The sequence below is a fragment of the Myxococcus sp. MH1 genome (genome assembly GCF_059738865.1).
Genome location: NZ_AP026947.1, coordinates 3,308,909 through 3,366,579 on the forward strand (window position 1 = coordinate 3,308,909; position 57,671 = coordinate 3,366,579).

A 57,671-nucleotide genomic window follows, 5' to 3' on the forward strand; every position below is an offset into this window, starting at 1 on the left:
ATCCACCTCCGCCGGGGCTCGTGTCTCCGCTGCAGATGGCGGGGCTCTCGGAGGTGGTGGGGGTGGCGGGCGGCAACAGCCACTCGCTGGCGCTCAAGTCGGACGGAACGGTCTGGGCCTGGGGCAACAACGATTCGGGGCAGTTGGGAGACGGCACCTTCACGTCGCGGATGACGCCGGCGCAGGTGGTGGGGCTGTCGGGCGTGGTCGCCGTGGCCGCGAACGGCCTGTACTCCAGCGCGCTGAAGGCGGACGGGACGGTGTGGACGTGGGGCGCGAACTCCTCGGGGCAGCTCGGCGGAGGAATCTCGCTGTCGCGCGCGCTGCCCGCGCAGGTCGCGAGTCTCTCCACGGTCCGGTTCCTGGGCGCGGGGCAGGCGCACTCCCTGGTGGTCAAGGACGACGGGACGCTGTGGTCCTGGGGGAACAACTACTCCGGTCAGATTGGGGATGGGGCGCAGGACCTGACGGCGTTCCCCGTTCCGTCCCTGGTGACGCGCGCGCGTGGGGTGGCCGCGGCCTCGAATGTCTCGATGGGTGTGACTCCCGAGGGCAAGGTCCAGACCTGGGGTGCGAACACGTGGGGGCAGTTGGGAGACGGAACCCGCATCACCCGGCCGGAGCCCGGCGAGGTGGCCGGGCTGACGGGGGTGATGGCGGTCTCCATGGCGTATGACCATGCGTTGGCGCTGAAGTCAGACGGGACGGTGTGGGGCTGGGGGGCCAACTCCGGAGGCGTATTGGGAGACGGGACGCGGATGCAGCGCTTCACTCCCGTGCAGGTCGCGTCCGCCCTCCGGTTCCAGGCCATCTCCACGGGCTCGGCTCACAGCCTGGGGCTGGCGGAGGATGGGACGGTGTGGGGCTGGGGCGGGAACATGCATGGAGAGGTCGGGGATGGAACGCAGACCCTTCGCTCGTCGCCGGTCCAGGTGCAGGGGCTGACGCAAGTGATTGCCATCTCCGCGGGGAACTCGTTCTCGCTGGCCTTGAGGGCGAACGGCACCGTGTGGTCCTGGGGGAGCAACATGAGCGGCAGATTGGGGAACAACTCGACGGTGTCGCGCTCGGTGCCAGGCCAGGTGCCGGGGCTCACGGGCGTCACCGCCGTGGCGGCGGGGAACGGCCATGGGCTGGCCTTGAAGGCAGATGGCACGGTCTGGGCGTGGGGGGCCAACGCCTACGGCGAGGTGGGGGATGGGACGACGGTCAACAAGCTCGTGCCCGTCCAGACGCGGGTGTTGACGGGGGTGACGTCCATTGCCGCGGGGGTGAATCACAACCTCGTCATCACGGTGGGAGGGCTGGTCTGGGCTTGGGGACGCGATGAGCGGGGGCAGCTCGGAGACGGAGCTCCGTCCGCGGCGACGCTCCAGCCCGCGAGGGTGAGCTCGCTGGGGACCGCCGTGGCGGTTGCCGCGGGTGGGGACCATTCCCATGCCATCCTCGCGGACCGGAGCCTCTGGTCCTGGGGTGGCAGTAGTTACGGACAGCTTGGCTCCGGGCTGTCCCTGGTCCGGGCGGCCCCCGTGCAGGTCTGGTGAGTCGGGAGACGCGATGCGTGGGTGTAGCCAGGGCCGTCACGCTCCAAGTCTGGGGTGTGACGGTTCGGGTCACAAACCAACTCACGCACAGGGAGTCGTAGTGTTGGGTATGGTTTTTGTAGCCGGGTTGCACTCTCCGTCGGGATTTCCCTGCGGACATCGGAGTGCCCCATGCGCCTGAACCTGACCCACGGCTCTCGTTTGCTGGCCGCAGTGTTTGCCCTTGTCCTGCCCTCCACGCAGTCCTTGGCAGAGGAGCCGGTCTGCGTGGAGTCCCGCGGGCTGAAGCACTGCGGCCTGAACGGCGCCTCGGTGAAGAGGACGGAGGAGGGCGTCCGGGTGGAGGGCCAAGATTCCTCCGTGAAGGGCGGCGTCGTCATCCAGACGGAAGCGGCCACGAACTGGACGGCGGGAATGTTCATCGAGGGCGTGGGGGATGAGCAGACGTCCCGGACAGTCTTCTCCTCCACGTCGAAGGAGGGCAATACGAGCACGGCGACCCTGGAGCAGGTGAATGGGAAGGTGGGTTATTCGGCCGCCTTCTCCCGGGACGGGCAGCAGTTGACCTACTCCGTGTTCATCTATCGTGACGGCGCTCTGCAGGCCTCCTTGGGAGGCATTCGCAGTGGAGAGGTCACGGTCCACTCGGTCCAGAACCCCGAGCTGCCGCCCATCGTGCGCCCTCTTGGCATGACCTACGATGCTTGCATGCAGGCCTGCTTCAGGCTCTCCTGCGCCTATTGCGAGCATTTGTATAATGGCGCCCAGCGCACCCTTCCTGGAGGGGCCCGCGAGTGGCAGTTCGACGTCTCCCATCCAGAGCTCCACCTCAAGGACGGGCGTGTCGTGGAGGGGGACGAGGTCGTCATGCGCGAGGAGCTCCACAAGTCGAAGCGTCAGCTCCATCCGTTGGGCGCCGAGCAGATTCAGATCCAGACCACGGCCCCGGCCATCGAGCTGCGTGACGAGAACGTCACCCGCGCCTGTTCCACCCGGTAGCGCCCCCAGCGAGTCGAAGCCTGTCAGGAGTGAATGGGCCGCGGCGCTCCAGGTTGAATCCGTGGGTAGTCTGATTCAGATGAGAGGATTCCTCAGGCCGCCTGCGGCAATGCGAGTTGTTCGGCGTCTGGAGGCCCTCCTGGCGCCAGATCGGGTGTGCTCTGTCTGGACACATGCGGTGGCCATCTAAGTAGGTCGCCGGAAGTTCCGAGACAAATGCCGGTCGCATGCGCATTTTCTGGACCATGCGACCGGCAAGGAGCCCTGCCGAACTGGGGCTGACAGCAGAGGACAGGCGGAAGCTGGAGCATGCGCTGCGAAGCGTGCGCGACGCCCGCCACTTCCGTCGACTACTGGCAGTGAGACTCCTCGCAGAGGGCAAAGGCCCGGGCGAGGCTGCGCATCTGGCAGCCCTGAGTCGGCCAGCCGTCTACTTCTGGCTGGAGCGCTATCTGGCGCAGCGTGACCCCGAAGCGCTGCGAGATGCCCCGCGGCAGGGGCGGCCGAGGAATGCGCCGCGCCTGACGGCCGAGCGCCTGCGCGAAGTCGTCCGAGGCAGCCCAGAGAAGCAGTCCTGGGCGAGCCACGGCTGGACGGTGCCGCTGCTGTGCACGCACCTGAAGCGACAGGGCATCGAGGTGTCGCCCCGTACACTGCGCCGCCGGCTGCACGAGGCGGGCCTGGCGTGGAAGCGGCCACGGTACGTGTACGCCACGGCGGCGCCCCATCCAGGGCAGAAAAAGGGGGCCTTGTCCGCCGTCTGAAACGGCTCAAACGCCTGTTCCCCCGGGCCGTGCTGCTCGTCATGGACAGCACGGTGCTGCGGTGGTTTCCGCCGCTGCGCGCCGCCTGGGCCCCCAGGGGAGAGCAGGCCGTGGTGCCGATTACAGGCGAGAACGCCAAGCGCACACTGTGGGGCGCCATCAACCCTCGCACCGGCAAGCGCGTGCTGCTGGCAACCCAGCGCGCCAGACGCGAAGACTTCATGGATTTTCTGCGCGCCCTGCGTGCCGCCTACCCCGGTCGCCCTCTGCTGCTGGTGTTGGACCGCGCCAGCTGTCACACGGCCCAGAAGTCCCAGCAGCTCGCCGCTCGCCTCGGAATCCACCTGCTGCTGTTGCCCAAGCAGCGCTCAGAACTCAACTGCATGGACCACTTGTGGCGCTCCCTGAAGCAACGCGTTTCCGCCAACCGTCAGTACCCCACGGTCGAGCAGCACGTCGGCGCCGCCATCCGATGGGTGCTGGGCCTTTCTGCACGGGACGCCCTCCGCAAGGCCGGCTGCCTCGCCGAGGGCTTCTGGCTACGCGATTTGTTAGAGAACTTCTGGCGACCTACTTAGCCCCAGGAAAATGCGGATGCGATGGTAGGTGTACCTCGGATACCCCGGCGCCAGCTCTCGCATCCGCTCTACGACAGGCCGCACTTTCTGGGCCTTGTGCGACGCGTTTCCGAGGGACGAGCGCGGCGCTGTCCACCCGCCGAGTATGCATGCTGCTGCGGGTGGACAGCCCCGTGCTCGGGCATACTCCACCTACTTCCTTCGCGAGGTGGCTCGGAGGTAACCGTCTGGGTTGGCGCGGAAGCGCCAGCCCATGATGCGAGGGCCGCTCCGCTGTTCGAACTGCTCGCGAAGTCGCTGCCAGTCATGAACAGTCTCTAACGGAAGTCTGCGCTCTATTTCGACGGCTCGAGCCCTGCTTGGCGGTCTAGAAAAAGAGAGAGTTCCCCTCGGTTCGCGAGGTCGCGTCCCCGCGTGAATTCCTCGAACATGGGGGCGGGAGCCAGCCAGTACGGCAGGTCGGTCTGTCCAGCCATTCCGCCTTCTCGAAATATGGCGTCACTTGGAACTCTCTGATCCAGCTTCACGAAGAAGACAACACCGCCGACCATCAATCGCACCATGTTGATCCCGCTTTTCCTATCGAACTGAGGTGCTCGGTACGCAAAGACCCCATCATCGCCCTGCTCTCGCCGGAGCCGGAATCCGACTGCGTTCACGCTTGAGTGGATCGGCGTGCCTCGGAAGGAGATGTCCTCCAGTATCGCTCTGTACGGCCCCAACTGGATGCGCCCCAGGGCGGGCTTGGTTGATGCGTACTTCCACAGGAGAGCGGCAAGAAAGCGGATGATGTCGTCACCCCGGGTGCCAGCAAGCCGATGTATACCCTCCGGCTTTCCAGCGGCGTCGGCCCGGAGAGCATCGAGAGATTGCTTTGCGCCTCCTTCCCACTTTCCGATCGTGTTGTCGCAGTCACGGCATAGGATGTCCCTATCCCAGATGCCGGACTGGGTGTCCGCATACTCTCCGGAGTCGCGAACAACGGCATGCGCCTTCCCGACCTGGACCTCACGCGCGAAGGCCTTGGGGATGAGGTGGGCTTTGATAGTTTTGGAATCTCTGCAGATTAGGCACGGCATTCGAAACTCCTGTGCAGGCGACAATAGCCCCATCAAGCGCGTGGTCCTCGTGAGGCGCCAGAGACCGATAGCCAGTTCTGAGGAACCCGTCCGTGGATCATCGGTGCTGAATCTATACCTTCGGCTTTCTTGCTCGAACAAAAATGCATCCATCCGACCGTCAGCATCCGGCAGTTAGAGTGCGTCCAGATGGAGCCGGAGGGCACTCTCCACCCGGCGCAGACTCACTTGTCTGGGCGGCCGGTGCCTTGCCCTCGACACCCAGCACACAGCAATCGCGCAAGATCGTGCATGCTATATTCTGGCATGGCCCCCGGCCGCGCCGGGCCTCACTGCCCTGAATGGAGCGGATGGAGGAAATGACATGCCGAATCGACTGGTGGTACTGGTGGCACATCCGGATGACAATCAGCGGTACGAAAACCGCTGGAACTCGACGATGGAGCAGCTCCTATTCATCACGACGAACCCGAAGATCTTGACCCAGTGCCAGCGTGCATTGGACGGCAGCAACCAGTGGGTCTACGTGCAGAGAATGGCTTACGGGCGTCACAAAAGCCGCGTCATCGGCCGCGTGAAGGTGGCACGGTTCGACGAGGAGGAGCTGCGCGTATGGTTCGAGAACTGGGAGGACTATGACGCCGCACCCTCGCCAGCGTTCGGAGGTTCTACTTTCGCCAACTTTCCCGAGTGACACGCCGGCACTCCAACTTTCGCTTTGCTTCGCGGCGGCAACGGAGACCCAGTTGGCGCGCGAGTGCGCTTGCGGACAGAATGAAATTACTCCAGTCTCGTGGCTCTCCCTCACATGGTGTAGAGCCCCCTCGGGAGAGCAGGCAGACACGGCAGACTGCTGGTGGCCGGAACAGGTAAAGGGTGTGCTTTAAGGGCTGTTAGTCACCCGAGGCGTGAATCAGACGACTGGCCCGGGAAGTCACGATGCGCGGCACGGAGCTGAAGATGCTCGTCACGCGAGGAACGGCGCCGTAGGTTCTCGACCATGGGGCAGCGCTTCTGCGAATTGCACGACGATGTCCAGGTCCCAGGACGGTGGCACCTGGATACGCCCGTTGATGGCATGGGCCGAGAGGTGCATGCGCCGGACCGGTTCCGGCAGGGCACCCCGGTCCAGGTCGAGGGGCGCCTGGGAATCCCTGTCGAAGCACCAGGAACGCCCTTGGACTTCACGGAGGCAGGGCTGCGCATCCCGGTCGTCCAGGTCAGGGTCGCCGAGCTCTTCGCGGAGCTGGCCCCAGCAGACGTTCAGCTCATCCCCGTGGATATCCAGGGGCACGCAGACCAGTACCTGCTGCTGGTCGCCACCCGTCTCATCCGTTGCATCGACGAGCATGCTTCCCGCATCCGGCTTTGGACCCACGAGGACGGAGTGCCCGAGAAGGTGGGGCACTACGCTTCCGTGAGAGACCTGCGCATCGACAAGTCGAAGGTGGGAACCGCCAGGGTGTTCAGACCCGAGGGCTGGACGGGCGCCCTCATCGTCTCGGAGGACCTCAAGCTCGCGCTGGAGCACGTCAATGCCACGGGGGTGAAGTTCACGGAGGTCTAGCAACCTCCCAAACGAAACGGCGGCGACCTCCGCGTGGGAAGTCGCCGCCGTGGGTGCATCTCAGCCGTGAATCACTCCACCCAGTGCTGGACCGTCAGGATGCGGAAGTCCGACGCGGTGTCGACGAAGAAGTGCACCTGCACGCCCGCCCACGGGCCGTTCTCGTAGTGCATGTGGCAGCCCTTGAACGTGCGGCCCGCGGTGCGCGCGGCCAGGTCCGCCTTGCCGTCCGTGACGATGTCGGCGTCAATCGCGTTGTACCGGTTCGCCGTGCTCACCGCGCTGTGGACGTAGTTGCGCACCTCGGTGGCGTCCGCCAGGTAGCCCCGGTCCTCGAACTGTCCCGAGCGGCCCGTCAGGTCGATGCCGAAGCAGTCCGCCGAGGCGAGCCGGTCCGTGCCGTAGGCCCCGTCCAGGATGGTCTCGATGTTGAACCCCGTGCTCATCTTCACCTCCCACTCGTCCTCCGGCAGCGCGTTCACCGCGGACACCAGCATGTCCAGCGAGTAGCCGATGGTGGCCGCGTTGCGCAGGTTGCGCAGGCTCACCGCGCCGATGCCGAACGCGTCGGAGATGCCCAGCACGCTCGTGAACGGACGCAGGTTGATGAGGCTCGTCGCCCCGTTCCACGCGTACGGCAGCACGGCGTAGAGCGTGTTCGTGCTCGCCGTGTTCACCAGCGTGACGATGGCCGCGGCGTCCGACTGCGACAGCGCCAGCTCGTCGTAGATGCCCAGGCAGCTCTGGTCGATGTACTCCTCGGCGCGCGCGCCGTGCTCCAGCTGCTTCAGCCGCACCGGGCCCATCTCCGAGACACCGGAGAGCCGCGCCAGCGTCGTGAAGGGCGCCACCGTGCGAGCCGCGATGATGTTGTTGGCCGCGTCGCTGGGCAGATACCGGTCCAGCTTGAAGAAGCTCGCCGTGTTCGCGAACTGCAGGATGCCTTCACACTCCGGCGCCACGTCGACGTCCGTCGTGGTGAGCGGCGCCTGCTCGTTCTGGACCGTGTCGGCCGGCGCGGAGGGCTCGGCCGGCGGAGCGGATTCGGTGGGACCACAGCCAACCAGCAGACTCATGGAGAGAAGGGCTGAGCCGAGACGACGCATCGAGGACACCCGTGGGGACAGCGAGGGAGGTGCTCCCTTACCCAGGCCCTCGGGTAGCAGGCAATCCGTGAGACAGATGAAATTTTGTGATGACAAGAAAAGTGTCACCAGCGCGCGACTCCGGCCCGGTGGATGACACCGAATCGTGACGTGCGGTGGGTTTCTGGACCTCCGGGTGGGAGTCGGGCATGCCGGAGGGCTCCACCTCGGGGATTCGCTCTGGCGGCCCCACCCGGCGAAGGAAGTGCATGCGAGCCTGTCCGTGCTGCCTGGAGACGCTGACGCCAGGTCTGCTGGGCTTCGGGAGCCGGCGCCTCGCGGGCCACTGCGAGGCGTGTGGCGACGCCGTCTGCCAGTCGTGCCTGAGCGTCGAGTCGCTCGCGGCGGCGGTGTTCCAGAAGCGCGCGGGCGCCTCCGAGGCGGGGTCCAGGAAGGTGAAGGGGCGGGTGTGCCGCTCGTGCCTGTGGGAGGCGCTGGTGGAGGCGGGGCGCACACCTTCTTTCGCCGCCCCTCGCGGGCAACGTGAGCGCGCGCGCCGCGCCGCTCGGGAGACCTGTACGCATGCCGAGGTGAAGGCCTGCATGGGTTTCTGCCCCACCTGTGGCGACGAGGTGGTCTGGAAGAGCGAGCACGGCAACCCCGCGTGCGAGGCCTGCGGCGCGCCGTCACATCGGTTCTTCAACTGCTGCTGGAACTGCGGGGAGTCGTTCGATGAGCAGAACGTCCCCCAGTCCGTCGCCCGCGGATACCGGCTCGACTTCGACTGCGACGCGGAGGACTGCGCGGGGAAGCTCGCGTGGCTGATGCCGTTCTGTCCGTGGTGCGGCGAGGAGAAGCACTGGGAGCATCCCGGGGCGCTGGAGTGCGAGGCCTGCGAGGTCCAGGTGGACCGGGGCTGGGCGTTCTGCGTGCGGTGCGGTGAGGAGGCTCCGCTCCCCGACGCGTGTCCCCGGTGTGGCGTGGGCCTGGACGAAGCCGCCTCCGCCGCGCGCTGCGAGCAGTGTCAGCACGTGGTGTGCGGTGAGTGCTGCGACGTCGTCGTCACCGCGTCCGGAGGTGAGTCGCGGGAGCGGCTGTTGTGCTCGAGCTGTGGCGAGGGCGCCGAGCCCGTGGCCGACGCGCGCGCGCCCGAGGAGCCCGACCCCGAGCCCTCCGAGGCGGAGGAGGACGCGCCTCCCGAGGACGACGAGGAGGAGGCCGCCAAGGAGGAGCCCGCGCCGCGGCCCCAGGCTCCACCTCCGTCACCGTGGGAGGTGCTAGGCGTCGTCCGAGGCGCGCCGCTGGCGGACGTGAAGCGCGCCTATCTCGCGCTCGTCGCCCAGTACCACCCCGACAAGGTGGCGCAGCTCGGACCGAAGCTCCAGGCGCTGGCGCAGGAGGAGACGCGCCGCATCATCGAGGCGTGGGAGCACATCCGGAAGCACTCGCGCCCCAACGGGTGACGGCCGCGCTCGCGTGCGCCGTGTTCCGGAGTGAACGAGCGCTTCGGCGGGGCCTCCGCGCCGCACGCATGGAGAGGAGGGAGGCAGGCTGGAGCCTCGTGTCTTGGCGGCCCCGTGCGCCGTGCCCAACCTGTCGCCCGGGTGTGTTTCGGGAGGGAGACACCGTGGCTGACTGGCGTGGCTTGGGCGCATGGCTCGTGTTGTGTCTGGGGATGGCCGGCTGTGATGGAGATGATTCATCGCCTCCCGTGGCCTCTTGTGAGGCCACCGCCTCCTGCGAGCCGGCTCCGGGAGTCCCTCCCGACGCGGGCACTCCGGATGCGGGCGTACCAGACGCGGGGACTCCGGACGGTGGAGGTGCTCCCGACGGTGGCGGCGCTCCCGGTGAGTCGGATGGCGGCACCGTCCCGCCCGAGGACGGTGGCACCGCGCCGCAGCCCGGCAAGACACTCTGGCTGAACCATGAGCGCCAACCCCTCCACGACATGGCCGCGAGCGTCGGCACCACCTGGGATGGGGCGTCCATCTACACGGCCTCCATCCAGGGCTCGTCGACCTCGTTCGGGCGCGCTGACGGCGCCTCGTCCCAGCTCGAGCTGAAGCGCTACACGCCCGATGGCGCCCGCGTGTGGACGCGCTCTTTCGCGCTGCATCCTTTTGACGGCGAATCTCCGATGGATGTCTCGGGGACGGTCGCCATGAGCGTGTCGTCCACGGGCCGGCTCTATCTGATGACGGAGGTCCGCCATGGCACCGTGTCGATGGACACGCCGAGCCAGCCGCTCAGCGGCCTTGCCCTGTCCCGCTTCAACCCGGAGGGGCGCGGGGAGTGGTCCCTGCCGCTGCAGGGGCTCAACGAGGTGGGACTCGCGCTCGTGGCCAGCCGGGACGATGGCGCCTACGTGAGCGTGCGCGCCTCCCATCCGTACTCGGAGGCGCTGCGGTGCGCTCCGACGGAGAACGCGCTCTATCGCATCAGCGCCTCGGGCACCGTCGTGTGGCGTCAGCGTGTCTCCGAGCCGGAGTGCGGCAACTACCGCGCGGAGGCGGTGAGCCTCGCGGTGCTGCCCGACGGCGGTGTGGCGCTGGGCGGCTCATTCTTCGGCACGGTCCGCACGGCGAAGGGGACCTTCACCGCCCTGGGCCAGTCTCCCTTCCTGGCCACGTTCTCCCGGGAGGGACAGCTGACCTGGTTCAACGCCTTTCCCCGCGCCAACGGCTGGGTGACGAGCATCGGCACCACCGCGAAGGGCACGCTGGTCGCATCGGGGAGCATGGAGGCCGGCGAGCTGCGCTGGGGCTCGCAGACGCTGCGCGACAGGCTCGCCTTCCTCCTGGTGGCGGAGGCCGCGGGCACACCGCGCTGGGTGAGGAGCCTGGGCCGCTCGGAGAAGGTCGTCATCGCCGTGGAGCCCGCCGGACGCGTGGTGGCGAGCGGCCTGTCGCGCGACTTCCCGCACCCCGCGCCGGGCGCGAGCGACCCCGCGCAGAACCCGCAGCTGTTCGCGCGCCGCTTCAACCTGGAGGGCCGCGAGTTGTGGAACCGCTTCTTCCTTCGCTCCGGAGGTCCGTCCAACCTCTTCTCCGAGCAGGTGGTGAGCGCCGTGCCCTCCGGCGAGGGGAACGGCAGCACGCTGCTGTTCGGCCACTTCTCCCACACCGAGGACTTCGGGACGGGCTCCCTCGTCCCCGACGCCACCGACACCTTCCTGCTCAAGCTGGGACCCGGCGACGCGTTCTGACCCGGACTCGGAGCCCTGGTGCTTTTGTTGGCGGTCTGCCAATAATCCAGGGCATGACGCTTCCGGTCCGTGCCGCGGTGCTGCGGGAAGTGAATGCGCCCTTCGTCCTGGAGGAGGTGGAGCTGGACGCGCCCCGCCAGGGGGAGCTCCGGGTCCGGGTGCACGCCAGTGGCATCTGTCACACGGACTTGAGCTACCGGGCGGGGCAGGGGCGCTTCGCGTTCCCCGCGGTGCTGGGCCACGAGGGCGCGGGGGTGGTGGAGTCGGTGGGTGAGGGCGTCGCGGGCTTCGAGCCTGGGGACGCGGTGGTGCTCAGCTACTACTCCTGCCGCGCGTGCGGCACCTGCGCGCACGGACAGCCCGCGTACTGTGAGCAGGGCTACGCGGGGAACTTCTCGGGGGCGCGGCCGGACGGCACGTACCCGATGCGCTGGCGCGGCGAGCCCATCCGCTCGGGCTTCTTCCACCAGTCGTCCTTCGCCACGCACGTGCTGGCGCACCAGCACAACGCGGTGAAGGTGGCGAGAGGTGCGCCGCTGGAGCTGCTGGCGCCCCTGGGCTGCGGCTTCCAGACGGGCGCGGGCGCGGTGCTGGAGTCGTTCCGGCTGCAGCCCGGACAGCGGCTGGCCGTCTTCGGCGTGGGCGCGGTGGGGCTGGCGGCAGTGATGGCGGCGCGCGTGGCGGGCGCGGCGAGCATCTTCGCGGTGGACCTGGACGCCCGGCGGCTGGAGCTGGCGCGGGAGCTGGGCGCCACCGACACCTTCCTCGCGGACGAGCCGGAGCTGACGCGCACGGTGCTCAAGAAGACGCGGGGCGGGGTGGACTTCGCGCTGGAGTGCGTCGGCTCGCCGAAGGTGCTGCGACAGGCGTTCGACGTGACGCGCCCCTTGGGGACGTGCGGGTTGCTCGGCCTGCCGGGCGCGGACGCACAGGTCTCCATCCCGATGACGGCGCTGCTGTTCGGCAAGCGGCTGGTGGGGATGCTCGAGGGCGACGCCGACCCGAAGCGCTTCATCCCCCGCCTGGTGTCGCTGCACGCGGAGGGGCGCTTCCCCATCGAGAAGCTCAGCCGCTCGTACGACTTCGAGGCCATCAACGACGCGGTCCATGACATGGAGTCGCGCACGGCCATCAAGCCCGTGCTGCGCATGCACACAGGAGCGGCACGATGAGCTTCGACGAGGTGGTGAAGGCGGGGACGCTGAGCCAGGCGGAGGCGCTCGCGCTGTTCGACAGTCTGGGGCCGGTGGAGCTTGAGTCCCTGGTGGGCACGTGGAAGGGCAGTGAGCTGCGCACCGGACACCCTATGGACGGGATGCTGGGCGCCACGGGCTGGTACGGCAAGCAGTTCCTGGACGCCGAGAGCGTGCACCCGCTGCTGTTCTACACGGAGGACCGCGCGGCGGTGTTCCCGGTGGACCCGCGGAAGTGGCCGTCCCCGACGATTCGTGGCCCCGTGGGGCCGCATCGCGCCGACGTGGAGACGTCGAAGTTCAAGGCGCGCCTGCGCAAGGTGGAGTACCGGGGCCAGCTCAGCGCGACGATGATCTACGACGACTGGCCCACGCTCGACGTGTTCCGCCAGGCCGACGAGAACACGCTCCTGGGCCTGATGGACGCGCGCGGCATGCCGTCGCCGTACTTCTTCGTGCTGCGGCGGGACGCGAACGCGCCGGCGCTCAAGTAGGGGGCACGGCCAGCACGAAGCGCGCGTAGCCCAGCTCCGCCGCGTTCTTCATCAGCTCCACGTTGGCCCAGGCGACGATGTCGCCGAAGGGCTTGCCCGTGAGCGGCCAGCGCGTGCGCGCGCTCGACCGCAGGTCCTCGTCGGTGAGGCGGGTGATGGCCTCGCGCCACGTGTCGTGCAGGCCGACAATCCACGCGCGCACCGCGTCCGCGGAGCCGGGCCAGACGACGGCCTCCCGCGTCAGGGTGCCGTCGCCGAACGAGTGGTTGTGCACCATGGACCACCAGAAGCCCAGGTGCCACGTCAGCCAGGCCACACTCGCGGGGCCCAGGTCATAGCCCTCGTGCTCGGGCCATTGGGCGCGCCAGTGTCCCTGCGCGTCCTGGCTCACGTGCAGGCCCACCGACGCGGGGCGCCGCAGGCAGTCCTCCGTGGTGAGCCCCTCCAGGTGGTAGCGGGTGAGGGCCCACGCGATGTCGAGCTGGCCCAGGAGCGTGTCTCGGACGGGGTTCGCCATGGGGCGCGACCCTAGGGGGCTTTGCCGGGGCCGTCCATTCCAGGGGGCCCAGGTCAGGACGCGGCGCGCCCGCGCGTGCGTGCCCAGCCCAGGAGGCAGCCGAGGATGGGTTGGAAAGCCGTCGCAGGGCGCGAGGCCGGGCGCGAGGTTAGACTCTCCGCAATGGTGCGTCCTGAAGGACGAGAAAGAGGAGCACGTCCATGCTCCACCAGACCTGCGGGTGAGAGTCCCGTCCGGGTAGACACCGGAGTGCCCGGTAGCAGGCCCCAGCCGGTCGCCGAGAGGCGGCAGGCCACAGCGGGGCGTCAAAAGCCTCCGACAGGGAGGGAGCAAGAGCACGGGCCGCAACATGAAGTGAAGCCTGCCGCCTCGACAGAGACACAATGGGAGAGCCGAGCCGAGCATGTCACGGTGAAGGCCAGGTCCGCTGCGGACGAGTCCGGGTGTGAAGCAGCGGAACTCCCCGGGGTATGGGGCGCGGCACGTGTTCAAGGAGTGGTGGGGAACAGGAGAGACCCGACTGCGCAGCCGTCGTCGCGGCAGGGCCCCGCGTATAAGCCGAAGGCGAAAGCGAGGGGAGTGCAGCGGGAGTCCGAGGGGGCCGTAGTACCGATGAGGGGCGTGCAGGACAACGCGCCCGGAGGGAAGGGCCCCTGCTTGAGTGGTGCTTGGGTGGGAGGTAAGCGCGAGGGCATGAGCCGCCACGGCGGCTCCAATCTCCCCGGTGGACCAGAGTCCACCGACAAAGTTCGACGACTCCAGCGCAAGCTCTTCGTGGCAGCCAAGCGGTGCAAGGAGCGCCGTTTCCATGCGCTGTATGACCGAGTCCACCGGAGTGACGTCCTGTGGGAAGCGTGGGAGCGGGTTCGACGCAACAAGGGCGCGGCTGGCGTGGATGGAGTCACGCTGGCGGCGGTGGAGCGGTACGGCGCGCAGCGGCTGGTAGAGGAACTGGGCGAGGTGCTGCGAGCAGGAGCGTACAGGCCGCCCGCGGTACTGAGGCGGTACATCCCCAAGGCGGACGGGAAGCGAAGGCCGCTGGGCATTCCGACGGTGAAGGACCGCATCGTGCAGATGGCGGTGAAGTTGGTGCTGGAGCCGGTATTCGAGGCGGACTTCCTGCCGTCCTCGTATGGCTTCCGGCCTCGCCGAAGCGCGTTGCAGGCCCTGGAGCGCATCCGGGAGGTAGTCAATGCCGGATGTCGCCACGTGCTCGACGCGGATATCCGCGATTACTTCGGCAGCATCGAGCATGAGCTGCTGATGGAGCGGGTGGAGCGACGGGTGTCGGACCGCAGGGTGCTCAAGCTGCTGAGGCAGTGGCTGAGTGCGGGAGTGGTAGAAGAGGGCCGGTACTCCGAGACGGTCTCGGGGACGCCGCAGGGCGGAGTGGTTTCTCCGTTGCTCTCCAACATCTACCTGCACGTCTTCGACAGCGTGTGGCAGCGGCAGTGCGCGCGGGTAGGCGAGCTGGTGCGCTACGCGGATGACTTCGTGGTGCTGTGCAAAAGCCGCGAAGCTGTCGAGGAGGCTGAACGAAGAGTGCGAATCATCTTCGAGAGGCTGAAGCTACGACTGCATCCGGAGAAGACGCGGCGAGTGGAACTCACCGAGGGCAAGGAAGGCTTCGACTTCCTGGGCTGTCACCTGCATCAACGCATGTCGGGCAAGCTGCTGGAGGAGCGTGGCCTCAAGCGCTACTACCTGCACAGATGGCCGTCAGCGCGGAGCATGAAGCGGGTGAGGGCCCGGGTGAAGGAGCTGACGAGTCGTCAGCGGTACGGGGTGAAGGACGTGCGAGTCATCATCGCCGACCTGAATCCGGTGCTGCGAGGGTGGGGCAACTACTTCCGCAGCGGGAATGCAGCCCGGAAGTTCAATCAGCTCGACTCCTACGTGTGCAGGCGGCTGCACCAGTTCATGGTGAAGCGCAGGGGAAGGAACCTGCGAGCCGGACAGGCTCACGAGTGGAATCGGGAATGGTTCTGGGGACAGGGGCTCCACCGATTGCGTGGGACGATTCGTTACCCGAAACCGTGCATGCTGCACGACAACACTCTCGTTAAGCCGTATGCGGGAAAACCGCACGTACGGTTTGAAAGGAGGCGGGTGGAAACGGGCCGCTGACCGGTACCGCGCCACCCATCTACCAATGAACTCCAGCGCATCCGGCCGTTCGTCCGTCGTCGTGGCGGAGCTGGGGCCCACGAACACTGGAAAGACCCACCGGGCCATCGAGCGGATGCTCGAGCACGACACGGGCATGATGGGGCTGCCGCTGCGCCTGCTCGCCCGCGAGGTCTACGACCGGGTGACCGCCCGGGTGGGCGAGGGGCGCGTGGCGCTGATGACGGGCGAGGAGAAGCGCCTGCCGCCGCGCCCCGACTACTGGATCTGCACGGTGGAGGCGATGCCGTTGGACCGCGCCGTCGACTTCCTGGCGGTGGACGAAATCCAGCTCGCCGCGCATCGCGAGCGGGGACATGTCTTCACGGACCGGCTGCTCCACGCGCGAGGCCGCAAGGAGACGTGGTTTTTGGGCGCGGAGACGATGCGGCCGATGGTGCAGTCGCTCATCCCGCACGTCTCGCTCAAGCGGGCCACGCGCCTGTCGCAGCTTCGCTACGCGGGCCGGCGCTCGTTGAAGAGCCTGCCGCCGCGCTCCGCGGTGGTCGCGTTCTCCGCGGACCGCGTCTATGAGCTGGCCGAGGCGCTGCGCCGGCTGCGCGGTGGGGTGGCCGTGGTGCTGGGCGCGCTGTCGCCCCGGACGCGCAACGCCCAGGTGGCGATGTACCAGTCCGGGGAGGTGCAGTACCTGGTGGCGACGGATGCCATCGGCATGGGGCTGAACCTGGACCTGGGCCACGTGGCCTTCGCCTCGCTCTCCAAGTTCGACGGCGCCGAGCAGCGGGAGCTGTTCCCGGACGAGCTGGCGCAGATCGCCGGCCGCGCGGGGCGCCATCTGAACGACGGGACGTTCGGCACGCTGAACACGCTGGAGGAGCTGCCGCCTCGGGTCGTCACCGCCATCGAGACGCACCACTTCCCCGCGGTGCGCAGCCTCATCTGGCGCAACGCGGAGCTCGACTTCGCGAGCCCCGAGGCGCTGTTGGACTCGCTGTCGCGGGCCCCGCGCCACAACGCCTTCGTCCGGGTGGAGCGCGCCGACGACTTCGATGCGCTGAAGGACCTCTCGCACCTGCCGGCCGTCCGCGACGTCGTCACGGACCGCGCGGGCGTGGAGCTGCTGTGGCAGGTCTGCCAGATCCCCGACTTCCGCAAGGGGCTGTTCGGTCAGCACGTCAGCCTGTTGCGGGAGACGTTCCTCCAGCTCACCGCGGGGGACGGGGTGCTGGACGCGACGTGGCTGGCCAAGCAGGTGTCGCCGCTCGATGACGTCTCCGGGGACATCCACACGCTGATGGACCGGCTGGCCGCCATCCGCATCTGGACGTACATCAGCCACCGCTCCAGCTGGCTGCGCGACGCGGAGCAGTGGCAGGAGCGCACGCGGCACATCGAGGACGCGCTGGGGGATGCGCTGCACGAGCGCCTGGTGGAGCGCTTCGTCCAGCGGGCCGCGCGCAGGAGCGCACGGCGCTTCGTGCGGGCCTCCGCCACGCCCGCGGCGAGCTCGGACAACCCGTTCGCGAAGCTCGGCGCGCTGTTGGGCGAGACCGGCTCCGCGGAGGGACTGATGACCGAGGAGCAGTTCGTGCAGCGCGTGGTGGACGCGACGCACGAGGTCTTCGAGGTGGATGGGTCCGGGAACATCTCCTTCGAGAGCCAGCCCCTGGGGCGGCTGGTGCGCGGCACGGACCGGCGCTCGCCGCAGGTCGCGCTCGCGGAGCCGGAGGTGTGGACGGGCGGCGCGAGGCGGCGACTCGAGCGTCGGCTCCATGCGCTGGCCCGCGACCTGGTCACGGAGGCGATGGGCGGGTTCCCGGCGGAGTCGCTCACCGGGGCGGGGCGCTCGCCGCCGACGCGTGGGCTGGCGTACCGGCTGGCCGAGGGTGTCGGACTGATTACCGTGGGCGAGGCGCGCGAGCAGTGGGCGCTGCTGGACGAGGAGTCGCGCGAGCGGCTCAAGGCCGTGGGCGTGCGCGAGGGCCGCCGCTTCGTCTACGTGGCCGGCGCGCTCGCTCCGCAGGCGCTGGAGCGCCGGTGCATGCTGACGGCGCTGTTCCTCCAGAAGCCCGCGCCGCGCGGGGTGCCCCGTGAGCCCGTGCTCGACGCGGCCGGATGGAATGTGCGTGAGGCGCGAGCCTTCGGCTACGAACTGCTGGGGCCGGTGGCGCTGAGAATCGACCTGGTCGAGCGGCTGGGCGAGGCGCTGCGCCATCCTCGCGGTGCCGCCGAGGTGCAGGCGTTGACGCGCGAGCTGCGCCTGGAGGGCGGGACGCGTGCCCTGGTGCTGCGCGAGCTGGGGGGCGCGCCTCCGGGGACCGCGTCGAAGCGGCGGCGTCGCCGACGACGAGGGAAGTCGCCCTCGATGGCCCCGGACAAGGCGGGCACGCATGGCCCGTCCGCACACACGGGGACGCGCCCGGTCCCCCGTCGCGATGGCCCGGAGTCTCGCGGCGCACAGGGAACGCCCAAGTCGGACTGACGTCGGTGGCTCGCCTCGCGGCGCGCGGGAGTCATCCGGGGCGGATGGACACCGGCGTGGTCGTCGCGGCTGCTCCGTGGGCCGACGTCGAGCCGCGTCATCGCGAACCGCGCCCACCCACTTCGTGAAGGACGCGTCGGGCCCGGATCTTGAAGACCGCACAGTCGTCGGGGGGCCGGGACACGCGGAAGGCTTGGACATGAAGGCAGTGGTCGCGGGAGCGTTGTTGCTGTCGACGGGCGCCTGGGCACAGGACGAGACCCGTCTCACGGGGGCGGAGCTGGGCGTGGGCGTGGGCTACGCCCGAGGCAAGGACCTGGAAGGGGAGACGCATGGCGGGCCTGGCGTCCGGCTGCATCTGCTCAAGCACCTGGGGCGCTTCTTCTCCATCGGTCCGGAGCTCGCCGTGTACGCGAGGGCGGGCTCCCGGATGGACGTCACCTTCGATGGCTCGCAGCACCACTATGACCTGCGGAACCGGGCGCTCCTCCAGCTCGGAGGCGTGGCACGGCTGGGCGTGGACCTGGGCGGCGTCCGGCCCGCGGTGCTCTTCGGCGCGGGCTGGAACAAGGGCACCGTCAGCAACCTGGGCTACTCGGTGGGCGCGGAGCTGGAGTTCCGTCCCACGCCGTGGCTGCCGCTCGCCCTGGAGGGCCGGCTCCACAAGAACCTCCACAACTACACCTACGAGACGGACAGGGAGGCGGACTACCTCAGCCTGGGCATCGGCTGGCGGCTGCTCTGGTGAGAGCCCGCGTCTCGCGTGAGTATCCCCGAATTCCGAGGGGCGGCTGACAGGCCTGTCGTGAACAACCTCTTCGCACAGTGGCGGGGATGACACCCGTGTCATCCTCGTGCGCGGGCCCCGGCTTCAGCGCGCCGTGCGCAGGGCTGGGAGCACGTGCTCCGCGAACGCGCCGATGAAGCGCTCCTGCCCGCGGTTGACGTTGTGCAGGTACAGGTGGCTGAAGCCGAGCTTCACGTCCTCGGCGAGCCAGTCGACGTGGCGCTGGAAACTGGAGGACACCCGCACGTGTCCCTCCAGGTCCTTGGGCTGGACGGTGCGCGCCAGCTCCTGGAACTGCGCGGGCGAGCGCAGGTCCGTGAGCACGGAGCTGGCGAAGATGTTCGTCGCCCACTGCTCCATCGCGCCCTGGAGCGCGGCCTGCTCGTCCTCCGCCCAGGAGAGCTGCACCTTGAGGAACATCGGCTTGCCCTCGCCGCCACCCCGGTGGAAGGACTCCACCATCTTCCGCAGCTCGTCCGGGGGCTTGCTCACGGTGATGAGCGCGTCCGCCCAGCCGCCCACCCATTCGGCCGTCTGAGGCGTTATCGCCGCGCCCACCAGCAGGGGCGCCTGCTGGGGCCGCGAGTAGAGCTTCGCCTCCTCCACCCGGACCAGGCCCCGGTGCGTCACCGTCTCCCCGCGGAAGAGCGCGCGCATGATGTCCACGCACTCGCGCAGGCGCGCGTTGCGCAGGTCCTTCGGGGGCCAGGGCTCCCCGGTGATGCCCTCGTTGACGAACTGCCCGCTGCCCAGGGCGGCCCAGGCGCGACCCGGGAACATCTCCGCGAGCGTGCCCAGGGCTTGCGCGATGAGGGCCGGGTGATAACGCTGTCCGGGAGCGTTCACCACGCCCAGACTGGACAGCCGCGTGGTGGCGAGCGCCGCGCCCATCCAGCTCCACGCGAAGCCGCTGTGTCCCTGCGATTCGCTCCAGGGGTGGAAGTGGTCCGAGTTGAGCGCGGCCGTGAAGCCCGCGGCGTCGGCCCGGCGCACCAGGCGCAACAACTCACTGGGAGGAAACTGCTCATGGGAGGCGTGATAACCGAGCGTGAGCATGCGCGCGCACGTTGGTGCCGCCCGCGTGCCGTCGCGAGTCCCTCGTGTCCATGACTGTGCGCTGTCGCACGCATGACGCGCCCCCGGGTGCGTCCTTCGTCCAGCATCTCCACCTTCGCCCCAGGGGAGACGGATGATTCAGGACCTCTGGTACAAGAACGCGGTCATCTACTGCCTGGACGTCGAGACGTTCATGGACGGCAACGGCGATGGCGTGGGCGACTTCGGCGGGCTCCAACGCCGGCTCGACTACCTGGCGGGCCTGGGCGTGACGTGCCTGTGGTTGACGCCGTTCCACCCCTCGCCCAATCGCGACAACGGGTATGACATCACGGACCACTACGGCGTGGACCCGAGGCTGGGGAGCCTGGGGGACTTCGTGGAGTTCACCCACCAGGCGAAGCAGCGCGGCCTGCGCGTCATCATCGACCTGGTCCTCAACCACACGAGCGACCAGCACCCCTGGTTCCAGGCCGCGAGCAAGGACCGGGACAGCCGCTTCCACGACTTCTACGTGTGGTCCGACAAGAAGCCCAAGGATGCGCACAAGGGCATGGTGTTCCCGGGCTCGCAGCACACCACGTGGACGTACGCGCCCGGCGTGAAGCGCTGGTACTTCCACCGCTTCTTCCCCTTCCAGCCCGAGCTGAACATCGCCCACCCCGCGGTGCGCGAGGAGCTGCTCAAGGTGATGGGGTACTGGCTGCAGCTGGGCGTGTCCGGCTTCCGGGTGGACGCGGTGCCCTTCCTGGTGGAGCTCAAGGGCCTGCGCAGCCACGGCATCGAGGACCCGTACGAGCTGCTGGACAGGATGCGCGAGTTCCTCTCGTGGAGGAGCGGGGACGCCATCCTCCTGGCCGAGGCCAACGTCACCATGGACGAGGTGATGAACTTCTTCGGCAAGGAGGGAGACCGGATGCAGATGGTCTTCAACTTCGCCGCGAACCAGAGCTACTTCCTGTCGCTGGTGACGGAGGACGCGACGCCGCTCGTGGAGTCGCTGCGCTCGGCGCCCAGGCTGCCGCACCTGGCGCAGTGGGCGAACTTCCTGCGCAACCATGACGAGCTGGACCTGGGGCGCCTGCCCGCGAAGGCTCGCAAGCGCGTCTTCGCGGAGCTGGGCCCGGAGCCGAGGATGCAGCTGTACGAGCGCGGCCTGCGGCGGCGGCTCGCGCCCATGCTGGCGGGGGACAGGCGACGGCTGGACGTGTCGTTCAGCCTGATGCTGTCGCTGCCGGGGACGCCGGTGCTCTGGTATGGCGACGAGCTGGGCATGGGCGAGGACCTGTCGCTGCATGAGCGCCAGAGCGTGCGCACGCCCATGCAATGGGCCGACGAGCCGCACGGTGGCTTCACGCGCGCCGAGGAGCCCTTCCGGCCCGTGGTGGAGCGGGCGCCCCACGGCTACCGGCAGGTGAACGTCGAGCACCAGCGCAGGGACCCGGGCTCGCTGCTCAATTGGATGGAGCGCATGGTGCGCATGCGCAAGGAGTGTCCGGAGCTGGGGTGGGGCGCGTGGCGGTTGTTGAGCGTGAGGAACAAGAACGTGCTCGCGCTGCGGTACGACTGGAAGGGCGAGACACTGGTGACGCTGCACAACCTGTCCGGCAAGGCCTGCGAGGTGAGCTTCTCACCGGGAGGGCCTCCGGCGCGGCTCGTCCACCTGCTCTCGGAGGACCACTCGTCGCCCGGCAAGACGGGACGCCACCGCGTGACGCTGGAGGGGTACGGTTACCGGTGGTACCGGATGGAGCAGCGACTCGCGCCGCCCGCCACGGATTGAGGTCGGGACAGGCGTCGTCCCCGCGAGCCGCCAGGGTAAGGTGGCCGCATGCGTGGTGCTTCGACGGTAGGGACGAGGATTCTCGCGGGAGTGGGTGTCCTGGGCGCGGCGGGGTTCCTCCTGTGCCTGGACACGGGCCCGGTCGAGGTCCGCCTGGTGACCAAGTCGCTGCCGATGCTCTGCCTGCTGCTGTGGCTGTGGCCGCCGCGGGGACGCTATGCGCGATTGATTTTCGCGGGGCTGGGGCTGTCGCTGCTGGGGGACGTGCTGCTGGATGCCAGCAAGGCGCTGTTCCTGCCGGGGCTGGGGGCGTTCCTGCTGGCCCATGTGAGCTACACGGCCGCGTACCTCTGTGCGACGCGCGAGCTCCGGTGGGCGAGGGCGCTGCCGTTCCTGGTGCTGGCGGTGGGGGCCAGCGTCGTGCTGGGCCCCCACCTGGGCGCCATGGCCGGGCCGGTGACGGCGTATGTCGTGGTCATCTGCACGATGACCTGGCGCGCGGCGGCGCTGCTGGGCGCGTCTGGACTGACGCGACGGGAGCAGGGGTTCGCGTTCGCGGGGGCGCTGCTGTTCGCCCTCAGCGACGGGGTGCTCGCGGCGAAGCTGTTCGTGACGCCGGTGACGGGAGGCAGCTACGTCGTGATGCTGACGTACTGGGCGGCGCAGTTGTGCATCGCCTGTTCCGCGCATCGCGCCCCGGCCGAGGCGTGACTCCCGTACTCAAGGCCTCAGGGGAGTCGGGCGTCGAGCCACGTCAGGTGTGCGTCGAGGGTGTCCGCCACGGCCTGCGCCTGCTCGGAAACGCTGGGGTCGGTGTATGGATTTCCAATCTCCTTGTGCTTCCACTTCACCCACGTCTGCTTGTACCAACCCCAGTCAAGATTCGTCCCCGTCGAGGGTGGCGAGGCACCCGCGTAGCCGGAGAACGCGCGAATGCCCGTGGCCGGAGCCACCTCCTGGCCGCCCACCACCTGGAAGAGATGGAGCCGCTGCCGCCGGGGGAACTGGGCACTCAGGTCCGTGGCCCACGCGCCATAGAACGTGCCCCAGGGCCGCACGGGATTGTCGATCTTGGTGTCGTGGGTGCCCAACTCCCCCTGGCTGTTGCGACACACGCCGTCGAACGACGACACGTAGAGGTCGATTCCATCCAGTGCCCCGTTCGCGCGAAGCGCCTGGGCCAGCCGCATCATCAGGCAGCCGCCTCGCGAACTGCCCGCCAGGTAGATGGAGCGTGTCTCCGGACGGACCTGTGCCTGGAGCCAGCCTGAGAAGCCATTGACGATTCGCCGCTTCGTGTCGCTGTCGAACAAGTGGTCGAAGTTGTTGTCGTTGACCACGGACAGGTACGTCCTGCCCCGAGGAAACCACCCCAGGGTGTCCAGCTTCATCGCCAGCGAGCGGCCATCCAACGTGACATTGGGGCACGAGACGCTGTCACAGGATGCGTCCCAATTGGACGACTGCCCCGTGACACCACTCGAGTGCCCGCTGCTCGAAATCTTCTGCCCCGCTGACATGACCACCAGCGCCTCGCGCGTACCGGGAGCATCCACCTCCGCGATGCGGATGTTGTGAAGCACGAGGTCAGGGGCGCCCGCCGCGCGGAACTGCTCGAAGCCCGCCGCTGCCAGGTAGGCGCCCGAGCCATTCTTGTAGACGACACGCCGGGACACCACCGTCCTCGCCCCGCCACTGGGATAGGTCAGGGGCCGCGACTGGGTCTCCATCGAATCCTCAACCCCTGGCTCCAGGGGAGCCCCGCAGCCCGCTCCCCCAAGCAGCAAGGCCCACTTCATCCCTGAGAAGACACGACGCGCGACACCCGATGAGAGACCCATGTGTGGCTCCAACTCCTGGAAGTGAATGACATCCAAGCACGTCCGGGGGCTTCGCGCTGGACCCAGGGCTCGATTGACGAGCTCGCGCGCTACTGCGCCTCCATCAACAGGAAGCTGAAGTCCGCGGAGCCGTCACCGCTGGCCTTGGGGGCCTGGCCGTGGCAGCCCAGGCAGCTCGCGGTGGATTGGATGTAGGTCTCCATCGTGGTGTTGGCGAGCACGGGCGGGGTACCCTGCGGCGCGCCTCCGGTGGCCCACTGGGTGCTGATGAGCTGGTAGTTCTCCCAGACGGAGCCCTTGAGCAGCGCGCGGTAGTACGCATTGAGGCCGGGGTCTGCCTGGATGGGCGTGGTGCGCGTCACCTGGACCGGGGCGTTGAGCGGCCCGCCGTCGGGCGCGAGCTCCGTGTAGGGCTCCTTCGCCGTCTGGGTATTGGGCGTGCAGTTCCCCGTGCAGTGCGGGTTGAAGAACGAGGACGTCGTGTTGTCCACGTGCTCGAAGGTGGACCAGAACCAGGTCTGCTGCGTGTCCGTCTTGTGGATGATGTGCAGGCCGACCAGGCCCACGGTGACGGGGTTGGCGCCGGGGCTCGGGTCTCCGGCGTCATCGTTGAAGACCCAGGCCTGACGCATGAAGAAGCGCTTGCCCGAAATCTCCTCCGCGGAGAGCACCTTCCACGATGCCTTCACCTCCATGGCGCCCACCGGGCCGCACGGCTTGCCATTGCACGGCCCCGGACTCTGGTTGGCGCCGGTGGGGAAGGAGATGGTGACGCCCTTCTGTCCGGCTGCGTTCCAGAGGTTGTTGGTGATGAGGTAGTTGTACTCGTCCTGGTTGAGGCGCTTCTCGTAGCGCACGAAGCGCCCGTTCTGGTCCGTCAGCGGACCCCCGACGGCCTGCTCGATGTCCGGGAGCTTCTCTCCGATGGCGGCCGAGGCCTTGGAGGTGCTGAGCAGCAGCTTGTGCACGCCGGTGTTCAGAGCCTGGAGGCGACCGGTCTCCAGCAGCTTCGTGCGCTGACGCAGCTTCGTCTCGAAGGCCGCGGGTGTGTTGAAGCTGCACCACGCGCCGGGCTTGCTCCCCGGTGGCACGAACATGTCCAGGTCATCCGGGTAGGTCTCCCAGACGGTGGGCCCCTGGCCGCTGAGGATGCTGCTCTGGGTATTGGCCGTGCACGAGGAGGGATTCGCGGGCCAGTTGAGCGCGATGAAGGTGTTCCACGAATACACATCCACGTCGGACTGGAACTCACCGAAGCGCGGACACGCGTTGGCGGGGACGACGGCGAGCGCGGGCGTGATGGCGGTGGCGCACGTCGAGCCGGGACAGGTGGGGTCCGGGTTGCACGCCTGGGGCAGCGGCGGAGCCTCCGTGGAGCCGATGGGGCCCGGATTGGGAGAGGAGGTCGCACAGGCGATGATGGCCGCAGAGGCCAGCACACCGCCCACCAGCAGCTTCCCAGCGAAGGCAGACACGACGCGCATGAATCACCTCGGGGTGTGAGGAGACGAAGGCGCGCGGGGCTACTGCAAGGAAGGGGCCCGGGGAGGGGAGAGGTGCCAACCTCCCGGAAGAGGTGGGCCCCGCCACATCCCCTGGGCCTCGGGCGTTGCTTCGAGACGCGCTTGCGTCGAACGATGACGCGCGCGGGTGGGCAACGAGTTCAACCAGACCCAGGGGAAACCCCAGGGTCAGAACAGGAAGTCCGTCGTCAGGAAGTCCGACTCCCGCCGGGTGAGGATGGATTGCACCAGGTGGGTGTTGGCCGGCGTCGTCTTGGTGGCGACGAGCGTGCGGATGGAGAACACGCGCAGCGCGTCCGCGACGGACAGCGTGCCCTCGGCGGAGTCCTTGCGGCCGTTGAAGGGGAACGTGTCCGGCCCTCGCTGGCACTGGCAGTTGAGGTTGATGCGGCCCACCTGGTTCGAGAACGCGTCGATGAACCGGCCGATGCGCGCCGGGTCCTGGCCGAACAGGCTGAGCTGCTGGCCGAACTGGGACTCCACCACGAGCTGGATGACCTCCTCGTCCCGGTCGAACACCATCACCGGCACCACCGGGCCGAACTGCTCCTCGCTCGACAGCCGCATGTCCCTGGTCACCGGGTACACCACCGCGGGCGCGAAGAACGAGTGCGACGACTGACCTCCGGTGGCGTTCACCACGCGCGCGCCCTTGGCCACGGCGTCGTCCACCAGGCCTTGCAGGTAGTCCGCCTTGCCGGGCTCCGGCAGGGGGGTGATGGCCACGCCCGGCTCCCACGGCATGCCGGGCTTGAGCGCGTCCACCGCGGCGGTGAGCTTCTTCAGGAACACCTCCGCGATGCTCCGGTGCACCACGAGCAGCTTGAGCGCCGTGCAGCGCTGGCCGTTGAAGGAGAGCGCGCCGATGATGCACTCCTTCACCGCGTTATCCAGGTCCGCATCCTCCAGGATGATGGCCGGGTTCTTCGCGTCCAGCCCGAGCACCGACTTGAGCCGGTGCGGCCGGGGATGCATCCGCTTCAGCTCGCTGGCGCCCCGGTGGGTGCCGATGAAGGCGAACAGGTCCACCTGCCCGCTCTCCATCAGCGCGCCCACCGTCTCGCGGCCCTTGCCGTAGATGATGTTGATGACGCCCGGAGGGAAGCAGTCGCGGAACGCCTCCAGCAGCGGCCGGATGAGCAGCACGCCGAACTTCGCCGGCTTGAAGACCACCGTGTTGCCCATCAGCAGCGCGGGGAACAGCGTGCTGAAGGTCTCGTTGAGCGGGTAGTTGTATGGCCCCATGCACAGCGCCACCCCCATGGGGGCCCGGCGAATCTGCGCCATGATGCCCTGGTCCTGCACGAAGCGGGACGAGGTGCGGTCCAGCTCCTTCAGCGCGCGCACCGTCTCCACGATGAGGTCGACGGTGCGGTCGAACTCCTTCTCCGAGTCCGGCTGCGTCTTGCCAATCTCCCACATCAACAGGTTGACCACCGTGGCGCGCTGGGCGCGCATGGCCACGAGGAAGCGCTCCACCGCCTCGATGCGCTCCGCCACCTTCATCGTCGGCCACACGCCCCGGCCCGAGTCGTACGCCTTCACCGCCGCGGCGAGCGCGGCGAGCGACTCTTTCGAGGTGAGCTGCGGCGTGGCCCCGAGCACGCGCTGCTGGAGCCCCTCGGGCGTGCGGAGGAAGACGGGGCTTCGCACGGGGCTGAGGTCTCCCTCCCAGGTCTTCAGCTCGCCACCCACCAGGTACTCCCGCTGCTCGAGATAGGGCGGGAGCCGCACGCTGGAGGGGAGCTGCGCTTCGGTCGGGAAGAGGTCGGCGAGTGGCGTCATGGCGGCCTTCTTAACGAGGCGCCTCTCTCCTGGCACCTCTTCCCGTGAAGGGTTGGACGCAGGACCCGGCAGTGGGACCGGCCAGTCGGCCCACCCGGGAGGAGTACCTTGCCGCCCATGCGCGGAGTCGTGACGAGCCCCACCGTCAAACCGGGAGGCAGACGCGACGTGGGGCGCGTGAGCGGAACGAGGGGCTGCCCGGGGCGTCACCGTCCGCGTCCGTCGGCCGGAAAGGAGCCGAGCCTTGGCGCTCGAGGAGGATGTCTCCCTCTCATGGGGAGGCTTGCTGGCGCGGTGGGGGCCCGTCCTGCGGACGCGTCATGGGCTTCGACGCGAGCGAGCCGGGCTCGTCCAGAGCGGGCTCGAGGAGGTGCTGCCGGTGCTCCTGGCGGCGCTCGCCCGGGCGCTCCAGGACGACGCGCTCCCTCCCTCGGCCGAGGTGCTCCGGTACTTGCGAGCCGGACAGGCGGAGCGCTGGCATGCCTGCCACGGCCTGGAGGCCTGCGGGGTCGTCCAGGAGTACGGCCTGCTGCACGACTGCCTGCTCGAGCTGATGGAGGAGGCGGGGGTGACGGCCACGCCGCGACAGCAGCGCATGCTGGCCGCGGTCTTCCATGCGGCGAGCACGGACGCGGTGGGGCGCCTGGCGTCGAGCACGGTGGCATCGAGGAGCGAGGGGTGGCTGCAGGCCATCATCGACCACGCGCCTCCGGTCATCTTCGCCAAGGACGCGCAAGGGCGCTTCGTGCTGGTCAACCGGAGCTTCGAGGAGGCGCTGGGGAGGTCGCGCTCCAGCGTGCTCGGCAAGACGGACTTCGACCTGTTCCCCGCCGCCGTGGCGCGGCGCAACCGGGAGCACGACGAGCGGGTGCGACAGTCGCTTCGGCCCGTGACGGAGGATGAGCACATCCCCGGCGTCCAGGGCGTGCGCACCTGGTTCGCGATGAAGTTCCCGCTGCCCACCGTGGGCGCGGAGGGGCCCATCATCTGCGGCATCTCCACGGACATCACCGACGCGCGCCGCACCCACGAGGCGCTGCGCGAGAGCGAGGAGCGCTTCCGCCTGTTGATGGACGCGGTGGAGGACTACGCCATCCTCCTGCTGGACCCGGAGGGCCGCGTGGTGAGCTGGAACGCGGGCGCCGAGCGGCTCACCGGATGGCAGGAGCAGGAGGTGCTCGGGCGGCACTACGCGCTCTTCGCGCCCGAGGAGCAGGTGACCCGGGGAGAGCCCCAGCGGCTGCTGCGCGAAGTGGCGGACGGCGGTCACTTCCGGGGAGAGCTGCGACGAAAGCGGCGGGACGGCTCGTGCTTCTGGGCGGACCTGGACATCGCCGCCGTGCGCGACGAGGCGGGCCGCTTGCGCGGGTTCGCCAACGTGGCGCGCGACATCACCGCGAAGAAGCAGAGCGAGACGGCGAGGGACTTCCTGCTGGAGGCGGGGCGGGTGCTCGCGGGCTCGTTGGACCTGGAGACCACGCTGGGCGCCTTCGCGGGCCTGGTCGTGGAGCACGTCTCCGACTACTGCGTGGTGGACCTGCTGGAGGCGAGCGGCCGGCTCGTCCGACAGGAGGCGGCCGCGAGGGAGCCCGAGCGACAGGACCTCATCCGGAAGCTCCTGGCGTTCGCGCCCCGGACGGAGGAGGACGGCCCGCTGGCGCGAGCGCTGGCGTTGGCGCAGCCCATCGTCGTGCCGGAGGTGACCTCCCGGTTCCTCGACTCGGTCTCCAGCGACGCGGCGCACCGGGCCTTGCTGGAGGCGCTGGGGGCGCGCTCCGCGGCGCTGGTGCCCGTGGTGTCACGCGGGCGCGCGCTCGGGCTCATCCACCTGGTGTGGACGCGGCCGCATGACTCGCTGGAGATGGAGGCGCTGGTGGAGCTGGCCCGGGGCGTGGCGGACCGCGCGGCGGTGGCCATCGAGAACGCGCGGCTGTACCGCGAGGCCCGGGACGCGGTGCGCGTGCGCGAGGACGTGGTGGCCATCGTCAGCCATGATTTGCGCAACCCCTTGCATGCCATCCAGCTGACGGCGACGTCGTTGTTGCGCAAGGGCACCCTGCCGGAGGGGGGCGTGAAGGGGCTGGAGCGCATCATGGAGGCGACGCAGCGGGCCTCGCGCTTGATTCGAGACCTGCTGGACTTCACCCAGGCGAGAGCGGGGGAGCGCATCCCCATCCGGCCGTGCGCCATGGACCTGCATGTGCTGGCGCGCAAGGTGGTGGACGAGGTGCTGCTCGCGCACCCGCGGCGCGACATCCAGGTGGAGCTGCGGGGGGACGGGCGGCTGGAGGCGGACGCGGACCGGCTGGCCCAGGTGGTCTCCAACCTGGTGGGCAACGCGCTCCAGCACAGCGCTCCGGACTCGTGTGTCCGCGTCCACCTGCGCGAGGCCGGGGACGGTGTGCTCCTGGAGGTCCACAACGTGGGCAGGCCCATCGCGGCGGGGCTGCTGCCCACGCTGTTCGAGCCCTATCGCCGCGGGCCGGAGGCGCGCGCCGGCCAGGGCAGCATCGGCCTGGGCCTCTACATCTCCCGGCAGATCGTCCTGGGACATGGCGGCAGCATCGAGGTGTTCTCCAACGAGCGCGGCACCTGCTTCAAGGTGTGGCTGCCGCGCCGCCGGGGGCCCTGAGGCCGCGATGACTGGGGTTGCCGCGTGCTACGCGGCCGACCTCAATTGCACGCCTGGCTATTGGGCTTGCAGAACCGCTCGCCCACGGACCCCGAGCAGCCCAGGGCGAAGACGGAGAGCACGAGCGTCAGGATGCGCTTCATGGTCGACCACTCCTTGGATGAGGTTTGCGCGCGGGAGCCGACCATGAACCCGCACGTGCGCTCAAAGAAATGCGGACCGTGGGTGAATGTAGACGTCGAGGCCATTCTTGACGTCCCGCTCCGATGCGACGCGGAGGTCCAGATGTAGCCCGCTGTGTCCCTCGTCGATGTGACGCGCCCTCGCGTACACTCGCGCCTCCAGACCAGGGGGGAGCCATGCGACGCAGTGCGGCTCGGGTTCATGCGAGTCATTCGTCCGAGACACGGGGCGCCACCCCCGCGTCGCGTCCGCTCGCGTCGGTCGCGAGGCAGGCGGTCTCGGCGCACGCCGTGGCTGAGCCCGGAGCCACGGCGCCGGGCGTCCGGTTCGACTTCAGCCGGCTCCCGCTCACCCCCAGCGTGCAGCGCGTCGCGTGCGCGGGGGGCTCCTGCTCCTGCTCGTCCTGCGACAAGAAGCAGGAGGAGGTGGCCCGGGCCGCGCAGCCCGGTGTCTCCAGCGCGGGGCCTTCCGAGAATGTGTCCGCGCACGTCGCCCGTGGGCTTGGCTCCGGGCAGCCCCTGGAGTCCTCCGCGCGCGCCTTCTTCGAGCCGCGCTTCGGCCAGGACCTGGGGGGCGTGCGCATCCACACCGACGCGAGGGCGGCGGACTCGGCGCGCGCGCTCCAGGCTCGCGCGTACACGGTGGGCAGCGACATCGCCTTCCAGGAGGGCGCGTACTCACCGTCCACCCACGCGGGACGTCGGCTGCTCGCGCATGAGCTGACGCACGTGCTGCAGCAGACCGGAGGCCGCGCCACCTCCGGCGCTCGGCTGGCCCGCTTCGCCACCGGGGGGCTGTCGGTGACCTCCCCAGGGGACGCCTCCGAGCGCGAGGCCGAGTCCATGGCGGACGCGGTGATGGCGGACGGCGCGACGCGTGAGCCGGGGCGCCACCGCCTGGGCGTGGCCCGGGATTTCACCCCCGCGCCCGCGTCCAAGTACACGGTGCCGCCCTCTCCGGCGCCGCCCCCGCCGCCGCCCGCGCCCGTCCAGACGACGTCGGATGTGCCGCCGACCCAGTCGGGCACCCCCGTCAACAAGAACGGGCTCGTCGCCGCCGAGGAGGGCGTCAACCTGCGCGCCTCGCCCGACACCGGCTCTGCCCCGCTGGAGCGGCTCCCGCAGAACACCCGCATGTTCGTCAGCCGCGAGCAGTCCGGCGGCTGGTACTTCGTGATGCTGGTGGATGGCCGATTCGGCTACGTGGCCAAGTCGCATGTCACCGTGGACATGCCCGACCCGGAGGCGAGGCTGTACCGCATCGCGTCCGGCGAGACGGCGCTCGACATCGTCAAACGCTTCTACAAGTCCGACGCGACGAAGTGGGGCCAGGACGAGCGCTTCTTCGTCAACGTGCTGGTGTTCGTCAACGCGGAGCGCGGCCGCAAGGGCATCTTCAAGCTGGACCCGGAGGGGGACTGGGACACCACCCAGACGCACGCGGGCTCGCAGATATGGATACCGGGCGTCGAGTTCGCCAAGACGCTCAAGGGCCAGGTCTCCTCGGGCTCCATCACCTACGAGGCCTACCAGAAGGTCAAGAACGTCATCACCGCCATCGGTGAGTTCCTGGCCGGCTCCATCGCCTTCGTGGCGGGGCTGCTGCACGGCGTGCTCGAGTCGCTCTGGGACACGCTGGTGGGCCTGGTGGACCTGGCGAAGCTCGCGGGCAAGCTGGTGTGGAGCCTGGTCACCGGCAACCTGCTCTCCGACATCCGGGGCTTCTTCAGCGACCTGTCCAAGCTCGACTTCAAGCAGCTGGTGGCCGCGGGGCTCGACGCGCTGGACAAGAAGTGGAACGACCCGAGCCTCCTCAAGCGCTGGCACTTCCGGGGCTGGATTACCGGCTACGCGCTGGCGGAGATCGTGATGCTGTTCTTCAGCGGCGGCGCGCTCACGGCGCTCAAGGGCGCGGGCAAGGCGGGCAAGTTCGCCCAGTTCCTCGCCAAGATGCCGCGCGCGGCGAAGTTCCTGGAGAAGGCCGGAGAGGCCGCCAAGGGGCTCAAGGAGGCCGAGTCCCTGCGCAAGGGCATGAAGGCGCTCACCACGGCGCGCGACTGGGCCGTGCGGGTGCTCAAGGTGCCCGGCCACCTCCTGCAGAACCTCTCCGCGGAGGCGCTCGAGCGGCTCAAGCGGCTGCCCCAGTGGGCCATCGAGCGCTTCAGCGAGCTGAGCGACGTGGCCAAGGCGCGCGTGCTGGGCTGCGCCTCGCCGTGCAAGGTGGACCTGGGCGCCATCCAGAAGTACCTGGCGGAGCTGGCCGCCAAGGGCGCCACCGGCGCGAAGAAGCTCACCACGCCGGAGAGCGTGCTCGTCGCGCTGCCCAAGGATTTGAACATCGGGAAGATCAAGAAGTACCTCGACGAGTACCCGGCCCTGATGGAGCTCATCCGCAAGGCGGACCTGACGGACCTGGACCTGGCGAAGCTGGTCGACTTCATGACCGACGCGGACAAGCTCAACCCGAAGACGGCGTATCAGACGTTCACCCGCTACCTCACGCTGGTGGTGCCGTCGAAGACGGGTGGAGACATCGGCGCGTTCAACAAAATCGTGGAGGCGGTGGTGAAGGCGGACCCGCGCCAGGGCGCCGCCCTCAAGGGCCCCATGTTCGAGGCCTTCGCGCGCACCCACCTGCAGGAGTTCGCCGGCAAGGCCTTCACGCGCGAGACCTTCACCGTCCCCGGAGGCAAGCGCCGCACCGCGGACCGCTTCTTCGCGGACAAGGGCGAGCTGTGGGAGGTCAAGCACCAGCTCACCGACAAGGTGCCGCCCGGCCAGGTGGACGACTACCTCTCCTTCCTCGGCACGAAGGGCAACAGCTCCGGCGCCGAGGTGAAGTCGCTGAACTACCTGTTCCCGACCGAGGAGGCCGCGAAGCTGAACTCGGCGCTCAAGGCGCGCGGCATCACCGTCTGGTATGTGAAGCAGCCCAACGTGCTGACGAAGCTCTAGCGAGGACACGCCATGGCCGAGGTGAAGTGGACCGCCAGCTCGCAGCACCATGACTGGAATGACCGGCGCGCGCCGGCGGCCTTCATCGACGCGCTCGCCGAGGCGGGGCTGGTGGGGACGGTGGAGGGGGTGTGCGGCTGGGACGAGGACGCCACGCGCCGCGCGGTGAAGCTCCAGGGGCCTGGCGTGGGCGCGCGGGTGATGGCGGAGATTCCGAAGAAGGAGAAGCACCCGTTCCTCAAGGCCTGGGGGAGCACGCCTTCGCCGTGGACGCTCACGGTGGGCATCTCGCGCTTCGTCGCCGACGAGGGGCGGGTGGCGGGGCTCAACACCTTCGTCTTCCAGTTCGACGGCGCGGCGTACGAGGACGAGGCGGGCTCCGCGCTCCTGCTCGCCGCCTTCCACGCGGCCCACTCGCCCGACACCACGGAGTTCGCCGCCATCCATCCCCTGGCGCGCTACGAGGCGCTGGAGACCGGCGAGTACGACTCCGCGGTGACGCTGCGGCCCCTGTTCGCGGGCGTCTTCTGGGCGAATTTCCTGGGCAAGGGGCACGTCGAGCAGTTCGACCGCGCGGTGCTCGCGCGGCTGCCACCGGAGCGCGTGGAGTGGGTGGACGGCGGCAAGGGCCTGTTCGTCGTCACCACGCCCCGGCTCGGGGATGCCACCACTCCGACGGTGGAGGCGGAGATGCTGCGCCTCACCGAGGTGTTCCGCGAGGCCCGGCGGCGATGAGCCACCGGGCGCCCGCGAGGCCCCGTCACGACGGGTGACGGAGCCGGTGTCCTCCAGACGCGCGGCGAGCTGTCGGCCCGCGCGCCCGGAGGTCATCCAGGCACGGCCTCAGGGGTAGGTGATGGCCTCGATGAGGGACGGGTGGTCCGCGCCGCACAGGGAATCCGCGTCGGCGCCGAGGAACACGCCGCGCAGCACGTGGTCGGCCTGGCCCTGGCGCTTCACGGTGAGCGAGTAGGGCACGGGCGTGTCGTCCGTGGGGGACGCCTCGAAGCTCGTGCTCTTCAGGCAGATGAAGTAGGTGCCGCTCGGGGGCGTGCCCTCCGGGCCGGACGGGGCCAGCGCGCCCGCCTTGGCGGGGCCGTACGCGAGCAGCTCGCCGTTGGGCGTGCGCACGATGAGGTCCTGGTCCTGCGCCCGCTCCCAGCTCGCCGTGACGCCCAGGGGCGTGCCCAGGGGCGCGCGAGCCCCGCAGACGCCGTTGGTGCACGTCTTCCCCGCGCCGCACGTGTTGCCGCAGCAGCCGCAGTTCGCCGGGTCGGTGTTCGCGTTCACGCACGAGGAGCCGCACTTCACCTGCGGCGGCGGGCAGCTGCCCGGGATGCAGTCGAAGCCGCCCGGCTGGTTCACGCACCGCTGCCCGGGCGTGCACGTGTGCGTGCCGTTGGTGCACTCGTTGATGTCCGTGCAGGTGCGGCCGTTGCCCGTGTAGCCCGCCTTGCAGGTGCAGTTGTAGCTGCCCTGGGTGTTGGAGCAGGTGGCGTTGGGGGAGCACTGCGAGGTGCCGTTGGTGCACTCGTTGATGTCGTTGCAGGTGCGGCCGTTGCCGGAGTAGCCCGCCTTGCAGGTGCAGTTGTAGCTGCCCTGGGTGTTGGAGCAGGTGGCGTTGACGGAGCACTGCGAGGTGCCGTTGGTGCACTCGTTGATGTCGTTGCAGGTGCGGCCGTTGCCGGAGTAGCCCGCCTTGCAGGTGCAGGTGTAGCTGCCCTGGGTGTTGGAGCAGGTGGCGTTGACGGAGCACTGCGAGGTGCCGTTGGTGCACTCGTTGATGTCGTTGCAGGTGCGGCCGTTGCCGGAGTAGCCCGCCTTGCATGCGCAGGTGTAGCTGCCGGGCGTGTTGGTGCAGGTGGCGTTGGGGGAGCACTGCGAGGTGCCGTTGGTGCACTCGTTGACGTCGTTGCAGGTGCGGCCGTTGCCGGAGTAGCCCGCCTTGCACGTGCAGGTGTAGCTGCCGGGCGTGTTGGTGCAGGTGGCGTTGACGGAGCACTGCGAGGTGCCGTTGGTGCACTCGTTGACGTCGGTGCAGACGCTGGGGCTGCCCTGGCAGGTGTAGCCGGGCTCCACCTGACAGATGGTGCTACAGCCGTCGTTCGCCGTGCGGTTGCCGTCGTCACATGACTCGCCGGTGCCCACGCGGCCATCGCCGCACAGGGGGCCGGTCGTCTCGACGGCGTCGATGAGGTAGAGGCCCGCCAGGGCGCGGTTGAGGCGCACGTAGCGGTACGGGGTGGCGTTGGAGTAGGGGACGTCCACGGAGAAGCGGCCCACGCCCAGCTGGATGAGGTTCGCCTGACCGGTGGCGATGACGGTGCGGTCGGCGCTCAGGAAGTCCACCGTGAACAGCACGGTCAGCGTCAGGCCGCCGTAGTGGATGCGCAGGGGCCCGCGGCCCTCCTCACCCTGGCCCATGTCCAGGAGCAGCGAGCCGCCGAGGATGGAGAGCACGGTGGCGCGCTGGCCGTCGGGGGCGCCCACGGCGTTGTTGGGGTTGAGGACGACGTTGAGGCCGCTGGGCGTGGCCGCGTCCGCGTACGGGTCCACCACCGCCAGCTCCGCGCTCTCTTCGGACTGGGCGTCCTCGAGTGGCGTCTCCGACTCGCCTTCCAGCGTCTCTTCGTCCTGGGGATTCGCACCACAAGCACCGAGGACGGTGCACAGCAACACCGCGCCCAGCGCGCGCCACGTCGTGGCCCTTCGACTGAACTCCATGTCTCGCTCCATTCCAATCGCTCACCGACGGGCTTCCCGGGGGATGTCCCCTGGGCGGAAGCCGTCGGAGCGCATGGAAGGCACGATGTCGGTCTGGCGCCTGGAGCAAGGGGGCTTGTCGCACCCGACCCGTGAACCAGGTGACAGGCGTGTCGTTGAGTGTCGCGGTGTCGCGTGGCGGCGGACATCGGAGCGGCCCGGCGAGGCGACGTGGCGTGCGTGGCCGTGCGGGCCTCCCAGCGGGGCTTCAGCGCTTGCGGCGCCACGCCTTGAGCTCGGCCTTCTTCTCCGCGCCCAGCGCGTCCAGCCGCGCCTGCCAGCGCTCGCGGTGTGGCTTGAGCGCGGCCACCACGGCGCGGGCCACGACGAGGTTGCGGTACCACTTGGCGTCGGAGGGGACGATGCACCAGGGCGCCTGCTTCGTGGAGGTGCGCGCGAAGACGTCCTGGTAGGCCCGGGTGTAGTCCGCCCAGAGCTTGCGGTCCTCCCAGTCACCGGCGCTGATCTTCCACGCCTTGCGCGGCTCCTTCTCCCGGTCCATCAGGCGCTGTTCCTGTTCCTGCTGGCTGATGTGGAGGAAGAACTTCAGGACGATGGTGCCGTGCTCGGCGAGCATCTCCTCGAAGTCCTGGATGTGGCCGTAGCGCTCCTTCCAGAGGGATGGGGGCGCCAGCTCGTGCACGCGCACGGCGAGCACGTCCTCGTAGTGGGAGCGGTTGAAGATGGAGAACTCGCCCAGGCGCGGGGTGTGGCGGTGGATGCGCCAGAGGAAGTCGTGCTCGCGCTCCTCCAGCGTGGGCGCCGCGAACGACGCGACGGAGACGCCCCGGGGGTTGAGGCTGCCCACCACGTGCTTGATGGTGCCGTCCTTGCCCGCGGTGTCGCGGCCCTGCAGGACGATGAGCACCGAGTTGAGCCGCGAGCCCCACATCAGGTCCTGGAGGTCGAACAGCTCCTCGCCCAGGGCCTCGAACTCCGCCTTCGCGTCGGTCTTCTGTTCGTGCTTCGGAGGCGTGGTGGAGAGCTTCTCCAACCGCACCTTGGCTCCCTGACTCGCGCTGGTGATGAGCTGCATGACTTCCTTTCGATGAGGCGTCGGTCCGGAGGCCAGCGTGCCACCCGAGGCGTCCGGGGCTGAGACAATCGTGCGGGCGCCGTGATGACTTCGTGAAGATGTGAGCACAGCCGGACACGTACCTTGGCCGCATGCTCCTTCTTGGACTGGGTTGGGCCGTCAGTCAGCTGCTGCACGCCTCCACCGAGGCTCCCATCACCGACGTCACCGTCTACAGCGACCGGGCGCGGGTGGTGCGGACCGCCTCCCTCCAGGTCTCCGGCACCGAGCGGCTGGAGCTGCCCCTGTTGCCGGAGGCGGTGGACCCGGACTCCATCCAGGTGGAGGCGGAAGGGGCCCGCGTCGCGTCCGTGGAGGTGCGCGCGGCCCAGCCGGCGCCGTTCCCCGTCGCGGAGGCCACCGCGTTGCTTTCGACGTTGGACCGGCTGGGGGACGAGCTCTCCCGCGTCAACGCGGAGCACGTGGCCAACCAGCGCCAGGTCGCCGCGCTCGGCCGCATCCAGCCGAAGGGGCCGGGCGCGGACGCCGACGACGCGAGCGGAGCGCTGGCGCCCGGGGGCTGGAGCCAGGCCGCCGCGTTCCTCGTCGACCTGCGCACGAAGCGCGAGGTGCGGATGCGGGAGCTGGAGGCGCGCATGCAGGTCCTGCGAAACGAGCTGGACGCCCGGCAGGTGGAGGCGGGCCGCCTGGGGGCGCTGCCCTCGCCCCGGGGCTTCGAGGTGCGGGTGGCCCTCACCGGCTCGGGCGCCGCGAAGGTGCGCCTGTCCTATGTGGTGCTCCAGCAGGCGCGCTGGTACCCGCGCTACGAGCTCCAGCTGAACCCGGCGCAGCAGCGGGTGCAGGTGGCCTTCTCCGGACTGGTCAGCCAGGAGACGGGCGAGGACTGGACCCAGGCCCGCCTCACGCTCAGCACCGCGCTGCCGTCCACCTTCACCGCGCTGCCGAAGCTGACCACGTGGAGGCTGGGCACCGCCGAGCGCTTCATCCCCACGGCGCGCAGGACCGACGAGCTCCCGAGCGAGCCGCCGCCGCTGCCCCGGCCCGTGGCCCCGCTGGACGTGGTGGCGCTGCTGCGCCGCGAGCTCGAGACGCGAGCCCAGGGGAAGGGCGCGCCGCGTGCCCCGCAGCAGGTGGCCCAGGCGTCGAGGCCGGCGCCGACGCCGACCGAGTCCCGGAGCCCGGAGCCGGAGTCTTCCCGTCCTTCGCCGACCGCGCGCGTCGCACCGGGCGGTGATGCCTTCGTCCTGGGCAACGTCATCGATGCCCAGTCGCGAACTCCCGTGGGCGACGTCGTCGTCACCGCCACCTCGCCGAGCCTGCCGGGGGAGGAGACCACCGTGACCGACGCGCAGGGGAACTACCGGCTCCCGCCCCTGCCGCCCGGCGTCTACACGCTCCGGTTCGAGAAGGAGCAGTTCAAGCCGTACGCGCGCGCGGACATCCAGGTGTGGATGCAGCGCACCGTCCGGATGAACGTGGAGCTGCTCCCGGAGAGCCTGGGCGAGGTCGTCGAAATCGTGGGCGCGCCGCCCACCGTCGACGTGGGCAGCACCCACACCGGGGTGGGCTTCTCGCTGCATGGCGCGCCCATGTCCAACTGGCGGCCGGAGCCCGTCGTGGACCGCTACGTGGGGCTGGCGCCGCCTCCGGGCTGGCGTCGTCCGGCGCTGGACTCGCAGCTGCCGGCGTCGCTCGCGGGAGGCCACGACCTGGCCTTCACCGCGCCGCGCTCGGAGACGGTGCCCAGCGGGCAGGGCGAGCGCACCATCCCGCTGCTCCTGGAGTCATGGCCCGTGCAGGTGGAGCGCCGCGTCTTCCCCGCGCTGGCGTCGGAGGCGTACCTGGTGGCGCGGCTGAAGAGTCCGTCGCGAAGCGCGCTGCCCGGAGGCACCGCCTCGCTCTTCGTGGGAGACGACCCGTCCGGCACCGCGTCGCTGCCGCTCATCGTCCCGGGCGAGCCCTTCACGCTGCCCCTGGGCATGGACCCGGCCGTGCGCACCGCGCGCGACGTCCGGCTGGTGCAATCAAAGGAGGGCTTCATCTCCAAGGACGACCTCAACACGTACGAAGTCACGCTGGAGGTCTCCAACCCCTATCCCTTCGCGATGCAGACGCACGTGGTGGACCAGTGGCCCCTGGGCTGGGGTGGCGACGTGGAGGCGACGCTCGTGCGCACCGAGCCCGTGGCGAGCCAGGACCCCAAGACGGGGGTGCTGCGCTGGGACGTGGTGATTCCCGCCTCCAGCAAGAAGACGCTCACCTTCGAGTACCGCCTGAAGCGCCCCCAGAACTGGAAGCTCACCCAGTAGCCGCGAGGAGCCACCATGACCTTGTTCCCCTTGTCCCTCCTGGTGCTCGCCGCCGCGCCCCAGGTGTCCTCCGTCGTCGTCTATCCGGACCGGGCCCACGTCACGCGCACCCAGGACGTGACGTGCCGTGGCCCCACCACCGCCGTCTTCGAGCAGGTGCCGGAGGCCGCCTCGCGCGAGAGCTTCCGGGCGCGGGCCCCTGGCGCGGACCTGGAGGGCCTCACCGCCGAGCGCCAGACGCTCGAGCAGCAGCTCTCCGCGGAGCGCCGCGAGTGGAGGGCGCGGTGGGACGCGCTGACCCAGGAGGAGCTCACGCTGGACGCGGCGCTCGCGCGGGTGACGGGGCTGGAGCGGCTGTCGGAGGGCTACACGGACGTGGCCGTGGACCACGTCACGCGGGAGCTGACGGGCCGCAAGCCGGACACGCGCGCGTGGGCCTCGGCGTTCGACGCGGCGTTGTCGGTGCGGATGCGCGCGGTGAGGGAGGCGTGGGAGCTGGCGGAGAAGCGCCGCGCGCTGAAGCAGCGCCGCGACGAGGTCTCCGCGCAGCTCTCGCGGCTGAGCACCGAGGCCGCCCGCGCCGAGTACCGGGTGGAGGTGCGCCTGTCGTGTCCCGAGGGGAAGAAGGCCCGGGTGTCGCTGACGTATCTGGTGGGCGGCAGCTCCTGGGAGCCGAGCTACGAGGCGCGCGCGGATGAGGCCTCGGGCACGGTGGAGCTGACGGCGCTCGCCACGGTGCGCCAGCAGACGGGCGAGGACTGGTCGGGCGCGAAGCTCGTGCTCTCCACGGCGCTGCCTCGCAAGAACGCCACGCCGCCGGAGGTGGCGCCGCTGCTCGTCCGGGCGCTGAAGCAGCCCAAGGAGCGCCAGGTGCTGACGGCGCGTCAGGAGGCGCGGCAATCCGTGGAGGGCGGCGTCGAGGGGGAGGCGGCCTCCGGCGAGGGCCCGCGGGCGGTGTCCCAAGGCGTGTCCGTGCAGTGGGAGGCCGAGGAGGCGGCGCGGGTGCCTGGGGACGGCGTGGCGGTGCGCGTGGTGCTGGGGCGTCACCGCCTGCCCGCGGAGTTCTCGTGGCGCACGGTGCCCAAGCTGCACCCGGTGGTCTTCCGCGTGGCGCGGCTGGCCAACACCACGTCCTTCCCGCTGTTGCCGGGTGAGGTCAGCCTCTTCCGGGGCACGGGCTTCCTGGGACGTCAGCGGCTGGAGCGCGTGGCGAGCGGGCTCCCCTTCGAGCTCACCTTCGGCATCGAGGAGGCCCTTCGCGTGACACGCACGACGGTGGAGGAGGTGAAGCGCCCGCAGGGGCTCTTCGGGGGCAAGCAGCGCTTCCGCTACGCCTACCGCTTCCAGCTCACCAACCTGCGTCAGCGCGAGGAGAAGGTGGTGCTGTCCGAGCACATCCCCGTCTCCGAGCTGGACGACGTGAAGGTGGAGGTGGCGCCGGAGTCGACGGCGGGCCTGGCACTGACGAAGGACGACGGCATCGCCACCTGGCAGGTGGCGCTCGCGCCCGCGGAGACGAGGACCTTGGAGCTCGTCTTCCACGTGGACGCGCCCTCCAGCTACGTCAGCGGAGGGCTGTAGGGACGCTCGCGGAGGAGTCATCCTGGGGAGTGTGGCTCCTCCGCGGGCGGGGTTGTTCCGGCGCCTCGTTTCCCTGGTCAACGCGTGGGAAGGGCGCTTGGATGGCGGGCATGTCGCCGCTGCTGCCGGACCCGGACCGTGCGCTGGGGGAAGCCAATCCGCTGGTCCTCACCCTCGAGGACCTCCTCAACGAGCACGAGTGCCAGGAGCTGGTGGAGCGAATCGAGGCGCTGGGGCCCTCGGCCGCGCCCGTCACCACGTCGCAGGGCATGGTGATGCGCCCCGACCTCCGCAACAACTCCCGGGTGATGTTCGATGACCCGGCGCTGGCGGACCTGCTGCACCAGCGCGTCCTCACCCGCGTGCCGCGCAGGCTGGAGCGCACCTGGGAGCTGTGCGGCGCCAACGAGCGGCTGCGCTGCTACCGCTACGAGGCGGGGGAGTACTTCGCGCCGCACTACGACGGCGCCTTCGTGCGCGACAGGAACGAGCGCAGCCTGCTGACGTACCTGGTGTACCTGAACGACGGGGCCGAGGGCGGCGCGACGAACTTCCTGGACCTGGGGCGCTCGGTGACGCCCCGTCGGGGGATGGGGCTCGTCTTCAACCACCACCTGTACCACGAGGGCGCGACGGTGACGGGCGGCCTCAAGTACGTGGTGCGCACGGACCTGATGTACCGCCGCGCGCTGCCCTGAGGACCCGCCTCACCAGTTGGTGAGGCGGTAGTCCTTGAAGAAGTTGCCCCAGGAGTAGTCGCCGGTGTTCTCGGCGGTGGTGATGGGGTCGATGATGCGCGCCGCGCCGTCGACGATGTCCAGGGGCGGCTGGAAGTCCAGGTCCTCCACCTTGCGCTGGGAGAACACGGCCGGGTCCTCGTCGGTGACCCAGCCGGTGTCCACCGCGTTCATGTAGATGCGGTCCTTGGCGTAGTCCGCCGCGGACGTCAGCGTCATCATGTTCAGCGCGGCCTTGGCCATGTTGGTGTGCGGGTGGCGGTCCGTCTTCGTCCCGCGCGAGAAGCTGCCCTCCATGGCGGACACGTTGACGATGTGGCCCGGCGTGGTGCGGTCGCGGGTCATCAGCGGCTTGAGCTTGCCGCAGAGGATGAAGGGCGCCACCGCGTTCACCAGGTGCACCTCCAGCATCTCCGCCGTGGACACATCCGCGAGCTTCATCCGCCACGAGTTCATGTCGCGCAGGTCCACCTGCTGCTCGTCCGCGTCCAACCGGCCCTGGGGGAACAGGGCGCTGGTGTCACCCTCGTTCTCCAGCGCGTACGGCAGGAGCGACAGCGCGGCGGAGGAGTGGATGCCCAGCGCCGGGTCGTTGCTGCGCCACGAGGTGGTCATCGCGGAGGGCTCCGTGCCGCCCGCGCCCAGGACGGGGTTCAGCTCGGTGAGGCAGGCCCGGTGGCTGGCGAGCAGCGGGCGGGCCGCCTCGGGCAGCTCCTCGAACCGGCGCAGCTCCCCGTCGAGCAGGTGGGCGTAGAAGCCCGGCGGCCGGCGCACCGTCTGCGCCGCGTTGTTGATGAGGATGTCCAGCCGCGAGTGCGTCTGCTCGATGTGCCGGGCGAAAATCTCCACGCTGGGCGCGTGGCGCAGATCCAGCCCGTGGATGTGCAGCCGGTGGGACCACTCCGCGAAGTCCGGCTCCAGCATGTAGCGCCGCGCCGAGTCCTGGGGGAAGCGCGTGGTGGCGATGACGGTGGCGCCCGAGCGCAGCAGCATCAGCGACGCCTGGAAGCCAATCTTCACCCGCGCGCCGGTGATGAGCGCGACCTTGCCGGACAAGGGCGCGCGTTGGGTGCGCTTGGCGTAGTTGAAGTCCGCGCACTCGATGCACATCGCGTCGTAGAAGAAGTGCAGCTTGCGGTACTCCGCCTTGCACACGTAGCACTTGCGCGGCGTCTCCAGGAGCCGCTCGGGGCCCTCCTCGACGGGGACCTCGCCGGCCGGAAGCAGGGGCGCGTTGAAGACGGGGGCGCGGCGCATCGTGCGGATGCGGGTGCTGGCGCGCACCTCCCGGTCCTTGGTCTGCTTGTCGTGGCGCTTCTCGCGCCGCAGGGCCTTCTCCAGGCGGGACTTCGCGGTGCGGTCCGGCATGACGATGCGGCCGGCGGCGATGAGCAGGGCGCGCTTGTCCTCCTCGGGCAGCCTGGCCAGGAGGATGCGGTCCTCGGCCATGGCCTCCAGGAGGCGGGTGCACCGACGGACCTCGTCGAGCGAGGCGGGGGCTTCGGGGGGCGGGGCGGCGTCGAGCGCGGGCGAGGTTGTCTCAGCGTCCTTCATGGCCGTCGGTGCATATCCCGGCAGGGGGCCTCGAAGAAAGGACCGCTCGCGGGCCCTCCCTGGATGGAGGGGGGACGGCCGGGCGTCAGTGCCAGATGACCCGACCGCCGCCGTCCACGTCGATGTCCCGCAGGGAGGCGCTCCCCCAGAGCTCCACGTCCCCGGAGCCATCGAGGGAGACCTTCACGCTGCCCCCCTCGACGCGGGCCTCCACGTCCCCGGAGCCCTCCAGCCGGACATCCAGGTGGACGGCCCCGAGGGCCCGGGCCTCCAGGTCGCCGCTGCCCGACAGGCGGGTGTCCAGCCGCTCGGCATGGCCCGAAAGCCGCGTCTTCCCGGAGCCCTCGCTCGTCACCCGCACGGTGTCGGCGGCGCCCGACCAGGACAGGGCCCCGGAGCCGGACAGGTGCAGCGCCACCGACTGGGCGACCCCCGACTCCGGCATGCACACCTTCAGCTCCCCGGAGCCGTCCAGGTGGGCCTCCAGCACGCGGGCCGCGCCGCAGTAGCTGAGCCTTCCGGAGCCCTGGGCGCGCAGGCGCACGTGCTCGGACTGCTGGCCCACGAAGCCGTCCACCCGCACCTGGCCGGAGCCGGAGAGTGAGGCGCCGGTCAGGCGCGGCAGGGTGACGTCCACATGCGCGGGGCCCTGGGGGTCCAGGTGGCCGTCCGTCTCGATGCGCAGCGTCCCGTCGGACTGGACGAAGGCGCGCACGTTGTCCTGGAGGTTGGAGTCCAGCGTCACCTCCACGGAGGAGGTGGCGCCCTCGCGTACGCGCACGTCCAGGTGGCCCTCGTACGCCACGGCCTCGAAGCCCTCGGCGCTCCGGGCCTCCGTCACGGTGTCGCCGTTGCCGCGCTCGTGGACGTCACACCCCGTCACCCAGCCCGCCATGAGCAGCACCACCGCCGCGCGCATCCACATGTCCATGTCTCCCCCGGGCCTGGGGCCCGCGTCCGGGGCCTGGAACACCGGCCGCGTGGGAAACTGTCACCGGGCGGGCGTGGGGGCCGAGGGCAGGCGCGTGGCGGCCACCGCCAGACAGAGGGTGGCCACGACGAAGTAGTAGTAGTTGCAGAACGCCTGTTTGTTGAAGGCGAAGAAGGTGGCGTAGGTGAGCGCGGTGGCGGCGGCGAAGCCCGCGGGGGTGCGGGGCGCGCGCCACAGGCTCAAGCCCAGCGCGGCGGCCACGGCGGCGAAGGGAATCCAGAGGGGTGGGGTGGGATGACCCTTGGCCACCCACGCGGCCAGGTAGCTCAGCGAGTCGACGCGGAACGGCTGGTGGATGTGCAGCGCCACCACGCTGTGGAAGAACGCCTTCGGGTCCGGCAGGGCGAAGGGGAGGCTGACGGCCAGCGCGGTGGCGGCGGCACGCCACAAGAAGCCCCAGAGCTGCTGGCGAGGCTCGGGCAGGAGCAGCAGCGCCAGCGGCAGCAGGAACACCGTGTGCTGCTTGATGGCGAGCGTCAGGCCGAAGACGTACGGCAGCGCGCGAGGGAAGCGCACGGCGCAGAAGACCGTGGCGGACAGCAGCAGCACGAGGAAGGGCTCCGTCCAGGACTGCTCCAGCACGAAGAAGCCGCGCGGCGTGAGCAGGTACAGCGCCGCGGCGCCCGCGCCCAGACGACCCCCCCGCGTCCAGGCCATGAGGCCGGCGGCGAGCGCTGTGGCCACGAGCTGCGCGTGGCGCGGGTCCGTCGCCAGCGCGCGGCCCAGGGTGGCGAACATCAGGCTCAGGGGCGGGTAGGGGAAGCCGAACAGCAGCCGTCCGTCCCGCACGAGCCCCTCGCCGTACCAGTGCCCATGGCCGTAGATGTTGGGGAACGTCATCGCGTACGGGTTCTGGCCGCGCAGGAGCTCGTCCGCGCCCTGCACCTGGAACACGAGCACGTCGATGTGGGGCGAGGGCGCGTGGCGAAGAATCCAGAGCCCCAAGAGCAGGTACACCCCGAGGAGCGCGGGCACGCCGACCTTGCGCAGCCAGTTGGGCCCCGCGAGCAGCGCGCCACTGATGAGCGCCGCGGCCGCCAGCCGCTCGTGGAAGAGCGCGAAGGGCCAGGGCCCCTGGAGCCTGAGCGCGGACGACGGGTAGTCGGTGAGGAGCACCTGGAGCTGCAGGAGCAGCCCGACGCCCAGGCCCAGCGCGAGCGCCGCCTCACCCCACGTCCACGGGCGCGAGCCGCCGGGGCCGACGACGGCCAGCAGCGCCAGGCCCAGCGCCAGCGTGAGGCCTCGCAGGGACGTGTCCAGCAGCGTGCCGTTGCTGAGCTGGAGCGTCAGCGCCAGCACCACGGCGGCGGCCAGGCAGAAGAGGGGAAGACGCCAGGGGTCGACGCAGTCGCGCGCGGTGGGAGACGGGAGGCCGTCCATCCGGCGACTTATACTCCACGCGCGCGCCCCGTCATCCGCGCCGCGGAAGATGGACGCTGAAGGTCGTGCCCTCCGCTTGCGTGGACGCCACCTCGACGCTTCCTCCATGGGCCCGGGCAATCTGGTCCACGATGAACAGGCCCAGGCCCACGCTGCGCCGCTCCGCGCCGTTCGTGGTGCCGCGCTTCATGGGCTCGAAGAGGGTGGGGAGCACCTCCTGCGGGATGGGGGGCCCGTCGTTGTGCACCCGCAGGACCAGTTCCCCGTCATGCGCCTCGCTCGACACCTGGATGCGCGCGCCCGAGGGGCTGTACTGCATGGCGTTGGCGAGCAGGTTGTGCAGCACCTGGGCGATGCGGTCCGCGTCCCAGGTCCCCTGGCCGTGGCCCTTCGTCCGGACCTCCAGCACGCGCTCCGGCGCGACGGCCTGGACCTCCTCGACGACCTGACAGGTCAGCTCGTGCAGGTCCATGGGCTGACGGTCGACGGGCAGCACCTGGCCCATGCGCGCCTGGGTGAAGTCGAGCAGGTCCCGGATGAGCCGCTGCGCGCGGTCCGCCGAGTCGACGATGCGCCGCACCGCCCGGCGCGCCCGCTCGTCCAGGTCCGTGCGGCGCACCAGCGTCGCGGCGGACATGAGGATGGCGTTGAGGGGGTTGCGCAGGTCGTGGCTGACGATGCCGATGAGCTGCTCGCGCAGCAGGGCCGCCTCCTTCTCGTCGAAGAGCTGGGCCGCGCTGCGGTCCAGCGCGTCCTGGTTCTCGAGCTGATGGCCGATGAGGTCGCCCAGGTGTCGGAAGACCTCCAGCTTGTCCTGGGGGAGCGCGGCCGGGTTGGAGTCCAGCGCGCACATGACGCCGAAGAAGGCCCCATCCCTGCGGTACAGCGGCACGGCGATGTAGGTCTCCACGCCATAGAGCCTGGGCGCGGGGTGGCCCGCGAAGCGGGGCTCCTGGCTGGCGTGGTTGACGAGCAGCGGGGTGGCCGAGGTGCGCACCGTGTTGCAGAACGTCGTCGAGATGGCGAGCGTGTCGCCCGGCTTGAGGCCGAAGCTCATCTCGTCCAGCACCGCGCAGCAGCGCCACTCCTGCGCGGTGACGCGGGCCACGACGGCCAGCCGCAGGCCGGTGGTCTGAAGGAGCACTCGCAGGACCGTCTTGACGGCGTCGATTCGAGCGATGGCCTGGACGTCCGGGGTGACACCGCTCGCTGGAGACGGCTGGCTGGGGGCGGGCTGCGGGGTGTCTTCATGGACGCGCATGAAGAAGGCAACGCGGAGGACCCGGCGCGTCATCCTCTCTCTTCGAGGTGGGAGCCTCGGGGGCGAGGGCGGGCGAGGGCCTGCTAGACTCCTTTGCTCTCCGGGCTCCTCGAGGCCATATGCGCTCCGCGCTGTTCGTGCTGCTGCTCCTGACGATGGGCGCTTGTCGGCGCCAGGAAGCCCCACGCATCGAGAAGGTGGGCCCCGCGGAGCTCACGCACCAGCGCTCGTGCGAGTGGCTCGACTGGGAGAACAACTCCTGTCGCGCGGACTCCGTGCTGCGCGCGGGCGAGGTCCGCTTCGAGCAGGTCACCTTCGTCGAGGCGAACCCCAGCGCCACGCGAGCCCTCGTCGGCCAGCTGGCTGGCTCCAGCTCGCTCGTGGACCTGCGCTCCGGGGACATCGTGCTCCGCTTCCCGCCGCACACCTCGAAGCGCGCGTGGTGCGGTGACTCGCGACTGGTGGTGTCCTCGCCCCTGGCGGACTTCGGAAGCGCGCAGGGCTTGCTGGGCACCACGCTGGAGGCCGTGTGGTTCGACCCGGGCGGGGCCGCTCAGCGCGCGGTGCTGCACCGGGGGCTCAGGGCCGTGCCCCGGCTGTCCTGCGGCCCCGGTGACTCGCTGGCGTTCATCGTGTCGGGGACGCGCGGTGAGGCGCCCATCGAGCTGTATCGCTGGAGCCCGAAAGAAGGCTCGAAGCTGCTGGAGACCTGGGTCGGTGAGGTTGAAAACGGTGATTCATCGGACCTCGATATCTCCTGGTCTTCGTCGGGGCAGCCCGAGTGGTGCGCGTGGGTCCGGCCGTACAGCGTGAATCGCTGCGTGCCTCCGGTGCGTCCGATTGCCCGGTGAGCGCGCCGTGAAAAAGTCACACCCTGCCGAAGGGCTCGAGCCGAGCGCGGTCAGCCGCCGGCCAGCCGCCGTGAGCCAGGATGCGACCTGAAGACGCGAATGCGGTGTGCCACGCTGGGAGCCCTGGCGCTGGGCGCCGTGGGCTGTGGAGACGATGCGCCGCCCGCGAAGGGCTGGGCATGGATGACACCAGCATCGGCATGCTCGACATCGACGGCGTCAACATGGTCGCCATCCAGGCGCTGGAGCGGCGCACCCGGCAGCTGCGCGAGCGCGACGCGGAGGTGGACGCGCCGGGGGCGGAGCTGGCGGAGCTGCGCCGGAGCGTGGCCGAGCAGAAGGCCGCGATGCCCCGCGCGCGCTGAGGCGGCGGTCCGTCGTCGCGAAGGGCCCGGGGACTCGGCTCCGGGCCCTTCGTGCGTTCAGGGCAGCACGGCCCGCAGGCGCGTGCCCGACTCCGAGGGCGCCTCCACCGTGCGCAGCGGCGCGGTGTTCCCCGCCGCGTCCCGCGCGTACACGGTGATGCTGTTCGTGCGCGCGTTGGCCACCCACAGCTCCTCGCCGGAGGCATCCAGCGACACGCCCGTGGGTTGCGACAGCCCCGTCGTCTTGCCCTGGAGCACGCGCAAGGGCTTCACGGCCGCCGCCTTGGTGTCGAGCAGCGACGCCAGCGAGTACACGGCCACCGCGTCCGAGCCGTAGTCGGCGACGTAGAGCTCCTCGTGGACCGCGTCCCACGCGAGCCCCGCGGCCCGGTTGAGCTTGAGCTGCTCGCCCGTCCACCGCGCGCGCGGCGCCGTGTCGCCCTGGGCCTGCGCGTCGAAGAGGGCGAGGTACGCCCCTCGTCCTCCCTTCGGCCCGGCCGTCAGCCCCGTCGCCTGGCCCTTGCCCGAGCCGGCCACGAAGAGGCGCTGGTGCTCCGCGTCGAGCGCCAGACCCAGCGGTCCGCTCAGCCCCGTCTTCTTCCCGGCGAGCACGCGCGCGGGCTGGAAGCCGCCCTGGTCGTCATGGCGGAAGACGGCCACCGAGTCTCCGCCCGCGTTGGCGACGTAGAGCTCGTCGCGCCGCGCGTCCAGCACCAGGGCCGTGGGCTGCTCCAGGCCCTCCTCGAGCTTCCCCACCGCGGCGTGGTTCTCCAGGCTCAGGCGCGCCACGGCGTTGGCGCCGGTGTCCGCCACGAGCAGCTCCTGCCGCTTCGCGTCCCGCGCCAGCCCCCACGGCTGCTCCAGCGCGGACGTCACGGTGCTGGACGCGATGAGCGTGCGCGGGCCGAGCGTCCCCGGGGCGATGCCCGGCGGCGAGAAGGTGAAGCTGCGAATCCAGAACCACAGCTCGAAGTCTCCGCCCTGCCGGCCGTCACCCCGGTTGGGGAGGCCGGCGGCGAAGCGCTGCGCCAGCGAGCGCGAAATCACCTCGCCATCCAGGACGCGGCTGCCGTCGCGCGAGTGGACGTAGCCGCCCCGGATGCGCAGCTTCACGAGCAGGCGGGGATTGGCGCGGTCCTCGGTGTCGTAGTTGCGCAGATGGCCCAGCCACCGGTAGGACTCCAGCGAGGGAATCCAGACGATGTCCGAGCCGAAGATGCGCGCCTCGCCGCGCAGCTCGAAGGTCTGATGACCGACGATGCCCACCAGCCGGCCCATCTGCTCGCGCCACCACGTCGAGTCGTGGGTGGTCAGCGGGTAGTTGATCTCCACCGACAACGACACGACGGGGCGGGGGAGCGGCAGCGGCGCACCCGCGGGCGACATGAGCGGCGCCAGCTCCTCGGAGCAGATGATGCGGATGCCCTGGGCCAGCGTGACGAAGGGCTCGAACTCCACGACGCTGTCGTTCTCGATGGCGAGTTGGGCGTTGGTGGCCATCTCCACGCGGGTGACCTTGACCGAGGGCTCGGCCGCGACGGAGACGGTGGAGCGCGCGTTGAACAGGATGGGCGGCACCCGCGTGGGCGTCTGGGCGTCCTCCACCAGCTGGGCGGACACCCGCTGCGTCGGCGCGTTCGACAGCGTCCACAGCGCGGCGGCGATGCCCTGCGTGTTGGTGCGCACCAGCAGCGACGCGCCGGGCGTGCCCGTTCCCTCGGCGGGGCGGAGGCTGGCGCCATCGGCGACCTGGAGGATGCGGAAGTGCACGAGCGCGTTGGCGACCGGGTTCTCGCCCTGCATCACCGCCACCATGAGCGGCGTGGGCAGCTCCTGCAGCGGCGCGCCCTCCTGGCCGTCTCCGCCCAGGTACAGGAACGTGCGCTGGCGGCACAGCGTGTCCAGCGCCTCCTGCACCGTGTCCGCGTTCAGCAGCGTCTGGCACCCGCCGGACTGGTAGGCCACCCGGTTCGCCAGGCTCAGGCGCGCGGTGAACACCAGGGGCAGGTGGGCCTCGACGAGCGGGCCGCCCTCGGACACCAGGAGCCGCGCCTCCACCTGCTGGGTGACGTCGTTGGGGTTGGGCAGCCACTCCACCAGGGCGAGGCCGTCGTCGCCGGTGGTGACGACGATGCTCTCCGTCCACGGGTTGCCCGAGCCCGCCAGCCGCACGCCGGTGTACTGGCCGCCGGCGCCGCTCAGCACCCGGAATCGGACCGACTGGTTCGCCGCGCGGCGCTGGTGACGGGCCACGCCCACGCGCAGCGGATGTGGCAGCCGCTCGCCGGGGAGCACCTCCTGGCCGTCACCGCCCTCGTACGTGAGCACCAACTGCCGGCTCAGCGTGTCCAGCGCCTGCTGGACGGTGTGCGTGTCGTTGAGGATCTCCTGCGCGTCGTCCGGGTCGTACGCCACCTTGGACGCGACGCTCAGGCTCGCGAAGTAGCGCAGCGGCGCGTGGATGGCCTCGTTCCCGTGGTCCAGCAGCCGGGCCTCCACCACCTGGCTGTGCCGGGGGTCGTTCACCGTCTGCCAGCCGTCGATGGCCGGCGTCCAGAAGACCTCCGCGATGCCGCTGGCATCGGTGTAGACGACAATCGTCGTCTGCGCGTCGTCCGGCAGGTGGACGTCCGCCACGGTGCCCTGGCCCTCGGACAGCACCACGCTGAACTGGACGCGCGCGCCCACCACGGGAATCCGCCCGTTGAACACGCCCGCGCGCAGGGGCCTGGCCAGCCGGCTGGGCGGCGCGGGCGGACGGGCGGGCAGCACCTCCTGGCCGTCGCCGCCCGCATACACCAGCGTCTTGTGCTCGGTGAGCGGGGGGAACAGGTTGCGGCAGTCGTGCACGTGCCAGCCGTCGGAGTTTCGCTCCAGCACGGCCAGCGCGCAGTAGTGGTGACGGATGCCGTGGGCGGGCTCGGAGACGGGCAGCCCTCCGTCCTGGGGCCACAGCACGTTGCGCGTCACCGTGCGCGCGGGGATGAGCCAGTAGTCGCCCGTGCGGTAGCGGCCCGCGGTGAAGCGCACCTGCACGCCGCTCTCCAGCGAGGTCCACCCCAAGGCCGGGTCCGCCGGAGCTGGGACGATGTCCAGCGCGCCCGCGGGACCCACGTTGTCCCAACCGCGCACGGTGAGCGCGCCGGAGGGCAGCGTGGCCGGCCACGTCGCCGCGTCGATGGTGATGCGGTTGCCCGTCATCGCCTCCACGCGGATGAGCTCACCGGGCTCGCCGCGCAGCACGCGCTCCTCGGTGGTCAGCTCCAGCCACTGGTTGGGCTGGAAGCGCCGGTAGCCGTCCTTGCCTGGCTCCGTCACCACCATGCGCCGGTTGAGGACATCCACCGACTCCACCTGGGTGAAGAGGATGCCGTTGTCGCGCGACCACTTGAAGGTGGCCGTGCCGCCGCCCGTGTTGCCGCGGTGCACCTCCACCCGGTAGAGCTGGTTCTCCAGCCGGCGGTAGCCCGCCTCGGCCGCGACGATGCACGGGTTGTCGCTGGCCTGTTCGGGCTCGCCGCGCGCCGCGAGCGTGCCGGTGCTGGTCAGCTCCTCGGGCAGCCACTCCGGGGTGCCGAAGGTGTGGCAGGGCACCCCCTCGATGGGCCCCGAGGCGTTCGTTCCCGTGAGCCGCAGCAGCCGCACCTGCCACACCGTGCGGGTGCGCGTGGCGGAGTCCGGGCCGCCCAGCGCCACCTCGCGCAGCTCCGGGTCCTCCAGCGCGGTGACGTGGCGCTGCCACACGTCGAGGAAGGCCAGGTAGCGCCCGTTCGCCACCGGCAGCGTGAAGCCGGGCAGGTCCGGCTGCGCGTCCAGCGCCACCGCCTGCTCGTTCTCGCAGAGGATGCCCTCCACGTAGTAGTGCCCGGCGCGCACGAAGGGGCGGGTGCCCTGCGTGAAGAGGGCGAACCCCGTCTGCTCGGCGGGCGTGCCGGGCTCCTGGGGTGTCCCGCTGTGGCCGATGACGTCCCGGCGCGTCGTCTGGTCCAGGTACTGCTGGATGTCGACGTGCTCGTTCCAGTCGGCGTCCAGCTGGACGCGTCCCTGCTGCATCCGCACGGTGGAGTAGTGCTTCGCGGGCCGGAAGGTGTTCCGGCTGAAATCGCCCTTCATGGCGTCTCCTCAGGTCACGAAGAAGAACCCGGCCTCGAGTCCGAAGCGCAGGTAGTCGGTCAGGCTGGCGCGCAGGTTGGCCTCGCGCTGCGGTTGTTGGAGGTGGTGGAACACGCCCATCTCCCCCTCGTCACTGGCACCCCGGCGGATGCCCGAATCGGTGTCGTCGCGGAGCTGGCAGTAGCCCGGCTCCAGGTAGCGGTCCGACGTGAAGACGGGCTTCACGCGGCGCTCGAGCTCCAGCCGCACGTCCTCGGGCGTCCCTTCCGCGTACGCGGGCTGGCAGCGGAAGCGCTGGGGCACGTGCGAGCCGGGCGGCACGTAGCAGAAGCGCATGCAGCCCTTCTGCCGCTGCACCACGTTCACCCGGCCCGTGAAGAGGCTGTCGCTGGCCAGCTCCAGCACCGTGGTCTCCACGGTGCCGAGCACCGTGCTGGCGAGCACGTGGAGCGTGCCCGTGAGGCCCTCCGCCTCCAGGTCCTCCTCCTCGGGGAGCAGCGGCCCCGGAGGTGTGGGCAGTCCCTGGAGCGCGGGGCCTCCCAGCCCGTCCACGATGCAGTCCTCCAGCCGCAGCACGGTGGCGCGGCCCGTGCGCACGGGGCCGGTGATGCAGCGATGCAGGAGCACGGTGCAGTCGCCGTCCTTCTCGCCCTTCACCACCAGGCTCGGCTCGGTGGTGCGCGGCTGGCCGTCCGGCAGCAGGTCCTGTCCGGGCACGAGCGTGCAGTGGCGCAAGTCCAGCGTGGCGTTGTCCGCGGCCTGCACCTCCAGCACGCCGCCGCGCACGAGCAGTCCGCTGAGCACCAGCGTGGCGCCCTCTCCCAGTCGTATCAGCCCCCGGCCGCCCTGCAGGTCGATGACGGGGCGCTGGAGGTTGGCGGCCCGCAGCTCCAGCCGCGAGCCCACCGCCACGTCCAGCGTGGCCAGCGGATAGCGCTCGCTGTCGAGCACCTCCACCAGCGCGTCCCCGCTGGCGCTGCTCGCGCTCAAGGCCGAGGCGAGCGTGGTGTAGGGGCCCACGCGCGTGTCGACGCGCCAGGCGCCGCGCTGCTCCAGCGGGAGCAGCGTCTCCTGGCGGTCATAGAAGCCGCCGCCCACCTCGCTGCTGAAGCCATACGCGTAGCTGACCGACAGCGCCGTGGGCACCGGCAGCCCCTCGGCGAAGGCGAGCCGCCCGTTCACCGGGTCCACCGCGACGCGGATGCTCCGGTTCACCGGCGGCAGGCTCGGGTCCAGCGGCGGGTAGGGCAGCGTGGCGGGCGGGCGGTGCCAGGTGGACAGGTCACAGATGAGGACCTCGTCCGGGGAGATGGCCTCGAACGCGCCGGGCCCCGCGTCCAGGTGGAGCGTGAAGGGCGGGGTGGCGCCGAAGTAGCGCTGCTCGGGCGTCTGGCCCCGGGCGAGCGCGGCGCGGCGGGCCTCCAGCTCGTCATACAGCGGCCGGCGGCGCAGCGGCGTCGGCACGTTGGGCTCCCCGGCCAGCGAGCTGAGCGTCGTCTCCGACTGCGGCAGGTTGAACAGGTGCGTGTCGCAGCCGAGCGCGTCGAAGCGGAAGAGCCCCTCCTCGGTGGCGCCGGGCTCGGAGGCCGGGAGCACCCGGTACGCGGGCGCGAGCACGACGGGATAGGACTCCAGCCGCCAAAGGAAGAGGCCCACGTTGGGCAGGTTGTGCTGGCCGCGCTGGTTGTCGATGTGGCGCACGTCCACGGTGCGGGTGGCGTTCTCGAACGGGGTGCCCACCAGCTCCAGCGCGTTGGCGTCGCGCAGGTCCGGCGTGCGCAGGCTCGTCAGGCGCGGGTGGTTGAGGTACTGCGTCGTGCCCACGCGCTGGAAGAACTCCACGGCGCGCGCGGGCCAGCCCGTCACGTCGCGCGCGAGCTGCTCCAGCATGGCCGCGGTGCCCTTGCGGCGCCGGTACGCCAGGGTGTTGGCCACGTAGGCGCGCTGGCTGAAGAGGCCCGGGTCCACGGGCACCAGGTCGCGCACCTTGAGCAGGTCGCCGATGTACGGCACCACCCACTCCTGGCACGTCTCGATGAACCAGTTGTCATGCAGCTGGCCGATGTCCTCCTCGAGCGCCAGCAGCTCGTGCTCCATGATGGCCAGGAGCGCGCGCAACGGCTCGCCCTGCAGCGTGTCCTTGGCGCGGTGGATGGCGGGCAGCAGCTTGTACAGCCTGTCCCTGGGCGAGGGCGTCACGGGCTCACCTCCAGGTCGTGCACCAGCGTCACGCCCCGCCGCTCACCCTGGAGCGACGGGTCCAGCAGGAGCAGCTGCGCGGGCCGCAGGAGCGTGCGCTCCCAGCGGGCGCCGCGCGCGCGAATCACCGAGAACAGCTTCTGCTCCGGGATGAAGGGCGTCGTCGGGTGCAGCCGCTCCAGGTCCACCATCACCACGCCCGGCACGTCCTGGAGGACGCGGATGACCTCCGCGCCGCTCACCGCCTGGGCGAACTGGCGCCGCTCGAAGGAGAACGCCTCGCGCAGCGCGGCCTCCGCCCGGGCGAGCACGTCCTCGGGCAGGTAGCGTGTGTCCAGCCGCAGCCGGGCCTCCACGGCGAAGTAGAGCCGCTCGTAGGAGGAGAGCGCGAACTGGCGCACCGGGTCGTGGTGCGCGCGCAGGGCCTCCTCCAGGCTCTCGTGCAGCTGGGTCCCCGGCTCCACCGGCTCGCCGTTGTTCGCGGCCACGGTGACGTGCACGAGGATGCGCTCGCCGTTGGTGAGGTCCGCGGCCTGGGCCTTGCCGATGCCCGCGAAGGTGGAGGCGAAGTCCTCGTAGTCCTGCAGCGACACCACGCGGCGCAGCGTCAGCACCGACGCGGGGGCGTTGTCGCGCGCCTCGTCACGCGACTCCGGCGCGGCGGCCCCGGTGGCGGGCAGCGGGTTTCCCACCTCGCGGATGCCCAGCGGGCGCACCTTGAGGAGCGCGAGCTGCCCGGAGTCCACCTCGCCCTCCGGACCGATGCCGGAGCGGTACACCGCGGTGATGTTCTCCTGGCCCGTGGGCAGGCGCGCGCCGGACACGCCGTCGCCGAACGTCACCACCACCGTGCCGTCGTCCTGCAGGCGCACCATGTAGACCTCGGCGCGCTCGTCCTGGCCGAAGAGCGTGGGCACCTCCTTCCACAGCACGCCGTTCACCCGGATCTCCAGCGTGCTCTCTCCGCCGGTGTCGGTGGGCGCCGCCACGTAGGTGAGCGGCGGCTTGCGCAGCACGAAGCGCTGATGCGTGCGCGAGCCGTCACCGCCGCCCAGCACCTCGCGCACCGTCTCGCCGTGCGTGGAGGGCGCCACGTTGCCGTGGATGAGCACCGTGTCGCGCACGAGCGGCGCGGCCAGGGGCTCCTGGAGCACCAGCCGCGTGCGTCCGTCCGGGAGCGCCTCCGCGCGGTCCAACGCCACCACCTGCCGCAGCCACTCGCCCGACTGCCCGTCCACGAGCGTCCTGCCCTCGATGAGCAGCACGTGCTGGGGCTCCAGGCCCGCCACCGCGCGGTCCAGCTCGATGGAGTCGCCCTGCACCGCGTCCGTCCGCGGCATCTCGCCGATGGGCAGCTCCTCGCTCTGCGCGAGCACGACGGTGCTGCGCAGCGGGAAGTAGGACAGGTGCTCGTTGGTGTCGAACGTCAGCCGCGTCACCTTGGCGGTCATCGTGAAGTCTTCACGTGCCCAGGGCTGGATGTCGGTGATGCGGTAGAGCTCCACGTAGCGCGACTTCCAGAGCGCCACCCAGCTGCCGTGCACCAGCGTGGGGTACTCGCGGTCCAGGTCCACGATTCCCTGCACCGCGGTGGTGTTCTCGAACTGGGGCCACTGGGTGAAGCGCCCGTCGCCGGGGCGGTAGTCCGGGTTGTAGCGCTGCTTGATTTCGTCCGGCATCGCCTTGAAGGACGGCGCGTTGTAGCCGAACAGGTTGCCGCGCAGCCGCAGCACGAAGGCGCGCGGGTGGTCCGCCGGGTCCATGCGCGGCGTCTCGCTGCCCAGCCCCGGCTCCCACGTCACCACGGTGTGGTTGAGCTCGGGCTCCTTCGGGTTCGGCACCTGGGTGACGGTCTTCACCCAGCGCAGGTCCCACTGCTCGCTGCCCGGCTGGCGCTCGCGCTCCTCGCCCACGAGCAGCAGCGCGTCGCCGGGCTGGATGCCGGGCTGCAGGCCGCGCAGGTACAGCGTGCTCTCCCCGCGCAAGAGCGGCTGGGCTTGCGTCCTGGGCACCCGGAGCAGGTTCCACTCCGCGCGCGCCTCCAGCGCCTCGGTGGTCTCGAACGTCTGGGGCCGCGCGTCCTGGCCGGGGATGCTGAGCACCTGCACGCCCACCGGCACCTGGACGCGCGAGGGCGCGCCGGGCGCCGTCTCCACGGTGAAGACCAGGTGCGTGCTCGCGGCGACGCCGGGCTTGAGCTCGTAGCCGAGCTGCCGCGCCAGCTCCAGCACCGAGCGCCGCTCCGTGGCGGTGCGCAGGAAGCCCTCGTTGGCGATGCGCTCCTGGTAGAACGTCAGCACGTCGGCGGCCGTGGCCCACGCGTCCAGCATCGCGATGGACAAATCCTCCGTGCCGCGCGTGGACAGCGCCGCCAGCGGCCGGGTGCCGGCGAACTCCCCGTCCGGCAGGAACTCCCGAGGCAGGCGCGCGAGCATGCGCTGGAAGAAGCTGGAGTGCGTGCCGATGCGGTACGCGAGCGCGGGCTGGCCGGGGCGGTTGTACAGCGGCGCCGCCTCCGTCGCGCCTTGCGCCTCGCACGCGTCGCAGTCCCCAGAGCCCTTGATGGACGTGCTCACAGGCCCCCCTGCATGTAGAAGTCGAGCTTGCCGTTCTCCGGCTGGCTCGGGTCATTGTCGAGCCGGGCAATCTCCAGCCGGTCCATGGCGATGAGCCCGTTCTTCCACTCGTCGCGAGGCACCTGCCCGAAGCGCCGGAAGCGCTGCGGCTTGCCCGGCGCGTCCTCCGTCTCCACCCACGCCACGCCGGGGACCTTCATCGCCGTGGCCACCAGCTGGCTCAGGTACACCGGCTCGCCGAAGGTGAAGTTGTCCGGGTGGAAGAACGCGCGACGGCCATCGGGAAGCTCCCCGTTGCCGAAGACCTCCAGCAGCGCGGCCTTCACGTTGGCGGCCAGGTAGCCCGGCAGCACGCAGACGGTCATCGCGATGTCCAGCGGGACGAAGAGGGGCGCGTCGACGCGCAGGTCGTACCCGGCCAGCCGGAAGCGCTCCAGGAAGGTGGTGAGCCGCTCGGAGAAGTCCGCGTCCACCGGGAAGCCGCCGCGTCGGTCCACGGTGATGAACATGGTGTGCCAGCTCCCCGTCCACCGCAGGCTGCCCACCGCGCGCTGCACCTCGGGGTGGCGCTGGGCCACCTCCGCGTAGTCCTCCTCCGTCACCGCGCGCTGCTGGATGCGGAAGGCCTCCGGCGCGTCGATGCGCACCCGCTCCACGGCCTCCGGCTCCACGCCGCCCTGCGCCGGCAGCGGGTTGCGCACGCGGAGGATGCCGTCGCGCCACGCGCCGCCCACGGGCGAGTACACATGCGAAATCGACTCCGCGCCCACGTTGCCCGCGACGCCGTTGCCGATGCGGTACGTGGCCGTCATCCCCACGCCGGCGCCGGGGCGCTCGCCGAGCACGTTGTCGCCGAAGCGCAGGCGGGCCCGGCCGTCGTCCTCCACCTCGGCCACCAGCTCCCGGCTGAAGCGGCCGCTGTTGAGCAGGGTGCGGCGCGGCACCCAGACGCGGCCGCTCTCCGCCTCGCGCAGCCAGAGCGCGGGCAGGGACTCCTCCGGCGCGGAGCGCAGCGCGGCGGTGGCGGACGCGGTGGGGTCCACCGCGCGGCCGCCCTCCACCCGCGACACCTGGGTGAGCGGGCCACGCGACAGTCGGGGACGGTAGCCCCCTGTCCCGGGCACGGCGGGCAGCTCCTCCGTCAGCGTGCGCCCATGGTCCACCAGCACCACGTTGCCGCGCGCCACGCTCACCGGCGCGGGCTGGCCGGGCACGTCCTCCTTCTCCCCGGTGGAGTCGTGGGGGACGGTGACGGTCCACAGGCACAGCTCGAAGGGCAGCGCGTCCTCGGTGTGCCAGGACACCTCCACCACGTCCACGCCGAGCAGCGGGTCCTCGCCGAAGGCCACCTGCGTCAGCCGCACCGCGTGGCGGCGGGACGGGTCCGCGTCCACGGCGCGCCCCGTCTGAGAGCCGCGCGCCTCCTCCAGGATGAGCACCTTGCCCTCGGAGAAGTTCTCCGGCGTGAAGGTCTTCTTCGTCGGGTCCGCGGGCGAGGGCGGGTTGAGCAGCGTGGCCGCCGTGGCGCCCCGGGGAAGGCAGCAGCGGTCCTCACCCCAGGTGTGGAAGGTGATGCGGCCGTGGCCCGAGTAGAGCGTGGTGGGGTGGAGCGACTCGAACACCTCCGCGCCGGAGACGATGGCGGCCTGGAGCTGCCGGGCGTCCACCACGCGGGGCGCGTCCACGGTGGTGAGGAACACCGTGCCGGGCGTCACCTCGGTGGGGCCGGCCAGCGTCGTGCCCTCGGCATCGGGCGTGAGGCTCACCGTCACCCACG

General features: G+C 70.3%; 40 protein-coding genes (2 of these 40 running past the window's edge). 23 read left to right on the plus strand and 17 right to left on the minus strand.

From position 1 onward, the window contains the following. From AC6JA9_RS13415 to AC6JA9_RS13430, 4 genes are all read left to right on the plus strand, one after another. Nucleotides 1-1,544, plus strand: partial view of an RCC1 domain-containing protein gene (locus tag AC6JA9_RS13415; RefSeq protein WP_497959863.1) — the 3' portion only. It extends 1,732 nt beyond the left edge of the window; the window shows 1,544 of its 3,276 coding nt (coding positions 1,733-3,276); its start codon lies beyond the left edge, outside the window; it ends in the stop codon at nt 1,542-1,544. Between the two features lie 171 nt (nt 1,545-1,715). Then, nucleotides 1,716-2,543: a hypothetical protein gene (locus AC6JA9_RS13420; protein ID WP_497959864.1), complete on the plus strand. Its 828-nt coding sequence runs from the start codon at nt 1,716-1,718 to the stop codon at nt 2,541-2,543. 245 nt (nt 2,544-2,788) lie between these two features. Beyond that, a complete protein-coding gene (locus AC6JA9_RS13425) occupies nt 2,789-3,307 on the plus strand; it encodes a helix-turn-helix domain-containing protein (RefSeq protein ID WP_408891715.1) in 519 nt (172 codons plus the stop codon). Between the two features lie 29 nt (nt 3,308-3,336). Next, nucleotides 3,337-3,885 carry an IS630 family transposase gene (locus AC6JA9_RS13430; RefSeq protein ID WP_408891716.1) on the plus strand — a complete coding sequence of 183 codons (549 nt, stop codon included), beginning with the start codon at nt 3,337-3,339 and terminating at the stop codon, nt 3,883-3,885. A 335-nt stretch (nt 3,886-4,220) separates the two neighbouring features. Here the strand turns inward: AC6JA9_RS13430 and AC6JA9_RS13435 are convergent, their stop codons facing one another. After that, nucleotides 4,221-4,964: a hypothetical protein gene (locus AC6JA9_RS13435; protein ID WP_223785309.1), complete on the minus strand. Its 744-nt coding sequence runs from the start codon at nt 4,962-4,964 to the stop codon at nt 4,221-4,223. A gap of 364 nt (nt 4,965-5,328) precedes the next feature. Between AC6JA9_RS13435 and AC6JA9_RS13440 the strand changes: the two genes are divergently transcribed. Next, nucleotides 5,329-5,658 carry a hypothetical protein gene (locus AC6JA9_RS13440; protein WP_497959865.1) on the plus strand — a complete coding sequence of 110 codons (330 nt, stop codon included), beginning with the start codon at nt 5,329-5,331 and terminating at the stop codon, nt 5,656-5,658. Nucleotides 5,659-5,964: 306 nt separating this feature from the next. Beyond that, the gene (locus AC6JA9_RS13445; protein ID WP_223785008.1) at nt 5,965-6,531 is read left to right on the plus strand and encodes an imm11 family protein; all 567 of its coding nucleotides are present in this window, start codon (nt 5,965-5,967) and stop codon (nt 6,529-6,531) included. Between the two features lie 71 nt (nt 6,532-6,602). Here the strand turns inward: AC6JA9_RS13445 and AC6JA9_RS13450 are convergent, their stop codons facing one another. After that, nucleotides 6,603-7,607 (minus strand): hypothetical protein, encoded by a 1,005-nt coding sequence (locus AC6JA9_RS13450; RefSeq protein WP_223748957.1) that lies wholly within the window; start codon nt 7,605-7,607, stop codon nt 6,603-6,605. A gap of 278 nt (nt 7,608-7,885) precedes the next feature. On the opposite strand from AC6JA9_RS13450, the gene AC6JA9_RS13455 reads away from it, so the two are divergent. The 4 genes from AC6JA9_RS13455 to AC6JA9_RS13470 all read left to right on the plus strand — a co-directional run bounded on the left by AC6JA9_RS13455 (nt 7,886) and on the right by AC6JA9_RS13470 (nt 12,508). Then, the gene (locus AC6JA9_RS13455) at nt 7,886-9,079 is read left to right on the plus strand and encodes a J domain-containing protein (protein WP_473571395.1); all 1,194 of its coding nucleotides are present in this window, start codon (nt 7,886-7,888) and stop codon (nt 9,077-9,079) included. A 164-nt stretch (nt 9,080-9,243) separates the two neighbouring features. Then, nucleotides 9,244-10,821 carry a hypothetical protein gene (locus tag AC6JA9_RS13460; RefSeq protein ID WP_483577485.1) on the plus strand — a complete coding sequence of 526 codons (1,578 nt, stop codon included), beginning with the start codon at nt 9,244-9,246 and terminating at the stop codon, nt 10,819-10,821. A gap of 53 nt (nt 10,822-10,874) precedes the next feature. Then, nucleotides 10,875-11,993 (plus strand): NAD(P)-dependent alcohol dehydrogenase, encoded by a 1,119-nt coding sequence (locus AC6JA9_RS13465; RefSeq protein WP_223748960.1) that lies wholly within the window; start codon nt 10,875-10,877, stop codon nt 11,991-11,993. Next, the gene (locus tag AC6JA9_RS13470) at nt 11,990-12,508 is read left to right on the plus strand and encodes a DUF4334 domain-containing protein (protein ID WP_223748961.1); all 519 of its coding nucleotides are present in this window, start codon (nt 11,990-11,992) and stop codon (nt 12,506-12,508) included. The genes AC6JA9_RS13465 and AC6JA9_RS13470 overlap by 4 nt, the downstream gene beginning before the upstream one ends. Here the strand turns inward: AC6JA9_RS13470 and AC6JA9_RS13475 are convergent. After that, nucleotides 12,501-13,025: a DinB family protein gene (locus AC6JA9_RS13475; RefSeq protein WP_408891074.1), complete on the minus strand. Its 525-nt coding sequence runs from the start codon at nt 13,023-13,025 to the stop codon at nt 12,501-12,503. The genes AC6JA9_RS13470 and AC6JA9_RS13475 overlap by 8 nt on opposite strands. 693 nt (nt 13,026-13,718) lie before the next feature. Here AC6JA9_RS13475 and ltrA point away from each other — a divergent pair. From ltrA to AC6JA9_RS13490, 3 genes are all read left to right on the plus strand, one after another. Then, entirely contained in the window at nt 13,719-15,152 is a 1,434-nt protein-coding gene (ltrA, locus tag AC6JA9_RS13480; RefSeq protein WP_408888341.1) for a group II intron reverse transcriptase/maturase, read from the plus strand. 25 nt (nt 15,153-15,177) lie between these two features. Next, nucleotides 15,178-17,634 carry a helicase-related protein gene (locus tag AC6JA9_RS13485; RefSeq protein ID WP_497959868.1) on the plus strand — a complete coding sequence of 819 codons (2,457 nt, stop codon included), beginning with the start codon at nt 15,178-15,180 and terminating at the stop codon, nt 17,632-17,634. A gap of 199 nt (nt 17,635-17,833) precedes the next feature. After that, nucleotides 17,834-18,382 carry an outer membrane beta-barrel protein gene (locus AC6JA9_RS13490; RefSeq protein WP_497959869.1) on the plus strand — a complete coding sequence of 183 codons (549 nt, stop codon included), beginning with the start codon at nt 17,834-17,836 and terminating at the stop codon, nt 18,380-18,382. A 123-nt stretch (nt 18,383-18,505) separates the two neighbouring features. On the opposite strand, the gene AC6JA9_RS13495 is transcribed toward AC6JA9_RS13490, so the two are convergent. After that, entirely contained in the window at nt 18,506-19,477 is a 972-nt protein-coding gene (locus AC6JA9_RS13495; RefSeq protein ID WP_497959871.1) for a TIGR03885 family FMN-dependent LLM class oxidoreductase, read from the minus strand. A 133-nt stretch (nt 19,478-19,610) separates the two neighbouring features. Here AC6JA9_RS13495 and AC6JA9_RS13500 point away from each other — a divergent pair, with 133 nt between their 5' ends. Both AC6JA9_RS13500 and AC6JA9_RS13505 read left to right on the plus strand, forming a co-directional pair. After that, nucleotides 19,611-21,260, plus strand: coding sequence for an alpha-amylase family protein (locus AC6JA9_RS13500; RefSeq protein WP_483577487.1), 1,650 nt, complete (start codon nt 19,611-19,613; stop codon nt 21,258-21,260). Nucleotides 21,261-21,308: 48 nt separating this feature from the next. After that, nucleotides 21,309-21,971, plus strand: coding sequence for a lysoplasmalogenase (locus AC6JA9_RS13505; protein ID WP_497959873.1), 663 nt, complete (start codon nt 21,309-21,311; stop codon nt 21,969-21,971). A 17-nt stretch (nt 21,972-21,988) separates the two neighbouring features. Here AC6JA9_RS13505 and AC6JA9_RS13510 read toward each other — a convergent pair whose 3' ends face one another. The 3 genes from AC6JA9_RS13510 to AC6JA9_RS13520 form a co-directional block, all read right to left on the minus strand. Continuing rightward, nucleotides 21,989-22,990: a hypothetical protein gene (locus AC6JA9_RS13510; protein ID WP_497959875.1), complete on the minus strand. Its 1,002-nt coding sequence runs from the start codon at nt 22,988-22,990 to the stop codon at nt 21,989-21,991. 200 nt (nt 22,991-23,190) lie between these two features. Further along, nucleotides 23,191-24,585, minus strand: a complete 1,395-nt coding sequence (locus tag AC6JA9_RS13515; protein WP_223785017.1) for a hypothetical protein — start codon at nt 24,583-24,585, stop codon at nt 23,191-23,193. A 207-nt stretch (nt 24,586-24,792) separates the two neighbouring features. Next, nucleotides 24,793-26,409 (minus strand): NADP-dependent glyceraldehyde-3-phosphate dehydrogenase, encoded by a 1,617-nt coding sequence (locus AC6JA9_RS13520; protein ID WP_223748970.1) that lies wholly within the window; start codon nt 26,407-26,409, stop codon nt 24,793-24,795. Between the two features lie 244 nt (nt 26,410-26,653). On the opposite strand from AC6JA9_RS13520, the gene AC6JA9_RS13525 reads away from it, so the two are divergent. The 3 genes from AC6JA9_RS13525 to AC6JA9_RS13535 all read left to right on the plus strand — a co-directional run bounded on the left by AC6JA9_RS13525 (nt 26,654) and on the right by AC6JA9_RS13535 (nt 32,913). Further along, complete coding sequence (locus AC6JA9_RS13525; protein WP_223785018.1) at nt 26,654-29,041, plus strand: sensor histidine kinase; 2,388 nt, start codon at nt 26,654-26,656, stop codon at nt 29,039-29,041. A 473-nt stretch (nt 29,042-29,514) separates the two neighbouring features. Next, entirely contained in the window at nt 29,515-32,178 is a 2,664-nt protein-coding gene (locus AC6JA9_RS13530) for an eCIS core domain-containing protein (RefSeq protein WP_497959876.1), read from the plus strand. Nucleotides 32,179-32,190: 12 nt separating this feature from the next. After that, on the plus strand, nt 32,191-32,913 hold the full coding sequence (locus tag AC6JA9_RS13535) for a hypothetical protein (protein ID WP_223748973.1): 723 nt from the start codon (nt 32,191-32,193) through the stop codon (nt 32,911-32,913). A 108-nt stretch (nt 32,914-33,021) separates the two neighbouring features. On the opposite strand, the gene AC6JA9_RS13540 is transcribed toward AC6JA9_RS13535, so the two are convergent. Together AC6JA9_RS13540 and AC6JA9_RS13545 are read right to left on the minus strand one after the other, a co-directional pair. Further along, nucleotides 33,022-34,902 carry an EGF domain-containing protein gene (locus AC6JA9_RS13540; protein ID WP_497959877.1) on the minus strand — a complete coding sequence of 627 codons (1,881 nt, stop codon included), beginning with the start codon at nt 34,900-34,902 and terminating at the stop codon, nt 33,022-33,024. Between the two features lie 247 nt (nt 34,903-35,149). Then, nucleotides 35,150-35,977 carry a polyphosphate kinase 2 family protein gene (locus AC6JA9_RS13545; protein WP_141325799.1) on the minus strand — a complete coding sequence of 276 codons (828 nt, stop codon included), beginning with the start codon at nt 35,975-35,977 and terminating at the stop codon, nt 35,150-35,152. A gap of 131 nt (nt 35,978-36,108) precedes the next feature. Between AC6JA9_RS13545 and AC6JA9_RS13550 the strand changes: the two genes are divergently transcribed. The 3 genes from AC6JA9_RS13550 (at nt 36,109) to AC6JA9_RS13560 (ending at nt 40,565) form a co-directional block, all read left to right on the plus strand. After that, nucleotides 36,109-38,286, plus strand: a complete 2,178-nt coding sequence (locus AC6JA9_RS13550; protein ID WP_483577492.1) for a mucoidy inhibitor MuiA family protein — start codon at nt 36,109-36,111, stop codon at nt 38,284-38,286. 15 nt (nt 38,287-38,301) lie between these two features. Then, nucleotides 38,302-39,867 carry a mucoidy inhibitor MuiA family protein gene (locus tag AC6JA9_RS13555; protein ID WP_223751488.1) on the plus strand — a complete coding sequence of 522 codons (1,566 nt, stop codon included), beginning with the start codon at nt 38,302-38,304 and terminating at the stop codon, nt 39,865-39,867. A 110-nt stretch (nt 39,868-39,977) separates the two neighbouring features. Then, on the plus strand, nt 39,978-40,565 hold the full coding sequence (locus AC6JA9_RS13560; protein WP_426747091.1) for a prolyl hydroxylase family protein: 588 nt from the start codon (nt 39,978-39,980) through the stop codon (nt 40,563-40,565). 9 nt (nt 40,566-40,574) lie between these two features. Here AC6JA9_RS13560 and AC6JA9_RS13565 read toward each other — a convergent pair whose 3' ends face one another. The 4 genes from AC6JA9_RS13565 to AC6JA9_RS13580 form a co-directional block, all read right to left on the minus strand. Next, nucleotides 40,575-42,158 carry an SDR family NAD(P)-dependent oxidoreductase gene (locus AC6JA9_RS13565; protein WP_223751490.1) on the minus strand — a complete coding sequence of 528 codons (1,584 nt, stop codon included), beginning with the start codon at nt 42,156-42,158 and terminating at the stop codon, nt 40,575-40,577. An 85-nt stretch (nt 42,159-42,243) separates the two neighbouring features. Next, a complete protein-coding gene (locus tag AC6JA9_RS13570) occupies nt 42,244-43,089 on the minus strand; it encodes a head GIN domain-containing protein (protein WP_497959879.1) in 846 nt (281 codons plus the stop codon). Nucleotides 43,090-43,149: 60 nt separating this feature from the next. Then, a complete protein-coding gene (locus tag AC6JA9_RS13575; RefSeq protein WP_223751492.1) occupies nt 43,150-44,529 on the minus strand; it encodes a hypothetical protein in 1,380 nt (459 codons plus the stop codon). A 31-nt stretch (nt 44,530-44,560) separates the two neighbouring features. Beyond that, nucleotides 44,561-45,823, minus strand: a complete 1,263-nt coding sequence (locus tag AC6JA9_RS13580) for a GAF domain-containing sensor histidine kinase (protein WP_497959880.1) — start codon at nt 45,821-45,823, stop codon at nt 44,561-44,563. Between the two features lie 86 nt (nt 45,824-45,909). Here AC6JA9_RS13580 and AC6JA9_RS13585 point away from each other — a divergent pair, with 86 nt between their 5' ends. Next, nucleotides 45,910-46,641, plus strand: coding sequence for a hypothetical protein (locus AC6JA9_RS13585; protein ID WP_223751494.1), 732 nt, complete (start codon nt 45,910-45,912; stop codon nt 46,639-46,641). A 179-nt stretch (nt 46,642-46,820) separates the two neighbouring features. Then, on the plus strand, nt 46,821-47,006 hold the full coding sequence (locus tag AC6JA9_RS13590; RefSeq protein WP_223751495.1) for a hypothetical protein: 186 nt from the start codon (nt 46,821-46,823) through the stop codon (nt 47,004-47,006). A gap of 57 nt (nt 47,007-47,063) precedes the next feature. Here the strand turns inward: AC6JA9_RS13590 and AC6JA9_RS13595 are convergent, their stop codons facing one another. The 4 genes in view from AC6JA9_RS13595 to AC6JA9_RS13610 are tightly spaced (at most 9 nt apart) and all read right to left on the minus strand, a layout consistent with a single transcriptional unit that may run on beyond the window. Beyond that, nucleotides 47,064-51,119: a DUF6519 domain-containing protein gene (locus tag AC6JA9_RS13595; RefSeq protein ID WP_497959882.1), complete on the minus strand. Its 4,056-nt coding sequence runs from the start codon at nt 51,117-51,119 to the stop codon at nt 47,064-47,066. 9 nt (nt 51,120-51,128) lie between these two features. Beyond that, a complete protein-coding gene (locus AC6JA9_RS13600) occupies nt 51,129-53,318 on the minus strand; it encodes a hypothetical protein (protein ID WP_497959883.1) in 2,190 nt (729 codons plus the stop codon). Continuing rightward, entirely contained in the window at nt 53,315-55,894 is a 2,580-nt protein-coding gene (locus AC6JA9_RS13605; protein ID WP_497959885.1) for a putative baseplate assembly protein, read from the minus strand. The genes AC6JA9_RS13600 and AC6JA9_RS13605 overlap by 4 nt, the downstream gene beginning before the upstream one ends. Next, nucleotides 55,891-57,671, minus strand: the 3' portion of a protein-coding gene (locus AC6JA9_RS13610) for a putative baseplate assembly protein (protein ID WP_223785029.1). Its footprint extends 820 nt past the window's final position; the window shows 1,781 of its 2,601 coding nt (coding positions 821-2,601); its start codon lies off the right edge, out of view — the gene reads right to left on this strand; its stop codon occupies nt 55,891-55,893. Before AC6JA9_RS13610 ends, AC6JA9_RS13605 begins: the two co-directional genes overlap by 4 nt.

Excerpts from the sequence above, each read along its gene's own strand:
- AC6JA9_RS13420 (WP_497959864.1), top strand. The coding sequence starts at position 1,716 with ATGCGCCTGAACCTGACCCACGGCTCTCGTTTGCTGGCCGCAGTGTTT.
- AC6JA9_RS13425 (WP_408891715.1), top strand. The coding sequence starts at position 2,789 with ATGCGACCGGCAAGGAGCCCTGCCGAACTGGGGCTGACAGCAGAGGAC.
- AC6JA9_RS13435 (WP_223785309.1), bottom strand. The coding sequence starts at position 4,964 with ATGCCGTGCCTAATCTGCAGAGATTCCAAAACTATCAAAGCCCACCTC.
- AC6JA9_RS13440 (WP_497959865.1), top strand. The coding sequence starts at position 5,329 with ATGCCGAATCGACTGGTGGTACTGGTGGCACATCCGGATGACAATCAG.
- AC6JA9_RS13445 (WP_223785008.1), top strand. The coding sequence starts at position 5,965 with ATGGGGCAGCGCTTCTGCGAATTGCACGACGATGTCCAGGTCCCAGGA.
- AC6JA9_RS13450 (WP_223748957.1), bottom strand. The coding sequence starts at position 7,607 with ATGAGTCTGCTGGTTGGCTGTGGTCCCACCGAATCCGCTCCGCCGGCC.
- AC6JA9_RS13455 (WP_473571395.1), top strand. The coding sequence starts at position 7,886 with ATGCGAGCCTGTCCGTGCTGCCTGGAGACGCTGACGCCAGGTCTGCTG.
- AC6JA9_RS13465 (WP_223748960.1), top strand. The coding sequence starts at position 10,875 with ATGACGCTTCCGGTCCGTGCCGCGGTGCTGCGGGAAGTGAATGCGCCC.
- AC6JA9_RS13470 (WP_223748961.1), top strand. The coding sequence starts at position 11,990 with ATGAGCTTCGACGAGGTGGTGAAGGCGGGGACGCTGAGCCAGGCGGAG.
- AC6JA9_RS13475 (WP_408891074.1), bottom strand. The coding sequence starts at position 13,025 with ATGGCGAACCCCGTCCGAGACACGCTCCTGGGCCAGCTCGACATCGCG.
- ltrA (WP_408888341.1), top strand. The coding sequence starts at position 13,719 with ATGAGCCGCCACGGCGGCTCCAATCTCCCCGGTGGACCAGAGTCCACC.
- AC6JA9_RS13485 (WP_497959868.1), top strand. The coding sequence starts at position 15,178 with ATGAACTCCAGCGCATCCGGCCGTTCGTCCGTCGTCGTGGCGGAGCTG.
- AC6JA9_RS13490 (WP_497959869.1), top strand. The coding sequence starts at position 17,834 with ATGAAGGCAGTGGTCGCGGGAGCGTTGTTGCTGTCGACGGGCGCCTGG.
- AC6JA9_RS13495 (WP_497959871.1), bottom strand. The coding sequence starts at position 19,477 with ATGCTCACGCTCGGTTATCACGCCTCCCATGAGCAGTTTCCTCCCAGT.
- AC6JA9_RS13500 (WP_483577487.1), top strand. The coding sequence starts at position 19,611 with ATGATTCAGGACCTCTGGTACAAGAACGCGGTCATCTACTGCCTGGAC.
- AC6JA9_RS13505 (WP_497959873.1), top strand. The coding sequence starts at position 21,309 with ATGCGTGGTGCTTCGACGGTAGGGACGAGGATTCTCGCGGGAGTGGGT.
- AC6JA9_RS13510 (WP_497959875.1), bottom strand. The coding sequence starts at position 22,990 with ATGGAGACCCAGTCGCGGCCCCTGACCTATCCCAGTGGCGGGGCGAGG.
- AC6JA9_RS13515 (WP_223785017.1), bottom strand. The coding sequence starts at position 24,585 with ATGCGCGTCGTGTCTGCCTTCGCTGGGAAGCTGCTGGTGGGCGGTGTG.
- AC6JA9_RS13520 (WP_223748970.1), bottom strand. The coding sequence starts at position 26,409 with ATGACGCCACTCGCCGACCTCTTCCCGACCGAAGCGCAGCTCCCCTCC.
- AC6JA9_RS13535 (WP_223748973.1), top strand. The coding sequence starts at position 32,191 with ATGGCCGAGGTGAAGTGGACCGCCAGCTCGCAGCACCATGACTGGAAT.
- AC6JA9_RS13540 (WP_497959877.1), bottom strand. The coding sequence starts at position 34,902 with ATGGAGTTCAGTCGAAGGGCCACGACGTGGCGCGCGCTGGGCGCGGTG.
- AC6JA9_RS13545 (WP_141325799.1), bottom strand. The coding sequence starts at position 35,977 with ATGCAGCTCATCACCAGCGCGAGTCAGGGAGCCAAGGTGCGGTTGGAG.
- AC6JA9_RS13550 (WP_483577492.1), top strand. The coding sequence starts at position 36,109 with ATGCTCCTTCTTGGACTGGGTTGGGCCGTCAGTCAGCTGCTGCACGCC.
- AC6JA9_RS13555 (WP_223751488.1), top strand. The coding sequence starts at position 38,302 with ATGACCTTGTTCCCCTTGTCCCTCCTGGTGCTCGCCGCCGCGCCCCAG.
- AC6JA9_RS13560 (WP_426747091.1), top strand. The coding sequence starts at position 39,978 with ATGTCGCCGCTGCTGCCGGACCCGGACCGTGCGCTGGGGGAAGCCAAT.
- AC6JA9_RS13565 (WP_223751490.1), bottom strand. The coding sequence starts at position 42,158 with ATGAAGGACGCTGAGACAACCTCGCCCGCGCTCGACGCCGCCCCGCCC.
- AC6JA9_RS13570 (WP_497959879.1), bottom strand. The coding sequence starts at position 43,089 with ATGGACATGTGGATGCGCGCGGCGGTGGTGCTGCTCATGGCGGGCTGG.
- AC6JA9_RS13575 (WP_223751492.1), bottom strand. The coding sequence starts at position 44,529 with ATGGACGGCCTCCCGTCTCCCACCGCGCGCGACTGCGTCGACCCCTGG.
- AC6JA9_RS13580 (WP_497959880.1), bottom strand. The coding sequence starts at position 45,823 with ATGACGCGCCGGGTCCTCCGCGTTGCCTTCTTCATGCGCGTCCATGAA.
- AC6JA9_RS13585 (WP_223751494.1), top strand. The coding sequence starts at position 45,910 with ATGCGCTCCGCGCTGTTCGTGCTGCTGCTCCTGACGATGGGCGCTTGT.
- AC6JA9_RS13590 (WP_223751495.1), top strand. The coding sequence starts at position 46,821 with ATGGATGACACCAGCATCGGCATGCTCGACATCGACGGCGTCAACATG.
- AC6JA9_RS13595 (WP_497959882.1), bottom strand. The coding sequence starts at position 51,119 with ATGAAGGGCGATTTCAGCCGGAACACCTTCCGGCCCGCGAAGCACTAC.